Genomic DNA, 55,815 nt, shown 5'->3' on the forward strand with positions numbered 1-55,815 from the left:
GGGTTCGGGGGCGGGGGGCCGGGCCCGGGCTCGTTCGGCGGCGGGGGCACGCGCGGCCGCATGGGCGGCGGCGGCCGTTTCTGACCCGATCTTCCCCCTCCATGAAAGGGCACCGATGAGCAAGCAGACCATCCTCGGCCGCGTCACCCAGCTCGCGAAGGCCAACATCAACGCGCTGCTGGACCAGGCGGAGGATCCGCAGAAGATGCTGGACCAGCTGATCCGCGACTACACGAACAACATCGCGGAGGCGGAGCAGGCGGTCGCCACCACGATCGGCAACCTGCGGATGCTGGAGGCGGACCACACGGAGGACGTGGAGGCGGCCGCGGAATGGGGTGGCAAGGCGCTCGCGGCGAGCCGGAAGGCGGACGAGCTGCGGGCGGCGGGTTCGACCGCCGACGCCGACAAGTTCGACAACCTCGCGAAGGTCGCCCTGGGCCGCCAGCTCCGGTCGGAGAAGGAGGCGAAGACGGCGGAGCCGACGATCGCCGCCCAGACGGAGGTCGTGGACAAGCTCAAGTCCGGGCTGGCCTCGATGAAGGACAAGCTGACGGAGCTGACGGCCAAGCGCGACGAGCTGGTGGCCCGGGCCAAGACCGCGCAGGCCCAGAACACGATGATGGACGCGGTGAAGAACATCGACGTCATGGACCCGACGAGCGACATCGCCCGCTTCGAGGACAAGGTCCGCCGGGAGGAGGCCCGGGCCTTGGGCCGGCAGGAACTGGCGGCCTCCTCCCTGGACGCCCAGTTCGAGGCCCTGGACGACCTCGACAAGTCCGCGGAGGTCGAGGCCCGCCTGGCGGCGTTGAAGTCCCGGGCCGCCTGACGCACCCGCTGCGCGGGGCTTTCCCCCCGCGCAGCGGACCCGCCGGCGGACCGCCCGCCGCCCGAAGGACCGCCCGGCGGACCGCCCGCCGCCCGCCCGCGGTCAGCCGTACATGCTCAGCAGCTGCTCCGCGGAGAGCTCCGTCACGTGCTCCGACCCGCCGCCGGGCAGCGGCAGCTCGAACCACACCGTCTTCCCCCGGTGGGTCCGCCGCGTGCCCCAGCCCGCCGACAGCATGCCGACCAGCTGGAGGCCGCGCCCGCCCTCGTCGGTGTCCCGGGCGCGGCGGCGGCGCGGCTGCACCAGGTTGCCGTCCCAGACCTCGCAGACCAGGGTGCGGTCGAGCAGCAGCCGCAGCCGGATCTCGCCCTCGCCGTACCGGAGGGCGTTCGTCACCAGCTCGCTGACCAGCAGTTCGGTGGTGTCCAGCAGCCCCTCCAGCCCCCACGCGGGCAGCTTCGCCCGCGCCAGCTCCCGCGCCCGGCCCACCGAGCGGGCCTCGCGCGGCAGCTGCCAGTCACCGACGGCGTCCATCGGCAGCCCCTGCACCCGTGCCATCAGCAACGCGATGTCGTCCTCTCCGTGCCGCGTGTCCAGCGTGTTCAGCACGTGGTCGCAGACGTCCTCCAGCGGCCGCACCGGGTCGGCGAGCGCCTCCCGCAGCCCGCGCAGCCCTTCTTCCAGCGGGTGGTCGCGCGATTCGACCAGCCCGTCCGTGTACAGGGCCAGCAGGGCGCCTTCGGGGAGGTCGATCTCCACCTCCTCGAACGGCTCCCCGCCCACCCCGAGCGGCATCCCGGGCGGCACCTCCAGCAGCAGGGCGGGCCGCGGTGGCGAGCCCGGTTCCGCCGGTTCCACCAGCACCGGCGGCATGTGGCCGGCGTTGGCGATGGTGCAGCGCCGGGTCACCGGGTCGTAGACGGCGTACACGCAGGTCGCGAGGTACACCTCCGAGCGGTCCGCGTCCCGCGAGTGCAGGGCCGCCCGGGAGGCCTGCTGGGCGCCGCCGGGGGCACCGAGCCCGCGGGCGATCTCGTCCAGCGCGGTCAGCACCTCCGCCGGCTCCAGGTCCAGCAGCGCCAGGGTCCGTACGGCGGTGCGCAGTTCGCCCATCGCGACGGCGGCCCGCAGCCCACGGCCCATCACGTCGCCGACGACCAGCGCGGTGCGGTGCCCGGGCAGCTCGATGACGTCGAACCAGTCCCCGCCGACCTCGGTGGCCGCGTTGCCGGGCAGGTACCGGCAGGCGATGTCGAGGCCGGCCGCCTCGGGGTCGCCGGGCGGCAGCAGGCTGCGCTGGAGTATCAGCGCCCGCTCGTGCTCGCGCCGGTACAGGCGGGCGTTGTCGATGCAGACGGCGGCGCGGGCGGCGAGCTCCACGGCCACCGCCCGGTCCCGTTCCCCGAAGGGCTCGCTGCCCTTCGTACGGGAGAACTGGGCGAGCCCGACCACGGTGTCGTGGGCGACCATCGGGACGACGAGCGTCGACTGGACGAGGTCGTCCGCTCCGCCGCCCTCGATCAGCCGGGGCCGCGCGGTCCGCAGGGCCAGCGCCCCCGGCGAGGCCGCCGGATAGCGGTGGACCTCCCCGACGGAGACCGCCGCGCCCGGATCCGACAGCGGGCCGTCCGATACAGCGGAGGCGAAGGCGACCCTCCGCAGCGGCGGGGAGGGCGCCCGTCCGGGACCCCGTCCGTGCGGCAGCGGGGGTACGCCGGGCCCGTGCGGCCGGGCGGGCCGGTCGTCGTCGCCGAGCAGCAGCCCCTGGTAGAGGTCGACGGCGGCGAGGTCGCAGAAGCCCGGGACGGTCACGTCCAGCAGTTCGCGGGCGGTGGTCTCCAGGTCGAGGGAATTCCCGATGCGGTGCCCGGCCTCGTTGAGCAGGGCGAGGTTGCGCCGGACCCCGGCGGCCTCGCGGGCGGCGAGGTGGCGGCGGGTGACGTCGGTGCCCAGGCCGGCGACGCCGACGGGGCGGCCGGTGCCGCCGTGGACGCGGTAGAGGTTGATGGACCAGTGGCGGTGGTCCCGGCTGCCGGGGGCGGCGCCGGTGATCCGGAGGTCGGTGACGGAGTCGCCGGTCTCCAGGACCCGCCGCAGGGCCTCGGTCATCCGGTCGGCTTCCTGGGGCGGGAGGTAGTCGTGGACGGTGCGGCCGCGGTGTTCCTCGACCGCACCGCCGAAAACGGTCGCGAAACGGCGGTTGGCGCGCTGCACGGTGAGGTCCGTGCCGAAGAGCAGGAAGCCGAAAGGAGATTGGCCGAATATGGCCTGCGAAGCGGCAAGATCGGATTCGATGCGGCGCAGCGCGCGTACGTCGACGACGACGCACAGCGCGGCCCGTTCGGCGGTCTCGGTCTGGGTGGGCATCACGTAGATCTCGGCCACGCCGTGCGCGCCGCCCCCGCCGGGAATGCGGAAGGGGACGAGGCCGGTCCATTCCTTGCCGTCGAGGATCTCGGCCATTCTGCGGTGGCCGTCGGCGCGCAGCTCCGGCGGCATGAAGGCGTCCACCGGGTCCCGGCCCACGGCCTGCGCGGCGGTCAGCCCGAACAGCTCCTCGGCGCGCAGGCTCCACTGGTCGATGAGCCCGTCGGGTCCGATGGAAAAGGACGCGACCTTTATGTAGTCATATATCGAGCCAGGCGGGCTGCTGTGCCACAGGGAGTCGTGCCATGTCTCCCCGGGCACACGGGCCTGATGTGCCTGCGCAGGTATCTCGCTCACGCGACCGTCCCCTCCAGCTCACCGCAACCGGACCGGCCATGACCGAAGTATTCAGCACCACGGCCCCGCACGGCACGGCGTTCACGATCACAAAAAGGTCCCGACTATTTCGAGCCATGCCCTGTGATCGTCGGCCATCCGTCACCTTGTTACTCACCAGGAAGTGCCAACTCGAACCACACGGTCTTACCCGATTTCCCGTGCCGGGTTCCCCAGCGCTGCGCAGAGACGGCGACCAGATGAAGCCCCCTGCCGCCCTCGTCCTCCGGCGTCGCGACCCGTTCGCGGGGCGGATCCGGAAGCGGATCGGATACCTCCACCAACAGCGCGGCGCCCCCCGCGGGACTCCCGCTGGCCGGATTCTGCCGCACCAGCCGGACCCCGATCGGGCCGGAGGCGTACCGCAGTGAATTGGTGACCAACTCGCTGACCAGCAGGACGGTGACATCGCCGACGGAGTCCAGGCCCCAGGAGCTCAGCGTGCCGCGCACGGCGTGGCGGGCGGTGCGGACGGCGCCGGGCTCTGCGGGGAAGGCCCACTCGGCGCATTCACCGTCTGTGTCGATCACGCCGATCACTTCCCGGGCCGGCAACGGCCCCAGTCCGATTCCGCAGGGACAGAGCCACGAGGGGCAGTACACGATTGGGACTAATAGCGACATACCCGATATTCGAGGCGTCGTACCACCCGATCCCTCACGCACCGGCGCACTGTGGCGCAGACGGCCCAGCGCACGCGCGTCACGCGCCCCCGTGCGACCTGGTGTGCCGTTCGTGGCGCTCGGCGCGCCCATCGCGCCCATCGCGCCCGCCATGTCCGCCGTGTCCGCCGCGTCCGGCCCGCTCGTCCTGCCCGGCCCGCCCCTCGCGCAGCCGGCGGCCGGCCTCCGCGACGGCGGGCCGGTCCTGGTCGAGCCAGTCCACGGAGTCCAGCTCCTCCGGCCCGAGCCAGCGCAGCTCGTCGTGGTCCTCCAGCGGCGCGGGCTCGCCGGACAGCAGCCGCGCGGTCCACACGTGCAGGACGAGCCCGGGCTTGAGCGGCCATTCCCCCGGGATCCGCTCCAGCGCCTCGGCCTCCACGCCGAGCTCCTCGCGCAGTTCGCGTACGAGCGCCTCGGGAACGGACTCGCCGGGTTCGGCCTTGCCGCCGGGCAGCTCCCACCGTCCGGCCAGCTCGGGGGGCGCGCTGCGGCGGGCGGCCAGCAGGCGGCCCTCATGACAAAGGGCTCCGCCCACGACCACGCGTACCGTCATGGGGCGGAGCCTATGTCAACGTACGGACGCTCAGTTCGTCGTGGCGGTCTGACTGATCCGCTCGACCCAGTACAGCTGCCTGTGGCCCCCGTCTTCGAGGCTGTCGACGACCTTCTGGGCCTCGGACCGGGTGGGGTAGCGGCCCACCCGGTAGCGGTTGCCGTTGTCGTCCTGACGTATGACCAGCCATGGGAGCAGGGCACCGCTGTCGTTCATCGCGTTTCACCCTCCGCCGATGTACCTGCCCGGGAAACCGCATTGCGCATATGCCCGAGCTTACGCCCGACCTTTACGGAGCGGATACGGTTTTTTACGAAGAGGTACCTCCCAGGCGTACGCATCCGGCCACGCGTACGAGCAGGCCGTGCGCGCCGGTTCGAACCCGGCGCACCGCGCGGAGAATCGCACGGTCAACGGGCACGGGGCGAGGGCGAGTCCGGCCCCGAGGCCGGCGCGGAACCGGGGGTGCGCCTCGGCGCAGAGGGCGCACGGCACACAGAAGGCGAGGACCGGCGCGCCGGGGGCGATCACCATCGCGCCGAAATCCACCGGGTCCATGACGTCCCGTCATGCGACGGCGCTCCCCCGGGGGTCACACCACCGGGGAACGCCGGAGACCGCCGCGCGCCGGCTACCGGACCGGCAGGTGGTACGAGAGGCGGTAGCGGTCCGCGGGGACCACCACGTCGGCGGTCTCGACCGCCAGCCCGGACGCGAAGTACGTACGGCCGATCACCAGGACCACATGGCCGGGAACCCCGCCCAACAGCATGTTCTCCTCCGCCAGGCCCGGCCGTGCGCCGACCTCCTCCACCACGTTGTCCACGACGACGTCGATGGCGGCCATCCGGTCCACGACCCCCGAGCCGCCGAGCGGCCCCTCCTCCGGCAGCATCACCGGGGTCCGGCCGGTGACCGCGAGCGGCTCCCAGGAGGTCGACAGCATCATCGCCTCGCCGGCGTCGCGGAACACGTACCGCGTGCGCATCACGCGCTCGCCCGGCTCGATGCCGAGCCGCTTGGCGATGTCCGCCGGAGCGGCCGCCTGTTCGCTGCTGGACTCCCACGTCCCGCGCGCGCCCGCCTCGGCCTGCTCCTGCCGGAACGGCGTCGACGCCCCGCCCGTGCGGTATCCCGAGCGGGCGACCCGTCTCGGCACGGGCTGCTCCCGTACGTACGTACCCGACCCGGAGCGGCCTTCGACCAGCCCCTCCGCCATGAGGACCTTGCGCGCCTCCAGCGCGACCGTGTCGGAGACCCCGTACTCCTCGCGGATCCGGGCCTGCGAGGGGAGCCGGGCGTGCGGGGGCAGGGACCCATCGACGATCTTCCGTCGCAGATCCCCGGCGACGCGCAGATAGGCCGGCTGCTCACCGAAAGTCACTGGCCACTCCCATCAGCTTGACAGACAGCTACACCCTGGCAACCGACGGTTGTACATCGCAAGCAAGGGCCAGAGTTTCACCCGAAGTGATGAAGGCAGGTCATTGAAACCGGTTACCGCGCGTTACATCACGCTCTTCTCGACGGCGCCTCAGAGCGCGGACGGGGACGCCCCGTCCGAGTCGCCCGCCGAGCCGCCGTCCGAGTCCTCCGGGTCACCGTCCGAGCCGTCCGACTGCCCCGCCAGCCATTCCGGCACCGTCGTCGCCAGCCCGTACGCCCCGCGCAGCGCCTTCTCCGCGTCCACGGACAGCGCGGCCGAGGCCTCGTCCCACGCCGCCTGGAACTCCGCCGGCCTCGTCGCCCGGGCCGCCCGCCGCCACCCCGCGCGCGCCGCCTCGACCTCCTTGAGCTGCGCACCTGCGGGGCCGGCCAGCTCCGGCCGCTCCCGCACCCCGTCCAGCAGCCCCGCCTCCACGCCCAGGGCCCGGTCCACCGCGCCGGCCCACTCCAGGTACCGCGGCAGCGCCTCGTCGATCTCCTCCTCCGGCTCGCCGCCCAGCGCCAGGTCGACCTCGTTCATCACGCGCAGGAAGGCCACCTGCTCCGGCGTCAGCATCGTGGCGTCCTTGCGCAGGCTGCCGCGGTGCTCCTGCTCCGCCGTGCCGATGACGCAGAGCAGCCGCCGGTCGCCGCCGCTCCACGACTCGTGCGAGGGCCCGAAGTAGAACATCTCCGCGTACGAGGGCAGCGCCCACGAGTCCATCGCGTACGCGTCCTGCGCCTTCCAGCAGGCGTCCACGGAGGTCCGCCTCAGCTCGGGGTCGCCGGGGAAGGCCGCGCCGCCCGCGAGCCGGGTCGAGGAGGTGACCTCGCCCTCGTGCGGCTCGGCGCAGGCGATCTTGTAGATGAACGGGCGCTCGGCGAGCAGGTCCCCGCCGGGGACGTTGAAGCAGTCGCCCGCGCGCATGTCGTCCATGGCGGTCAACTCGCCCTCGACGTCCTGGTACTGCTCCAGCGTGTCCAGCCGGTGGAAGAGCCGCTCCCCCGCCCGGTCCGCGACGAGGACCAGCGCCGCGGTCATCGCGAGCGACACCACCATGCCCGTGATCGCGAGCGCCTTGCCCCGCTCCCCCTTCCGGGCGATCTGGACCAGCGCCACGATCCCGAAGAGGACGCCGAGCGGCGGCAGGCACAACAGCCCGACCAGCAGCGACGCGAGCGCGAAGCCGTTGAGCGCCGGCTCCCCGTACTCCTGCCGCGCGGGCGGAGGGGGCCAGTGGGGCGGCGGCGGGGTGCTCACGGGGCGAGGGGCTCCATCACGGGGGGCGCACGAACGAATGCGCGAAATAGTACGCAGCGGGGGCGACCGCCGTAACGGTCGCCCCCGCGGTTTCCGTGCGTGAGGAGTGCCTCAGAAGTGGGTCACGAGCGCGTCAGAACTGGAGCGCCCAGGAGTCGATCTTTCCGGTGTCGACGTTGGCGTTGTCGTTCACGCGGAGCTTCCACACCCCGTTGGCGACCTCCGAGGAGGCGTTGACGGTGTAGGTCTTGACGATGTTGTCCGCGCTGCCGCCGCTGCGGTTGTGGAGGGTGTAGACCGAGCCGTCGGGGGCGATCAGGTCGACCTTCAGGTCACCGATGTACGTGTGCTTGATGTCGACCGAGACGCTCAGCGCGGCCGGGGCGTTGCCCGTGACCCCGCTGACGGTGACCGGCGACTCGACGGTCGCGTTGTCGTTGACCGCGTAGTCGGCGGTGTTCTCGAAGCGCTTGCCCGGGTTCGGCGGGGTGGTGCCGCCGCCCACGTAGAGCAGGCGGTTCGGGGAGCCGGAGCCGGGACCGGTCACCACGTTCGGGGTGGCCGCCGCCACCAGGGCCGCGGAGACCTGCGCCGGGGTGCTCGCGGGGTTCTGCGAGAGGTACAGGGCGGCCGCGCCCACGACGTGCGGCGTGGCCATCGAGGTGCCCGAGATGGTGTTGGTGGCGGTGTCGCCGGTGCCCCACGAGGAGGTGATGGAGGAGCCGGGGGCGAAGACGTCCAGGATCGAGCCGTAGTTGGAGTAGCTCGCCTTGGCATCGGTGCTGGTGGTGGCGCCGACCGTGATGGCCTCGGCGACCCGCGCCGGGGACTTGGTGCTCGCGTCCGTGGACTCGTTGCCCGCGGCGACGGCGTACGTGATGCCGGCGGCTATCGAGTTGCGGACGGCGGTGTCGAGCGCGGGGTCGGCGCCGCCGCCGAGCGACATGTTCGCCACGGCCGGCTTGACGGCGTGCTGGGTGACCCAGTCGATGCCGGCGACGACCTGCTCGGTCGTGCCGGAGCCGTTGTTGTCGAGGACGCGGACGCCGACGATCTTGGCCTTCTTGGCCACGCCGTACGAGTTGCCCGCGACCGTGCCGGCGACGTGCGTGCCGTGGCCGTGGCCGTCCTGGGCGGTGTTGTCGTTGTCGATGGCGTCGTAGCCGTAGGAGGCGCGCCCGCCGAACTCGGTGTGGCTGATGCGCACGCCGGTGTCGATGATGTACGCCGTGACGCCCTCGCCGGCCTGGTCCGGGTAGGTGTAGCTGTTGTCGAGCGGGAGCGGGTGCTGGTCGATGCGGTCCAGGCCCCAGGACGGCGGGCTGGGCTGGGTGCCCTGGGCGTCGTCGACGGTGAACGTCCGGTTCTGCACGACGGACTTGACCGCCGGGTCGGCGGCGAGCTTCCTGGCCTGCGCCTCGGAGACCTTGACGGAGTAGCCGTTGAGGGCGGCGCTGTACGTACGGCCGATCGTCGCGCCGTACCGGCGGGCGACGGCCTTGCCGCTGTCGGCGGTGGAACGGGCGGCCGAGTCCTTCAGGGTCACGATGTAGCTCTCGGCGACCGCGCCCGGGACGCCGGCGTTCTCGATGACGCCCTGGGGCCCGTTGTCGGCGGCGGAGGCGGGTAACGCGGCGGCCGCGCCCAGCGCGAGGGCGGCGACTGCGGTCGCGCTGAGGCCGGCGATCTTCCGGCGGGTGTGACGCATCGCGGACATGTGGGGGGTCCTTCTCGTCGGTGACATGAAGAGCGGTCAGCCGGGCGACGGACATCAAGAAATGGACATGCCCATGACAATGACATCCATGTGCTGCCGGCTGCCGCTGCCGAAAGGTTGACGCACGCTCCGGCAGTCCCACAAGAGGATGACGAACGCTTAACATCCGTGCCATACAACGGCCATGAACGAGCAAAGGCGCTCCGCACATGACGCACGCACTCCCCGGTTACGTCTGCCCCGAAGACGCCACGCGCGCCGACGCCCGGACGGCCCCCTGGTGCTGCCCGCTGTGCGGTGGACCGTGGGATCTCGACTTCGTGCCGGATCCGGCCAGTCCGCTCGAACCGGCCGCCGGACCCAACTCGCTCTGGCGGTTCGGCTCCGTACTCCCGCTGCCGGGGGCGTTCTCCGTGACGCTGTCGGAGGGGAACACCCCGCTGGTCCCGCTCGCGGAGCGGGTTCACGCCAAGCTCGACTTCCTGATGCCCACCCTGTCGTTCAAGGACCGGGGCGCGGTGATGCTCGCGGAACTGGCCCGGCGGCTGGCTCCGGAGCGGGTGGTCGCGGACAGCAGCGGGAACGCGGGGACGGCCGTGGCGGCGTACTGCGCGCGGGCCGGGCTCCCGTGTGAAATTTTCGTGCCCGAGGGCACTTCGGAGAAGAAGACGGAGCAGATCCGGGCGCACGGGGCGGCGGTCCGCCTCGTTCCGGGCGGCCGGGAGGCCACGGCGGTGGCGGCCCGGGAAGCCGCCGACCTCCCCGGGGTCTTCTACGCGAGCCACGTCTTCAACCCGTACTTCCTGCACGGGACGAAGACGTACGTGTACGAGGTGTGGGAGGAGCTCGGCGGCCGGCTCCCCGAAACCCTCGTCGTCCCCGTCGGAAACGGCACCCTGCTGCTGGGGGCCGCGCTGGCGGTGGCGGAACTGGCCCGGCGCGGGGTGCAGCCGCCGGCCCTCATCGCCGTTCAGGCGGAGGCGGTGTCCCCCCTGGCCGCGGCCTTCGCGGCGGGCGCGGAGGACGCCGGTCCGGTGGAACAGCGGCCCACCCTGGCCGAGGGGATCGCGATCCCGGCCCCGCCGCGGGCGCGCCAGATCCTGGCGGCGGTCCGCGATTCGGGCGGCACCTTCCTGACGGTCCCGGACCCGGCCCTGCGCGCAGCCCAGCGGGACCTGGCGCGGCGCGGTCTCTTCGTGGAGCCGACGGCGGCGGCCTGCTGGGCCGCGGTGGGCCCGCTGGCCCCCGCCGATCCCCTCCAGGGCCGCACGGCGGTCCTCCCCCTGTGCGGAGCGGGCCTGAAGGCCGGTCTGGCGTAGGCCGCGTCCTTCGCAGCATGCGGCGCCCATCGGACTACGTGTCGGAAAATCGCCAGCCGAAGCCCCGTCCGCTCTGATGAACTGGGCCGATGACCACCACCGTTGACCTCGCCCGCCGTTTCACCGCCCTGCACACCCCCGCCGCGCCGCTGGCCCTGGCCAACGCCTGGGACGTGCTCAGCGCCCGCCTCGTCGAGGCCGCGGGCGCCCCCGCCGTCGCCACCACCAGCGCCGGGGTCGCCTGGTCCCTCGGCACGCCCGACGGGGACGCCCTGAGCCGGGACCGCGCCCTCGACCTCATCGCCCGGGTGGCCGCGGCCGTCTCCGTCCCGGTGACCGCCGACATCGAGGGCGGCTTCGGCGCCGACCCCGCCGGGGTCGCCGAGACCGTCACCGGGGTGCTCGAAGCCGGCGCGGTCGGCATCAACATCGAGGACGGCACGCGGGCCCCCGCCGACCACGCGGAGCGGGTGGCCGCGGCCCGCGCCGCCGCCGACACCGCCGGGGTGCCGCTGTTCATCAACGCCCGCATCGACACCTTCCTCTTCGGTCTCGGCGAGGAGGAGAACCGCCTCGACGAGACGCTCTCCCGGGCCGCCGCCTGCCTGCGCGCGGGCGCCTCCGGCATCTTCGTCCCCGGCGTCACGGACCCGGCCACCATCACCGAGCTGGTCAAGGGCATCGACGCCCCGCTCAACCTCCTCGCCGGCCCGGGCGCCCCGGCCGTCGCCGAGCTCGGCGCCCTCGGCGTCGCCCGCGTCAGCCTCGGCTCCGGGGTCGCGTCGGCCGCGTACGACGTGGTCCGCCGCGCCGCCGAGGAGCTGCTCGCGGGCGGCACGTACACCGCGCTCGACCCGGGCCTGCCGTACGGCGAGCTGAACGCCCTGCTCAAGGGCTGAGACGCCGGTACCGAGGAGCGGGTACCCCACGACGAACCTAGGATCCCGTCATGCGCACCTCGGAGACCACCGGGAGCGGGCCGCCCCCGCAGTCCGCGCCCCGCGGGCTCGGCGCGGCCGTCTGGACCGCGCTCGCCCTCGTCTACGTCGTCTGGGGTTCCACGTACCTGGCCATCCGGGTGGTCGTCCGGACCATGCCGCCCTTCCTCTCCGCCGGAACCCGCTTCATCGCGGCCGGCCTGCTGCTGCTCGGCCTCGTCGCCTGGCGGTACGGGCCGGGCGCGCTCCGGGCCGGCCGTACGCAGGCGGGCTCGGCGGTCGTGGTGGGCCTGCTGCTGGTGCTGGGCGGCAACGGGCTCGTCGTGCTCGCCGAGACCTCGGTGCCGTCCGGCCTGGCCGCGCTGCTGATCGCCGCCGTGCCGATGTGGCTGGTGGTGCTGCGGACCGCCACCGGCGACCGGCCGCCGCTGCGCACCCTCGGCGGCGTGCTGCTGGGCTTCGCCGGGCTCGCGGTGCTGACCGCCCCGGGCATCGGCGGCGACGTGCGGCTCTCCGGGGTGGTGCTGGTGCTCGTGGCGTCCGTGCTGTGGTCGCTGGGCTCGTTCTCCGCGTCGAAGCTGTCGATGCCGGACAACCCGTTCGCGGGCAGCGCGTACCAGATGCTCGCGGGCGGGGCCGGCGGGATCGTCGTCGGCCTGCTGCGCGGGGAGCACCACGCGCTGGACCCGGCCGCGTACTCCACGGCGTCCTGGCTGGCGCTGGGCTACCTCATCGTGTTCGGCTCGCTGATCGCCTTCACGGCGTACGTGTGGCTGCTCCAGGCGGCGCCGCTGTCGCTGGTGGCCACGTACGCGTACGTCAACCCGGTCGTCGCCGTCGCACTGGGGGCGCTGATCCTCGACGAGGCCCTGACCGTGCCGATCCTGGTCGGCGGCGCGATCGTCGTGGTGGCGGTGTGCGTGATCGTCAGCACCGAGCGCAGGCAGTGACCGGCGCCTCCCACGACACGGCCCGGGGCGGGGCGGGCCTCAGTCCCGCGCGGCCCGCTCGTACAGCGCTTTCGCCTTCTCGTCGAACAGCGCGGCCGTGGAGTCCACGTCCGTCTCCCCGCCGCTCAGCACCCCGATCAGCCGCCCCGGGTTCCCCGGACCGCCGCGGTCGGCGATCCAGGGGCTTCCGCTGGTGCCCGACCAGAAGCCCGCGCAGCTGATGTACAGCATCGCCGGGTCCTCCTGGTCGTGGCCGGTCTGGGTGGTGCAGGAGACCGGCTTGTTCTGCGGGTTGCGGTCCGACTCCGGATAGCCGACGACCGTCACCTCGCGCTCGTACCCGGAGGTCCAGTCGGGCTTCGGGGCTTCGGCGGCGCCGCCGACCGCCTGCTGCACCGTACGGCCGTCCTCGTCCGGCTCGATGCTGAGGAAGGCGAAGTCGGCGGTGTCCTCGCCCCATTTGGTCCAACGGTCGTCCACGTGGACCGCACGGACCTTCCACACCCCGAGGGGCTGGCGGCCGCCGCCCTCCCCGGTGAAGGCGGGGGCGAAGGAGAGCGCGCCGATGGCCATGCCGTCGTGCGCGACCGCTCCGGGCTCGCCGCCCTCGCCCGCCGGGGCCACGCAGTGCGCGGCGGTGGCGACGACCGTGCCCTTCGGGCTGTCGACGACGCTCGCCGTGCACCAGTGCTCACCGTTCGCCATGAGCACGCCGACGCCGGGGAAGGCGTGCACGGCGTTCAGGTCCTCGTCCGTCGCCTTGACGAAGCCGACGGCCAAGGCCGCCGCCACGGTGGCGGCGGCAGCCGCGGCCGCGCCCCGGACGACTGCCTTCATCGCACGCCGGGGTCGGGGGTCGGTGCCAGCATGACCTTGCTGATCCACTCCAGAGCGCCCTCCCTCATACCGCGGACGTACGACTTCCCGTTGTGCTCACCATCCTGGATCACCTGGAGCGTGGTGTGCACGGGACCCTTCCCGTACTCCTTCATGAACTTCTCGGCCTTCTCGCGGCCGGTCTCCTTGGTGCCGATCTGGAAGTTGATGTAGACGTCCGGACCACCCTCCTTGATCAGCTTCTCGGCGAGCTTCTCGGGGTTGTTCTCGTCCATGGCCTGCGTGTTCCCCTTCCACAGCGGGGAGTCGGGGACGATGTCGACCCCGCTCGCGATGGCCGCCTTGAAGCGGTCGGGGTACTTCAGGACGTGCTTGAACGCGCCGAAACCACCCGCGGAGGAGCCCATGAAGGCCCAGCCGTCCCGGGAGGTGAAGGTCCGGAAATTGGCCCTCGTGAAATCCGGGATGTCCTCGGCCATCCAGGTGCCCATCTTGGGCTCGCCGGGGATGTCGGAGGCGTCGAAGTGGTGCTTGGTGTCCGCGTTGTGCACCGGCATGATCAGGATGAAGGGCAGGCTCGTACCCGCCTTCGCCCCGTCGCTCACGGCCTTCTGGAGGCCGAGGCCGGGGCCCGTGCCCCAGTAGTTCGTGGGGTAGCCGCGGCCTCCCGGCAGGGAGATCAGGACCGGGAAGGCGCTCTTGGCGTACTTCGGGTCGTCGTACTGCTTGGGGACCCAGACCCACACGTCGCCGGTGAACCCGGACTTCGCGCCGGTCAGCGTCGTCCGGCCGATCTGCGTGCCGTCGGGCATCCGGTACGTCCGCACGAATTCGGCCTTCGGTCCGGTCGGCATGCTCACCCCCGGCCGGATCTCCTCGGCCGCGGCGGCCGACTCCTGGACCTTCCCGAAGGAGACCGGATCCCCTATGTCCGAGAAGAGCTTGTACTTGTACGCCGCGGCGCCGCCCCCGGCGGCGAGCGTGAGCGCCAGCGCACCGCTGATCAGAAGCCTGCGCAGGCGCTTGGGACGGCGGCGGCCCGTGGTCTGCGGGCCTTCCTCGGTCATGAGGTCTCCGTCACCCTGAAGCTGGTCATGCTGCACGGATTTGTCCCGTTCCTTCTCCGGCGCTCCCGAAGAGCGCGGGTCGGACCGATCGGTCCCCCTTCACCCCTTACAGAGGTGTCAACGATCGGATGGGTTGCCTGGGACCGGCGGGACGTGGTGCGTCCCACGCAGGTCCGGGCACACCGTGCGTACGGGCCGGTCAGCCGGTGGCGGGCTGCGGGGCCTTGAGCACCTTGCTGATCCACTCCAGGGAGCCTTCCTTCATGCCCCGGACGTAGTGCCAGCCGTTGTGCTCGCCGTTCTGGATGTCGCGGATGGTCATCTTGACGGGGCCCTTGCCGAACGACTGCTGGAACTTGGTCATCCGCTCCCTCCCCGACTCCTTGGTGCCGATCTGGAAGTTGATGTAGACCTCGGGGCCGTTGCCGTCGATCAGCTTCTGCGCGAGCTTCTCGGGGTTGTTCGCGTCCATCTCGGCCTGGTGACCCTTCCAGAGCGGGGAGTCGGGAACGATCTCGCCGCCGCTGGCGATCACGGCCTTGAAGCGGTCCGGGTACTGGAGGACGGTCTTCATGCCGACGAAGGCGCCGGAGGAGGAGCCCATGAAGGCCCAGCCGTCGCGGGACTTGTACGTACGGAAGTTGGCCTTGGTGAAGGCCGGGACGTCCTCGGCGATCCAGGTGCCCATCTTGGGCTGGCCGGGGATGTCGGCGCCGTCGTAGTAGTACTTACTGTCCGGATTGAGCACCGGCATGATCACGATGAACGGCAGGCTGGTGCCGGCCTGGACGCCCTCGCCGATGGCCTTCTGGAGTCCGAGGCTGCGGTCGGACCAGTAGTTGCTCGGGAACCCGTTGCCGCCGGGAAGGGAGATGAGCACCGGGAAGGCGCTCTTCTCGTACTTCGCCTCGTTGTACTCCTTGGGCGTCCAGACCCAGACGTCACCCTCGAAGCCGGACTTCGCGCCCGCGAGGCGGGCCTTCGCGATGATCGTGCCGTCGTCCAGCTTGGCGGTCTGCTTGAAGTCGGACCTCGGGCCGGTCGGCAGCAGCACGTCCGGATCGCCGCTGGGCGGGGCGGAGGGCGACGGCGCGCCCGGGGTCGGCTTGCCCGCGTCGGGAGCGGCGGAAGCATCGGAGGCGGGCGGGGCGGGGGCCTTGCCGAAGCTCACGGACGCACCGTTGCCGGAGAGCCATTCGAGCTTCCAGGCGGCGAAGCCGGCGCCGCCGAGCAGGAGCGCGAAGGCCACGGCGGCGGATATCCATAGCGCGCGGCGGGAACGCCTGGCGGGCGGGGACTGGTGCACGAACTTCGCTCCGAACGGTCATCACCGTCCCGGTCGGGCGGGACGGAACAGCTGGGTATCACCTTGGGCGCCTTGCGCGCCTTGAGCGCCTTGGTTCTGGCGTACGAGAACTCACCTCTGGGCGTCGAGCACCTCCGCGCACCGCCCGAGCAGGCCGATCAGCCGCTCCCGCTCCTCCGCCGAGAACGCGGCGGCCAGCGCCCGTTCCACCCGTACGGCGCCGGCGTCGGCGAGCTCCATCGCAGCTCGCCCCTCCTCCGTCAGCCGGGTCTCGAGCACGTTGCGGTGCCATTCGTGCGGGGTCCGCACGATGAGCGCGCGCTCCTGGAGGTTCTTCAGCACGGTGTTCATCGTCGGCGGCGTCACCCCGCACAGGCGGGCCAGCGCGGCGGCCGAGATCCCCGGCTTCTCGGAGAGCCAGAGCAGCGCGGCGTACTGCGGAACCGTTACCGCGGCGGGCTTGAGCGCGGCGTTCTTGGCCGCGAGAAGCGCCTGTTCGGCGCGCTTGACGTGCGAGCCGATGCGCTCCTCGGGAGGCATGGAGGTCATTGCTGCATCCTAAGGCCCTTGCATGCATTAGAGCTCTAACATATCTTCGTGTTCACCCACACGGAAGAGGACACCTGCTGTGCTGAAGAAGCTCCTGCCCGCGACCCTCCTGACCCTGACGACGGCGCTCACGCTGGGCGCGATCCCGGCGGCGCACGCCTCGCAGGCCACCCCGGCCGCCTCCTCGGCCGCACCGGTCTCCGACAGCCGCGTCTCCACCGCCTTCACCCTCCCCGGCGCGAAGGTCTACCCCGAGGGCATAGCCACCGACCCCCGCAACCACACCGTCTACGTGGGCTCGTACGCCGACGGCACCGTCTACCGGGCCCGCCCCGGGCAGCGCACCGCCGAGGTGTTCCTGCCCGCCGGCACCGACGGCCGCCACACCGCGAACGGCCTGCGCGTCGACGCCCGCGGCCGCCTGTGGGTGACCGACTCCACCTCCGGCGTCGCCGTCTACGACACCGCGTCCGGCCGCCGCCTGGCCCACTTCGAGGTCGCCGGGTCCGGCGGGCTCTTCGTCAACGACCTGACCATCACCCCGGACGGCACCGCCTACCTGACCGACAGCGTGCGCTCGGTGATCTACCGGGTCACCCCGGCCCAGCTCGCGGCCGGTTCGGGCGCGCTGGTCCCCGCGTACGACCTGAACGGGCACCTCACCCCGTCCCCGGCGGGCAGCTTCGCCCTCAACGGCATCGTCTCGGACCCGGCCGGCCGCTTCCTGCTGGCCGTGGACATGACCGCGGGCGACCTCCACCGCATCGACCTGCGCACCGGCGCGATCACCCGCGTCGCCCTCCAGGGCGGGAACCTCACCCACGCCGACGGCCTCGACCTGGCGCCCGACGGCACCCTGCGGGTGGCCCACAACACCACGAACACCCTGACCCGGTGGCACGTCAGCCCCGACGGCACCCGGGCCCGGCTGACCCGGACGATCACCGACCCGTCACTGCAGATCCCGACCACGCTGAGCCACACCCCGGGCCGCACGCTCGTGGTCCGCTCCCAGTTCGACAAGGGCGGCCCGATGGGCCCGGGTACGCCGACGGCCTTCACGATCGCCTCGGTCCGCGGCCTCTGATCCTTGACGCACCGCTCGCACACCTCGGCCCTGGCGGGCCCGCCTTCTTGACGCACTGCTCGCACACCTCGGCCTTGGCGGGGGTGGTCGGGCGGCCCGGCGGTCCCGGCGGGGCTTGCGGCGTCAGCGGGCGGCGCCCAGGCGGGCCTGTTCCTCCTCGACGATGCGGCGGGCCAGTGAGGCGTCCGAGACGTCGACCGCCTCGGGCGCCGACTCCGCCACCACGCTGCGCCGGGCGTACGCGTCGAAGAGCCGCGCCTTGCGCTCCAGTACCTCCAGCATCCGCTGGTCCACCCCGTCGGTGGCCAGCAGCCGGTGCACCCGTACCGCGCGCACCTGGCCCATCCGGTGCGCGCGGGCCACGGCCTGCTGCTCCGTGGTCGGCTTGACCTGCGGCTCGCAGAGGATCACCACCGACGCCGCCTGGAGGTTGATCCCGATGCCGCCCGCCTCGATCTGCGCGAGCAGCACCGCGTGCCCGGCCGCAGCCCCGAACCCGTCGACGAGCCGCTGGCGGCGGGCGGGCGGCACGCTCCCGGAGATCGGCCCGAAGAGAACGCCACCGCCACCGCCGCCCGCGTGCGGCGGCCGGCCGAGCGCCTCCTCGACCACCCCCAGCACCTCGCGGAACGCGGAGAACACCACGACCTTCAGCCCGTTGACCGCGGCCTCCGCCACCAGCTCGCGCAGCCGCCGCAGCTTCGCCGACTTCTCCGGCTCCGCGTACGCGGCCCTGCGCATCGCCATGAAATTGCCGGCCCGCACCGCCGACCGGTACGCCTCCCGGTCGGCCCCGCTCAGCTCCTCCCACTCGTCGGTCCACTGGACCCCGGGCAGTTCGGCGAGCACGTCGCGCTGGTTGCGCCGCAGGTACGCGGGGGCCACCGCCTTGCGGAACGCCTTCGACCCGGCCACCGTGTCGACGTCGCCGATCCCGGAGGCCACCTCGGGCCGCAGGACCCGTACGAGGCTGCGGAACTCCGAAACCCGGTTCTCCATCGGGGTGCCGGTCAGGAAGAGGACGTACGTACAGCGCGCGGCCCAGGCGGCGACCGCGAGCGAGCGCTGCGCCTGCGGGTTCTTGACGTGGTGCGCCTCGTCCACGACGAGCATCCCCAGCCCGTCGGCCGTCGGCTCGGGGAATCCGGTCAGCGCCTGGAAGGTCGTCACGGCCACCCCGCCCTCCCCCCGCCAGTCCGCGAAGGCGTCGTGCCGGCCGGGCCCGTGCAGGGCGACCGCGCGCAGGGTGCTGCGCGCCTCGATCTCGCGGGTCCAGTTGATCAGGACGCCGGCCGGGCAGACCACGAGGAAGTGCCGGTGCCCCTGCGCCGCGAGGTGCGCGAGGGCGGCGAGTGCCTGGATCGTCTTGCCCAGTCCCATCTCGTCGCCGAGGATCACCCGCCGCTGGGCGAGGGCGAAGCGGGCGCCGAAGGACTGGTACCCGCGCAGCGAGACCCGGCGGTGCGTGCCGTCGAGGGCCTGGGCGCGGACGCGCTCGACCAGCGCCTCGGGCAGGAACCCCTGGGCAGCGGCCGGATCGGCGCCGCCTCCGGGCCGGTCGGTGACCTCCGCGAGCAGGCCGTAGTACTCGGCGGAGCGCAGCTCGAAGTCGACCCAGGCGGCCGCCTCGTCGGCGGGGCCGCGCAGCAGGTCGACCGAGGCCTGCCCGAGCAGGACGGGCACTCCGTCCGCGGCGGCCCGCCCGGTCCGCCGGCCGATCTCGGCGAGGGCGGCGAGCGCCCGCTCGCGCCGCTCCCGGCCCGCGAACCACCCGCGCAGCCGGCCGGCGGCGGGTGCGGCGTCGGTGAGCAGCGGTCCGAGCCCGGCGTCCAGGTCCGTGGCCGCCTCGACGGCCCGGCGGGCGTCGGGCCCGGCCTCGACGAGCGGGTGCAGGGCGGCGACCAGGGCGGTGGTCCGGGGCTCGGGACGGTCCACGTCGAGGTGCACGGCGACGGTCTCCCCGACGGCTTCGGCGAGCTGCCGCGCGGCGCCGAGCGCCTGGTCGGCGCTCTGCTGCCCGACCCCCGGGATCTGCCGGAGCCGGTGGCGCCCTGCGTCCAGCACCCGCTGCACGGTGTCGAACCCGGCCGCCTCGATGGCGGCCACGGCGCCCGCCCGCAGCCGCCCCTCGGTGACGTGTCCCAGCCGGTCGGCGGGGATCCGCCGCAGCTCGGCGCGGGCCAGGTCGGCGTGGATCGGAGCCCAGGCCTCCCGTACGGCCTCGACGGCCCGCCGGTGGTCGGCCAGCAGCGCGCCGGCGGCCGCGTACAGCACTTCGCCCGCGCCGATCGCCTCGGCCACCGCCCTGCGCCGCATGCCCCTCACCCCCCGACTGCTCCCGACCGCGCCGGGTGACGACCTGCCGCACGACCTGCCCTACGACCGACCGACCGCACGACCGACCGACAGACCGACCGCACGACCGGCATCAGGCAACCTACCGCCGTCGGCGGGGTCCCCCGTGACCTGCGCGCGGCGGCCGGGAGAGCGCGGACGGGAGCGGGAGCGGGGACAGGAGGAGAATGAAGGGGTGTTTCCGCACGAACCCGAATCAATCCATTCGGGGAGGCCGAACGTATCCAGTGACGTGCAGAGAATGGGCCTCCCGCTCGGGCGTGCGCCGGACGAAGCGTTGCTGTCGGGCCTTGCGACGGGTGATCCCGAGATCGCCGTCGCGTTCGTGCGCCGCTTCCAGCGCACGGTCTTCGGCGTGGCCATCGCCGTGGTGGGCGACGCCCAGCTCGCCGAGGACATCGCCCAGCAGACGTTCGAGCGGGCGTGGCGGCACGCGCAGGTCTACGACTCGCGCCGCGGGTCGGTACGGACCTGGCTGACGGCGATCGCGCACCATCTGGCGATCGACGCGGTCCGTGCCCGCCGGGCCAATCCGGTCGCCCCGGAGGACCTGGACGCCCTCCTCGACATCGTGACGGAGACCCCCGAACAGCACGCCGTCGCCGCCGAGACCTCGGCCGGGGTACGGGCGGCCGTGGCGACCCTGCCCCGGGAGCAGGCCCGCGCCCTGGTGATGGCGGGCATCTACGGGTTGACCGCGCAGCAGATCGCGGACATGGAGCGGGTCCCGCTGGGGACGGCCAAGACGCGGATCCGTACGGCGATGCACAAGCTCCGCAGGACCCTGGGGGCCGAGGAGAGCCGGCGATGAGCGAGATGACCTGCGAACAGCTGAGGGAACTCGACGCCGAGCTGGCGCTGGGCATCCTTCCGGCCCGGGAGCGCGCCCGCGCCGTCGCCCACCTGGACCAGTGCCCCGGCTGCCGGGAGCACATCGAGCAGCTGGCGCTGGTCGGCGACGACCTGCTCGGCCTGCTGCCGGGGACGGAGCCCCCGGTCGGCTTCGAGAGCCGCGTCGCGGCCCGCCTCCAGCCGCCGCCCCCCACGCCTGCCCGGGCTCCGGCCCGGCGGTGGCTGCTGCGGCCCCGGGTCGCGGCCGTGGCGGCCGCCCTGGCGGTGGCGTGCGGGTTCGGCGGCTGGGCGGCCGGCACGGCGATCCAGCAGGCCTCGGCACCGCCCGCGTCCCCGACGGCCCGCGCGGGCCTCCAGCTGCTCCAGGCCCCGCTGGTCACCGGCGGCCGGGAGGTGGGCCGGGTCTTCGCCCACCCGGGCGCGCAGGGCTGGGTGTACATGTCGGTGGACCTGGAGAAGCCGATGCCCGAGATCAGCTGCGTCCTCGACCACACGGACGGCACGATGACCCGCCTCGGTACGTTCTCGCTCCGGGACGGCTACGGCTACTGGGTCGCGACGACCGACGTGAACGCCACGACCCTCGCCGGCGCCCGCCTCCTCACCCCGGAGGGCTCGGTCCTGGCCTCGGCCCACTTCGCCTAGGGGGTGTCTTCCGGATCCGGCCCGTCGCGTCTCCCCCTCCGCGTGTCACAGACCCGTCATTTCCCACCCGGCAGGTCCCCGTCGCGACGAGCATGGCCGGATGCGCACACACCACACCGCCGTCCTGCTCACCACCGCCGGACTCCTCGCCCTCACGGCCTGCCAGGACCTGGCGACCTCCGGCGGCACACCCGCTCCGCCCGCCTCGTCGGGCTTATCCGCCTCCTCGAAGGGCCCCGGCTCCGCGGCGAAGACCGCCACCGTTCCCCAGCTCGTGGGGAAGGGGCTCCAGAGCGCGCAGGACGAGTCCCAGGCTGCGGGGTTCGCCCTGCTGAAGTCACACGACGCGCTCGGCCGCGGCCGGCTCCAGGCCGTGGACCGGCACTGGAAGGTCTGCTCGCAGAGCCCCGCCGCCGGCGCGACCGTCCCGACCGCCACGACGCTCGACTTCGGCGCCGTGAAGCTCGAAGAGAGCTGTCCCGCCGCGGACCCGGGGCCGCAGCCGGAAGCGGGCGGGACCGTGCCGGACTTCGCCGGCAAGTCCATGAAGGTCGCCCGTGCCGCACTGCCGTCGAACACGAGCATCACCGTCAAGGACGCGGCCCAGAGCCGGATGGTGCTCCAGGAATCGAACTGGAAGGTGTGCTCGCAGGATCCGAAGGCGGGTACCCGGCTGGACGGTCAGCCCGTTGCGTTCACCGTGGTCAAGTTCGAGGAGACCTGCCCCTGAGACCGGCCGGCCCACCGGCCCCCTGACCGCCCGCTCAGGTGACGGTGAGGGTCAGGGTGGCCGGGGAGGCGGTGGCGGGGCGGGGGACGGTGATGCGGGTGGTGCCCGGGCGGACCGCGCGGAGCTCCCATTCGCGGTGGCCCGAGCCCGTCACGTCGCTGATGCGGATCAACAGCACCGCATCGCCCCGGGCGGTGGGTTCCGGGCCGCCTTCCGGGAGGGGCAGGCGCAGGCGGGCCGTCTGCCCGACGGCGAGCCGCCCCGCGAAGCCGTCGTCGGCCGCGGTGAGTACGCGGCCCTGCGCCGGGGTCGCCGCGCCGGCCGCCGTGGCGCCCGTACCGCCGGTGGCGCCCGGGTCACCCGTACCGTCCGGCTCGTGCGCACCGTCCGGCTCCTGCTTCCCTTGCGCCGGCGGACGCACCTCGCCGCCCCCGCACCCCGTGAAGAGGGAGAGGGCGGCGAGGCACACCAGGCGCCGGTCAGCCACCGTCACGCACGTTGAAGCGCAGCAGTACGTCGACCTGCTTCAGCAGCTGGTTCCGCGTCGAGGCGGGGTCGTTGTAGACCGCCTCGGCGTTGGCCACCGCCGCCCCGAAGGTCGAGTCCGTCTTCCGGTCGCCACTGGTGTCGACCGGCGTGGACAGGTCGTACGACCCGTTCGCGAAGTTGAGCCACGCCGCGAGCAGCTGCTGGGAGACCAGCGGCCGCGGCTGCGGGGAGCCCGAGCCGAGAACCGCGTACGCCTGGGCGTCGGTCAGCGGCCCGTACACGGCGCTCATGAACGAGGCCACGCTCAGCAGGCAGGCCCGCTGCACCGCCGTGGAGCGGTCCGGCGCCCGCCCGTCGAACTCGCCCATCCAGTACGCCTGGTTGCGCGCCCGCAGCGCGTTGCCGGTGGTGATGACGGAGGCGGTGTCGGAGGCGCTGCCGCTGTCGTCGTCCCTGCTGGTGAACGTCAGCGTGGACAGGCAGGCGGCCGGGTACGCGTGCGACTTCGTCCCCGTCACGTCGCGCGGCTGGATCGAGGGGCTCGGGTCCGGGTCGGTGGCCGGCGGGTTCACCGGCGAGACCAGGTCGTCCGGAGCGCCGTCGCCCCACAGCCAGTTCAGGGTCAGGTCGTCGCTGCCCGGGTCGGCGGAGGCGCCGGTGACGGCGACCGGCGTGCCCGCGTGGGCGATGAAGGCCTTCTGCCCGTTGTACGTCGTCTGCCCGTCGCCCGAGATCGCCGCGGCCGGGTCGGCGTTGGCGACGGTCGCGTCGACCGTCCGGCAGGTGCTGGTGTCGTCGTCACTGCCGCAGACCTCGACCGGGAAGGTCCCGTCGTCCCCGTACGTGTGCTCCGCGGTGAAGGTCAGCGTCGCGTCGGGGCGGTCGTTCTCCAGCGCGCCCGTGAGCTCCTGCGGGCCCGCTCCGTCCTTCCAGTCGACCGTGGCGGTCAGCGGGTCGAGCCGGCCCGGATCGCTGATCCTGCCCGTGAGGGTGACGGGGCCGTTCTCCCCGGCCGCAGGGACCGGCTGGAGCGTCACGACCGGTGCGGCGTTGGCGACGGTGACCGTCGTCGCGTCGGTGTCGGTGTTGCCGGCGGCGTCGGTCACCCGCAGTCCGACGGTGGAGACGCCGTCCCCGCCCACCGCGCCGAAGGCGGCGGTGACCCCGGTGGCGTCGTCGTACTGCCCGTCGTTGTCGAGGTCCCAGGCGTACGCGGTCGGGTTCCCGGCCGACGGCGCGGTCCCCTTGGCGGAACCGGCCGCGCTGAGCGTGACGTCCGTGCCCTCGTTCGTCGTGTACGGGCCGCCCGCGTTCGCGGTCGGCAGGCAGGCGGCCGGGACGGTCTCGTCGGCGGTCACGGTGTTCTGGTCCGCGCTGGAGGCGGCGTTCGCGCCCATGCCGCGTCCCGCGAAGACCCGCCACAGGAGGCACTGGTCCGCGCCCGCGTTGTTGGTCATGTCGGCGGCCAGGACGCCGTCGCGCGCGTCGAGGTAGTTCGGCTTGCTGACGGTGTTCTTCATGCCGTCGATGACGAGCTGCTGGGTGAACGCGACGCCCTTCGCCTCGCGGATGTCGTAGATCGTCGCGGCCCAGATCTCGCCGTTGCGGTGCACGCCGCGGGCGGGGTTGAAGGTGCCCCACTTCTCGGTGGACGTGTCGTACGCCTGCGAGCGGATGCCGGTGGCGGTGTTGCCGGTGACGTACTCGCCGACCGTGGCGTCGCCCCACTTGAGGAAGGAGATCGCGTCGCTCCAGCCCTCCCCGAGGGCGCCGGTCTGGGAGCCGCCGCCGAGGTGGCCGCCGCCGACGAGGCGGTTGGACACGCCGTGGCCGTACTCGTGCGCGATGACGTCGCCGTCGAGCGAACCGTCGCGGAACGGCCGGCCCGGCGGCTGCCACACGTACATCTGCATGCGCGGGCTGGAGCCGTCGCCGGGGGCGGCGAAGTTGGCGTTGTTGGTGCAGCGGATCGCGTTCGGCAGCGTGGCGTCGTCGAGGCAGCCGAGGTCCCAGCCGTCCTGCGCCTCGGCCAGTACGGGGTCGTTGCCCGAGCCGCCGCGGCCGAAGTTGTCGACCTGGAAGTTGCGCGAGGCCTCGTCGAACCCGAGGTCGTAGAGGTAGTCGTGCATCACATTGGTGTAGTAGAAGAGCTGCGTGATGACCGGGTTGACGTCGGCGTCGAGGTTGGCCTGCGTCGCGCCGGCGTTGGTGCGCCAGGTGTCGTTGAACGGGTAGTCGAAGTGCTGGTGGTTCGGGTCGCCGCTCGCCGGGGACTGCGGGCGCAGGGCGTCGTTCCCGGTGTCCGGCACCGTGTTGTCGCCGTCCTCGTCCCGGTACGCGTTGGCGTTGTTGCCCTGCGTCAGCCGGTCCGCGACCCAGGAGCCGTCGCGGCCGGTGAACGGCGTGACGGTGCGGGTGGCGCCGCTGACGTCGGGGTGCTGGGCCGTGAAGACGGTGCCTTCCGGGCCGGCGTGGTGGTACCGGCTCTCGCGGCTCAGGACCCGGCCGTCGGCGGCGTCGACCACCGTCTCGTACCAGGACGTGCCCGAGACCTCGATGTCGGTGAGCCAGGCGGGGCGCAGCTCGCGGCCGGAGTCGGTGGGGAACCAGACCAGTTCGGCGGTCACGTCGTTGGGCTTCGTGAGCCGCTTGGCGTAGACGTTCTTGAACTTCTGCCGGCCCTTGTCGCGGTTGTCGGTGCCGGTCAGGGTGTGCTGGGGCCGGGCGCCCTGGGCCTCGGCGGCCTGGTCGAGGGCCTGCTTGGCCGTCAGCTCGACGGTGCCGGCCGGCTCGGCGGTCACGACGGCGCCGCCGAGGATCACGAGGCGGCCGCGCTTGTCGACGGTGGCGGTGAGGAGCCCGCCGTGGACGCGCATGCCGTCGATGCTCTGGCCGATCGTCACCTGCCGTGCCCCGTTGTGCCGGGTGGGGTACGAGGAGACGACGACGAGCTGCTCGGCCTGCCGGGCGGTGAGCCCGAACTCCCCGCGGTGGTCGCGTACGTAGGCGAGCGCGACGTGCTCGGGAGCCCGCTTGGACGGCGGGGTCAGGTACCCCCCGGAGTTGAAGATCATCCGGGCGTGCCCGGTGGCGGGGTCACGCCGTACGGTCGGATCGGCGGGATCCGCGGCGCCCGGCGGGGCGGCGGTGGCCGGTCCGGGGGCCAGGGCCAGCAACAGGCCGGTGGTGGTCACCGCGGTCCACCACCGCGTCCGGAAACGCCATCTGGTCACGGCCTGAGCCTCCCGAGCGCCGACGCTTCCCCCAGGCCTGCTGTCGAGACCGCGTGCGCTCCGTGACGCTACTCACCAAGATCCACCCGTCAACGAGGCTCTCCGCCCGCCCCTCCCGCCCCACCCCATTCGCGCGCACCGCCCGCCGGGACCGCGCGGCCGGTCGCCGGAAAACCTCCGGCCGGGATCGTTGGCTCTCCGGCGTGAGCTGCGGGCCGCTACCGTGAAGCCATGCCCGCACTGCCCGACTGGATGCGCCCGCCGCGCGCGGAAGGCTGGTTCGCGGAGGACCTCGACCGCCTCCCCGAGGCACCCCGCCACACCGAGTCCGCCCACCGCGACCGCACGGTCAGACTCCGCAAGTACGCGGAGGCCGGCATCCCGCACTAGGTGCATCGAGGACGAGGACGGGGCACCCGTGGTCCACGTCTACGAGCTCGACGGACCGACCGGCGCCTACGCGCCCGCCGGCATCTTCCGGGGCACCCTCCGGCGCCCGGTCCCCTTCGAGATCGACCTGGACCTCGACACGCTCACGCCACCCCGAAGCAGCTGAAAGGAAGCCGCGAGGGCCCGCCGCGTCACCTGATTGCCCCTGCCGCGTTGCCCCCGGTCCACCCCGGCCATCGCATGGAGTGGGGAACGCGAGCCCGCACGGGCCCGCCGGAAGGCAGGAAAGGGCGCCATGTACGTTCGCAGCATCTATGCAACGGGTGATCCGGCCGACCTCGACGGGGTCGCCGAGGCGCTCCGGACCGAGGGGCGCGAGCTGCTGTCGGCGCAGCCGGGCTTTCGCGGGATGGGGCTGTTCGCCGACCGCGAGCTCGGCAAGCTCCTGGTGGGCTCGTGGTGGGAGGACGAGGCCTCCCGGCAGGCCAGCTACGAGAACCTGGGCAAGCGGCGGGCCGAGCTGATGGCACCCTTCGCGCGGACCATGACGGTCGACAACTGGGAGGCGGCCGTCGCCCGGCGCACGGAGGACCTCGGGCCCGGCGCGGGGTTCCGGCTGGTCCGCATGGACGTGCAGCCGTCCGACATCGACCTGCTGGTGGACACGTTCCGCGACACCGCGCTGCCCGGGCTCCAGAAGGTCGCCGGACTGTCCGGCATCTCCCTGCTCGTCGACCGCGACCGGGGCAGAGCCGCCGTCGGCGCGCTCTACACCGACCGCGACGCGCTCACGGCCTCCCGCGGCGCCGTCGCGGCGGTCCGCGGAAAAGCCGCGGCGAAGACCCGCGCGACCACCAGCAGCCTTGAGGAGTTCGAGGTGCTCCTCGCCACGGCGGTCCCCCACGCCTGAATCGGCGCGGCAATGCAGAAGGGGTCGGACTCGACGGAGTCCGACCCCTTCTGAACTGCAGGTTTGCCACGTCAGCGACGTGGTGTCACGTCATCCGCTCAGACGTTGAAGCGGAACGTCCAAGAAGCCTCTCACTCCCCAGTATTCCCAAGGGTTTCACCCCTCTGAAGGGGTGCTGGGTCAGCACCAAGTCAGCACCGTGTCGGTAGGTCAGCACGTCACGCTGCAAGCGCCGTCTCGGAAGCCTGACGGGGAACCGACGGACGTATCGCCTCCTGCATCACGTCCCGGCAGCGATCCCACGCCTCCGGCATGAGGTGCCCGTACGTGTCGACGGTCGTCTTGATGTTCCGGTGACCGAGCCAGCGGCTCACCTCGTGGATCGGTACGCCGTTCGCGAGAGCCGTCGAGGCGAAGAAGTGGCGCAGCGAGTGTGGCGTGTACTTCGGCTTCCCGTCGGGCTTCACCACACCGGCCGCCTTCAGCGCCTTGCGCCAGTGGTAGCCGTACGTAGAGGCCGTAGGCATCTTGCCCTTGCCGCGCTCACGCGGCGCGAACAGCGCCTCCAAGCCGTCGAGCTCGACCGTTCCCCACTTCTTCAGGTGCACCCCGATCTCCTGGTCGAGGAAGAGCGGCGTGGGCACGTCCCTGAACGCCTCCGCCGTACGGTGCTTCAGCGGGACAAAGCGCGTGACGCAGTCACCCTGGTTCGCCTTGGCGCTGATCTGTCGGCGCAGCCGGAGAAAGCCGTCCCGCTGACAGTCGGCCGAGAAGCCGAGAGTCTCGCTGATGCGCAGCCCGGCGCCCGCCTGAAGCCACACAGTGAGGCGGTACTGGTCGGACATAGCCGCCGCGATGGCGTACACCTCGGCAAGCGTTGGGATCTCGTCCGGGTCGACGGCTGCCCCCGCCGTCTTGAGTGGCGGCATCTCTTCGCACGGGTTGTCTGGTATCCGGCGCTCCTTCACGGCTGCCGTCATCATGCTGCGCAGGATGTTCATACGGTCGTTTACCGTCGCGGCCGTCAGCCCGCGGGCCGTCATGGCGGTCTGGAGCTTCTTCACGTCGGCCGCGGTCAGGCCGGCGAGTGTGCGGGAGCCCAGCTCCGGGATCAGGTGGTTGGAGAGGAAGCCTTGGTAGTTACGCCGGGTGGATTCGTTCACCTGGTGCTGCGCCAGCCACTCCTCGGCCCACTTCCTCAGCGAGATCTGACCAAGCTGGGGGTCGATGTAGGCGCCCGATCGCTTGTCGTTCTCCGCCTTGATGCCGAAGGCTTCGGCTTCCTTCTTCGTGGGGAACGACTTCTCCCGCTGACGCCCACTCCGTCCGCCGGGCTCCCTGTATCGGACGGTCCACAGGTGCGCGCACCGGGTCCGGTTCCGGCAGTCACACTTCTTCAGCACCTGCATCGGGCTTCATCCCCCTGAGTATCGCGTTCGCCTTGTCGGTCAGCCGACCGCCCGCCTTGCCCTCGACCTTCGTCAGAAATCCCCGCTGCCGGGCAGCACGGAGATGACCCTTCACAGTGGCCGGATTCAAATCGAATCCCACCGCCAGGCGCTGCGCCGGGGCACGCTCTCCCGCATCCACGAAGTGCACGTAGAGGGCAGACAGCACCGCCAGCCGCTCGTCCGTGAGACCGCTCGGGAGGGAAGCCAGCCGCTCGCCAAGCTGGCGACTATCCATGTCAGCAGCCTTCTCAAGCGACCGCATCGCGGCGAAGTCCTGGCTCGGCGTCGTGTTGATCCGCCGTAGAACGGTGCTGGAGATGCCACGCGCGATCTCCTGCGGGTCAGCGTCGTCCGCAGGAACCACGTGGACCTCTCGTGGACCTACCGTTCCGCCGGCGCCCTCTGGCCAGTACATGGTCACCACCCATGCGCCCGTGCGCTTGATGACGGTCACACCATCCCGCGGTTCGGCTCCTGGTGGCTGAGGTGTCGAGTTCATAGCTGCACCGTAAGCAGGTGACGCAGCCTGGTCAAGTCCGGATTAGACAGAGCCGGACTTGACTAAGCCGAACTGACTCGCTCAGGATGTGCAGGTCTGCCCCTCCGTCGATAGGAGTCCGCCGTTGCACCACCACCGCCTCATGACCGTTGACGAGCTGGCCGAGTACCTGGGCAAGAAGTCCGCCTGGATCTACAACAACCACCGGACACTCGGCATCCCGTCGCGGAAGGTCGGCGGCAGCCTGCGCTTCCGGCTGTCAGAGGTCGACCTCTGGATCGACCGGGAGTGTCCGGTCTCAGCCTGACGGCGCTTCCCCATTCCCAACTGACCGAAATGAGGTCATATGATCCCGCCGCCCGGCGGGAGGACACCGGCGCGCACACGTGCGCCTCGAAGGAGGGAGGACTGCCAACATGCAGCCCGACGGCATCAACTTCGGCACCGGCATCTACTGGAGTGCCGTCTCCAAGAGTGAGTGCGAACGCTTCGCTCGGGACCCCGGTCTCGGAGACCTGAGCCTGCGCCTCTACTTCGCGGCCATCTGGCGAATGAATGCGATCGGCCATGCCGAGTTCTTCACCGGCGAACTTGCCGAGGTACTCGCCGACAAGAGCAACAGACCGCTCAGCGGGTCGGGCCTGCCGAACGCCATCAAACGCGCCAAGACGAAGGGGCTCGTCGGCGCCGACTCCAACTCGCGGTGTCTCACGCTGCCGCACCACCACGTCCAGACTGCGAAGGGCGGCAGGTCGTGCCGCACCCACGGTGTGCGCTCGGCCTGGCAGTACAAGGCCAGTACCTCACGGGCAGCGTGACCCCGGTTCACCTCACGCGTGAACCACTGACCATTCCTGCCAGGGGCTATCTCTTCAGCTTTTCTCTATCTAGTTCAACGGCAAGAGGAAGCAGCCCTCCCCACTGGTGAGAGCGGGGCCGTAAGGCCGCAAAGTCCCAAGCTTGAAGAGGGCCGCTTCGCGGCCCCCATCGCAAACCCAGCGGCACGAGGGAAGCAACAGTGCCGGCCCCGGAGGGCCGACAGAAGCCGTACAGCTCGATGGCGAAGCTACGCGGGGCGCGACAGCGCCACCAGACAGAGACGCCATCGACAGAGCGGCCCCGAAGGAGCCGTCCAGTCCGAAGGAGCCGTCCAGTCCGAAGCAGACAAGTCCTGTCGTCCCCGGCCGCTACGCGGCCATCTGTACGTAGTCCCTTACCTCGTGGCCGCCATGGCGGCCCACTCGGCGCGGTTCCACCTCATTGTCTACGGCAGGTGACCTAAGAGTCCGACCGGAGCCCCTCCGTGACGCCCACGTGGAGAAGCACATCAGGGGTTAACGACAACTCCGATCGATCCGCTGTCCCCAGCCCTCGCCACAGGCACCGTGCCGTCACTCACCAGGTCAAGGACCGTATCGGCGTGTTCCCTGATCAGGTAGTCCATGGCGTGCTCGGTCGACGACTGGTACTCAAGCTGCTCGCTGTAGAAGCGAAGTCGCTCCTGGGCATCCTCAATGATCTCGCCCCAGGTTCGCACCCAGATCCGGTACGTGGGCTGCGTGACGGCGCATCCGGGCATCCGGTCCGGCTGGTGGGCGAGTTGGCGGAGGCCGTCGTCCATAGCATTGCCGACGAGCCAGAAGTCCCAGGTCACCTTGGGGTCCCGGAACCTGTCGTCGTTCATGACCGCCTGCGCGTAGCTGTTGATCTGCGAGAACTCGGTCATACCAAGGGTGACGCTCGACCTCTTGAGTTCCACCACGAGATGGTGGCGCTCCCCCTTTCGCTGCCGGGCGGCACGGGACAGCATCAGGTCGACGATCCCCCGGCTCCCGTCCTCTCTCAGGACAGGGTCCGGAGCTGGCGCGTCCCGGCCGAGCAGACGGCAATGCTGCCTCAGCACCTCGTTCAGACTCCGGTCGCTGACGTGCAACCCGTACTCCTCGCCGAAGATCCAGCACTCGTTCTCCAGGATCCGATGCAGCTCGGTGCGCTCCTTGACCCGTCCCTTGGCCACGGGTTCAAAGACGAGGTGCTCCAGAGCCGACAGGAAGTCGAGACGTCCGGTCGTCGCTGTCGACGCCTTGATCAGGGCAGACAGCGGCGTACGATCCAGCAGTCGGCTGAGTTCCGTCTGCTCCTGCTTGGAGAGCGCGAAGAGCTCCTCAGCGATGCGCAGCACCTCGCCCGGCTCGTGGGTCAGGACGGAGCGCAGAAGCGCGAAGGACACCTTCTGGGCCCTTTTGCTCGCCGGCAGGTGCCGGACGACCGCGGTCGCCACGGCGTCGAAGGTCTCGCGCTCCGCACGCTCCTGGTCGTTGGCGGGCTCACCTGTATACGGGTAGAAACCCTCTGCACGCCACGAGTCGACGAGCTCACGACGACGTTCGTCGGCGCGGGAGCGGAAGTGCTCACGCATACGCTCCCGGGCTTCGGCCAGCACCTCGGCAGCGGGCCCCTCCGGTGTCCAATCGGCGAAGGCGAGGTCGCCGACCGAATCGTCCTCGAACCCCGACCAGGACAGGTACGCCGTGAAGTGGAAGCCGGGAGCCTGGATCTCCGGCTTCAGCTGCGCCAAGGACATACCTCGGCCGTCGCAGAGGATCAGAGCCCGGGAGTACGGACGCGACCATTCGATGATCTTCAGCTGGGCCGGCGGATGAGAACTGCCCGGCGGAGTCGCCACCTCGTACGTATCGACGTGCACTTGCTCCGAAGCCGGGTCCAGCCGCGTCCCGTCATAGGTGATGCAGATGTCCGGGTACGCCTCCAGGTGGAGCGCGAAGGCAGCAGTGAGCGCGGTACGGGCGGCGTCCTCGGTCAGCTTCTGGAGGTCCTCACCGCCGAACGCCTCGAAGACCGTCCCCATTGCGTCGGCCGTCGGCTCGGGATCGCTGACGTCGAACTCGTCCATAGAGCTGCGATCGGACTCGATGACCACACGACGGCGGATCCCCTTCGTACCGCTCACGCTGGTCCAGCGCACCTCGCTGCCGAGTGCGAAGGCCCGGACTCGGCCTCGCCCGTTCTTCCCGTGCAGCACGCGCTTCTTGACCTCGCTGACCTGCGTGCGCTTCTTCCAGGACGTACCGATCTGCTCGAAGTAGTCGCCGCACTTCTCCGCCGCGATACCAGTGCCGTCGTCGATCACGGCGACCCGGTCGACTCCACCGAAGTCATTGCGCTCAAGCATGACGGTGACAGTCTCGGCGTCCGCGTCGAGAGAGTTCCAGATCAGCTCCTCGACGGCTCCGACGGGATGGCGCAGGCGTGCCAGCTCCTCGACGTGCCCCCGCCCTACGGTCAACCGAAGCTTCGCCATGGGGTCAGCACCTTCCGCGTCATCGTCATCTAATGGGACTGAGGGGAAGCTGAACACCTCCCCCATCTTTAACTCGCATAGCTGATAAACGTCACTCGGTATTTTCGAGCAACGGAAATGTGTCCACTGTCCCTACGGGCTTCAGAGCAGACATGGGGCTGTTGCCGTTTCCTCGCTGCATTCAACGCCCCGCCCATAGCTCGTCAGAGAGCGGTGCGTCATTCAGGCGATCACGGCGACTACGCCAGTCCGGCAGGAAGCCATCCATCAGCTGGGCGAAGCGCTGGCCGTGTCCCCGTTCGAGATAGTGGACCATCTCGTGAACGACGACGTACTCAAGGCACTCTGGATGCTTCTTGGCCAGTTCGGAGTTGAACCACAGGCGGCGAGTCTCCCGGTTGCAGGAGCCCCACTTGGTCTTCATCCGGCGGATACCCCACCACGGCACCGAAACCCCGAGCTTGGTCTCCCAGCGCTCGATGAGCGCAGGGATCGCCTGACGGAGTTGCTCACGACACCACCGGTCGAGCAGGTCGCGACGGCGCTCCTCACCTGTCCCGCTCGGCACGTAGAGCAGCATTCGGTCGCCGTCGATTTCTACATGCGGGCGTCCCGGTCGCTCGATGACCTTCAGGCGTCGTCGCACACCCCACACGTAGTGGGACTCTCCGCTGACCATCTCGCGCACTGACTGACGCTCAGCCGAGCGCAGTTGATCCTGCTGACGCTTGATCCACGGCAACCGCTGGATGACGGCCAGGCGGACCTGATCGTCATCCAGCTGCTGAGGCGCGGCCACCCGGACGCGCCCTATGGGGGGGTACACGCCGATGTGCAGGTTCTTGATGTCCTTGTAGACCACGTGGACGTCAATGCCCCGGACTGCGAGACGGGCGCTAGTGGTACTCATGCCTTGCCTTCACCAGTTCAAGGAGCTCATCAAGCCGGTCGAAATCGTCGGGCAGCGCTCGCTTCAGCGCGTTCCGAACCTTCCGCTCCCTTAACGGGTTACCCACCCATGCATGCGGCTTGGAGTGGAGCACCGCGGTGTCGACCTCGACAGCCAGTCGCTCATCAGGGAGGAAGAAGTCGACCAAGGCCCGCTTCGCCCCGTTGTTGGCCCAGGCGGGGTACTTGTACGTGTCGTCGGACTCTCCTCTGCCGAGCTGCGCGGCAGTCTCCAGCAGTTTGGTGAGGTAGTCCTGATACTCGATCGCGCCCTGGCGCCGCTTCTCGATTATGGCGTCGAGCAGCTCCGACATCTTGTCGAAGTACTTCGGGTTCGTCGCATGCTCTTCAATGATCAGCTTGCGCATGTTGTTGGCGACCGTCTCGGCGACGGCCTCAGGGCTGCTCTTGATTCCCTTTGGCAGCTTGTCGAGGGCCCCGGCACCCAGTTCGACGATGAGTTGAACGAGGCCTGTGTCCTCGAAGTCGGACACGGTCGCGGACGCGTCCGCCTGGATGTAGGTGTCCAGAAGGAACCGCATGCCGGCCTCGTACTGCTTGAAGTCGACGTCCTCACCGGCTCCGAGCTTCACCTCGTCGCGGACATCCGTGTAGTGCCGGATTTCAGCACGGATGTCCTCGGCCTCCTGGCTGGTGTATCCGGCGGCCTCCATGTCGTTGGCCAGGTTAGCGAAAGCCCGCGTAACCGCGGCAACGGCCTTGTAGAGCTCGACACGCTTGGGCTCGTTGGCTTTGAGCTGCTCGGCGTTGCCGGGATCAGCCGCACAGAAGTACTGCTGGTACTGGAGCGTGTTCCGGGGCTGCGCAACCACCTCGCAGAGCGCGCGGATTCGTTCCAGCGCTTCGTCGAGAGCCTCTCGCCCCTTCTCGATCCGGTCAGTCAGCAGGCCCTCGATGTCTTGTGGTTCGTACCCGTCGAGTGCCCCGGACGTGTAGTCGGTGATGGCGTCCTGTAGGGAGTTGAACAGGTCGCGATAGTCGACGATGCAGCCGAACTCCTTGTCATCTCCGTCGAGTCGGTTGACCCGGCAGATCGCCTGGAACAGGCCGTGATCGCTCATCTTCTTGTCGATGTAGAGGTACGTGGCGCTCGGCGCATCGAACCCGGTCAGGAGCTTGTCGACGACGATAAGCAGGCGCATCCGGCCGGGCTCCTCGACAAACTGCCGCTTGACCTCTTTCTCGAACTGGTCGACCTTCGTCATGGCGGCGTCTTCGGACTCGCCAAAGTGGTCGGCAAGCATCCTTCGATAGATGTCGTACTGACGCAGTTTCTCCGTCTGGCCTGCGCCGGAGTCCTCCTTGGAAATATCTCCTGGACTCGGGGCGTAGCTGGTGACGATGGCGCACTTCCCTCGGAAGCCCGCGTTGCAGAACAGCTCGTAGAACTTGCATGCCTGGTAGATACTCTCGCCCACGAGCATGGCGTTACCGCGCCCGTCCATCAGGCGGGGCTTGGTCTCCATGTCGAGCAGGATGTCCTGCACGATCTGCTTCGCCCGGGGTTCGGAGGAGACGACCTTCTGCATCGTGCCCCAGCGCTTCTTCAACTCCGCCTTGGACAGATCGGTCATGCCGCGGGTCTTGGCCTCGAACCACTTGTCCACCTGCGCCGGCGATGTCAGGTGCTGGTCGATGGAGCGGGCCTCGTAGCAAAGGTCGAGCACCACGCCGTCCTCGACGGCCTCGTCGAACTTGTAGGTGTGGATAAACGACCCAAACTTCTCCATGCTGGTGGCCTTGTCCGCCTTGAGCAGCGGCGTCCCCGTGAACCCGATGAACATGGCGCCCGGCAACAGGTCCTTCATCGCGTCGTGCATCATGCCGGACTGGGTGCGGTGGGCCTCGTCGACGAAGACGAAGAGGTTGCCCTTGGCCTTGAAGCCCTTGGGGATCCTGGCCTTGAGCTCCTTGATGAACTCGTTGTCGGCCTTCGATCCGTCCTTACCATCCGCCGAGCTACCGAACTTGTGCACAAGAGAGCAGATGAGCCACTCGGCAGACTTGTTCAGAGTGTCCAGGAGGTCCACGCCACTACTGGTGCGATAGATCTGTTCGTTGACGCCGTTGAAGACCTTCTCGATCTGCTCGTCCAGCTCGGTGCGATCGGTGATCAGCAGGACTCGGGCGTCGTCTTGGTGCTCCCGGATCCACTTCGCCAGCCACACCATCGTGAGCGACTTCCCCGAACCCTGGGTGTGCCAGATGATGCCGCCCTCACGCCGACCGATACGTTCCTGCGCGGCCTTGACGCCAAAGTACTGGTTGTGGCGGCACGCTTTACGGACACCAGCGTCGAAGACGGTGAAGTCATGGATCAACTCAAGCAGCCGCTCCTTGCCGCACATCTGGAGCAGCGCGCGATCCAAGGGCTCCTCGACACCGGAGGGCTCTTTCCATTGCAGCCAGTACTTCTCGGGTGTGTCGATGACGCCGTAGCGAAGGCCCTCCACGTCATTGCCGGCCAGCACTAGCTGGACTGTGGAGAAGAACGACCGGATGAACTGTGGCTTCTGATTGCCAATGGTCTGTCGGATGCCCTCGCTTACGGCCACTCGGGAGCGCTTGAGTTCCAGAGTCACCAGAGCCAGGCCGTTGACGTAGAGCACGATGTCGGGCCGCTTCGTTTGCCGACCGACGATCGTCACTTCCTCAACGACGACGAAGTCATTGGCTTGCGGGTCGGTCCAGTCGATGAGCCAAACCGTCTCGTACTGCTCACCAGCGCCCGGCTTAACCTTCACCCCGTAACGCAGCAGTTCGTAGACGTCTCGGTTCGCCTCGTATAGGTCACGACCGCTACCGAGCGCGGCGGCCTTCTTCAGCTGGTCGATCGCTTTGCTGACGAGGGTGCTGTCGTATCCGCGGGCGCAGAGATTCTGCTCCAGCAGCTCGGCCTCGATGTTCGAGTTGCCCGCGCGGTACTCCCAGCTGCCAAGGTGGCGGTAGCCCAGCCGCTCCTTGAATAGCTGCACGACCCGGTTCTGAGCCTCGCGCTCGACCTGCCCCACATCGCTCATGCCGTTGCCTCCCCCTGAACAGGCAGGCGCGTCCGTCCTGTGAGGAGCTCCTGCGTCATCCCGATCTTCACGTTGCGGGCCTTGTCGAGGCGCGTATGGAGACCCACGACCTCAGTGTCCGCGTCATCGAGCACCTCACGGATCGCGCACTGCTCTTCGATACCAGGGAGCTGGACCTCAACACCCTCAATCCGCCGTGCGGTGAGGCTCGGCACCCCCGACGCCTCGTTCATCGACCTCCAGTCCACGGTGAGGAAGAGGTAGTAGAGGTAGCGGGGGTCCGCCGCGGCTGAGATCTCCGTATAGAAGAGCGTGTCGACCGTCCAGAAGGGGGTCGCCTGGAACTGCGGGCGATCGATAGTTCCCTTACGCCCGATCAGCACGGACGGCCTGCTGTACAGCGGCTCCTTCGCCCAGCCGATCCGCCCGCCGGTGGCAAGAATGGGGTAGATGCCCGACGGCACTTCCACAGCCCTCTGGTTCTTGCCGTGACACACCCTCAGCACGTTTCCGAGCGATGTCTCACGCCACGGATCTGTGAAGCCGGGCAACCTGGTCCGCCCTGTCAAGAGCTGTTGCATAAGACCTTGCTTGACTGCCTCCTTCTTAGCGATCAAGCATTCGAGGGATTCGATGTACTCATCCGCGTCCGAGAGCACCTCGGCGATCCGGTCCTGCTCGCCTCTCGGCGGCAGAAGGATCTCCACAGCACCCAATTTAGCCGGGGACGTATGCTTCACCTTAGTGCCGGCGGCGGTTTCGGTAACCGACTTCCGAAACTCGAATGAGTTGAACATGTAGTACAAATACTTGAGCGAAACGTCATCAACCTTGGCCTGGATCCGGCCAATTCGCTGATTATGCAGCCACCTGCTTGCGCCCGGAACCCAAGCCGTACTGCCGAGCAACCCTTCGGCTTGCTCGGTCATCGCAACAATCAGATCTCCCGCGTCGAGCCGGTAGCCCTCCAGAATGTCACCGCTGTAATATCGCTGCTTTTCCCCCGTGTGGCGAAACCCGCCCGATTCCAGAAAGTTTCCGGGTGTGGTGATTGCATCCCTTCCATACTCGGAGAAGTATTCACCCTTGAAGGCAAACCCGTGCGAAATGCTGACCAGGTCGGACACCGACGCCGAACGCCAGCCCCGCGGTGGAACCGCGTAGATCATTTCACCCCCATATTGGCGATGTGTGCCACTACGAGGCTCTCTAGCTTCGCTAGGCCAGTCCCTAGGTCGTCGACCGTCTCTGCATATCGTTCGCCGAGTTCCTGGATCCGGCTCACCAAGGCCAGAGTCAACGCCTCAGCTTCGGAAGTCACACGCACGGTGAGCGTCGTCCGCCATTTGTCGTCGAGCACCAGAGCCCTCACCTCACCATCTGTGAGGTCGCCGTACTTCTTCAGAGTTGTAAGGTGGAGCGCCGCCTCCTCCTCCTTCGCAGCCTTTTTGGCCACCGCCTCCGCGTTGTACAACGTGATCAGGTGCGCCAAAGCTGCGACTTCATCGACGTCCGTACCCTCGTGTCGCGCCTTCTTCAGGCGGGCCGAAGCGAGTACCTTGTTGATCTTTTCATCCTCCATCGCTTCCGCCAGGAGCCCATTCTCGACGGCATGCTCCTCGATGTACTCCTCGACCACGCGGCTCGCCTCCTCCCATGCCGACATGAGTTCATCGACCTCGGCGCGTTCCTTAGCGAAGTAACGCTCGACGATCAGATCCGGCGGGATGAGGTCCATCTTGTACTTGACGGCGCTGCGACCGGTGCCCACAACGAGGTCAGGTGTCTCGGAAAGCTTCCTGTCCTTATCTACCACGATCTTGCGAGGCTTTGCCGCTTCGAGCCAACCGTCGTTCATGACCATGAAGACGTCGTCGTGCATGACGTCGTGCCAGTACGTCATGAGCTGTTCGTAGACGTCGTACTCGTCCAGCAACGGCACTGGTTTGAAACGGGCGAGCAGGTCGTCACCGAGAGCGGCGATGAGGTCGTTTGGCCGAGTAGTCTCGTCGATCCCTTCGAGCCGCTTGCGATGGGCGTCGAACCACTCAGTAGTGAGTTCCCTGGCCTCTTCGGTGAACTTCTGGAACTCGGGGGAATCAAGGACCGCTTGCTGAACCTGGCTGACATCGATGGTCAGGTCGCTGTAGCCAGGTCGGTTCGGCTGGAACAGCTGGCTGCGCAACTGCGGGAAGGCGTCCCAGTAGCCGCTGAGCGCGTCGAGATCACGGTCAGGGGTACCGCCATGCATGTGTGCGTGGAGGTCCTGGATGTCCTCGGGCTCAGAGGAGTCGATGTAGCGGGGGATGTTGAGGTTGTAGTCGTTCTTCGGGTCGGCGATCTCCGACAGCGGGACCATGCGCGAGTAGCGGTCGATCGTGGTCTGCCGCGTAAAGACGTCGACGATCTTGTGGATGTCCTGGCTGCGGAGGCGGTTCTTGTTGCCGTCCTTAATGAAGCCCTTGGACGCGTCGATCATGAAGACGCCGGTACGGCCGACAGCGTTCTCCTTGTCCAGAACGATGATGCAGGCCGGGATGCCAGTCCCGTAGAAGAGGTTCACGGGCAGGCCGATGATGCCCTTGATGAACCCCTGCTTCAGCAGACGTTGGCGGATGCCAGCTTCGGCGTGGCCGCGGAAGAGCACGCCATGCGGAAGGATAACCGCGGCCTTGCCCGTGCTCTTGAGCGACTTGAGGATGTGCAGCAGGAAGGCGTAGTCGCCGTTCTTCTCCGGCGGCCGGCCGTACTCGAAGCGGCCGTACTCCTGCTCCAGCCCGTTGCTCCAGGACTTGATCGAGAACGGCGGGTTGGCCACGGCGAAGTCGAACGTCTGGAGAGCGTTACCGTTGGTGAACTGAGGGCTCGTAATCGTGTCGCCCTTGAGGATCTCGGCGTCCTCGTTCCCGTGCAGGATCATGTTCATCTTGGACAGCGCCCACGTGGCGTTGTCCTTCTCCTGGCCGTAGATCGTGATACCGCGTGAGGTCTCGGCAGCGACCTTCAGGAGAAGCGAGCCGGAGCCGCAGGTCGGGTCGTAGACCGTCTGGTCCTGGCGGGTGGCCTTGGTGATGCCGACCACCTTGGCCAGCACGCGGGATACCTCGGCGGGGGTGTAGAACTGGCCCTTGCTCTTACCGGACTCCGTGGCGAAGTGGCGCATGAGGTACTCGTAGGCATCGCCGAGGAGATCGTCGCCCTCGGCTCGGGAGCCTCGGAAGTCGAGGTCGCTGAAGATCGTGACCAGCTTGGACAGCCGGTCCTGGATCTCTTTGCCCTTGCCGAGTTTCTCCTCGTCGTTGAAGTCGGCGAGGTCGATGACGTTACGCAGGTCGTTCGCCTCGGCAAGCCGACTGATGATCTTGTTGAAGCGGTCGCCGATCTCCTTGTCACCCTTGGCGGCGACCATGTCGTCGAAGGAGCCGCCGGGCGGGACGTCGATGAGACTGTCGGGGTCTGCCTTGGCCTTGTCGGAGACGTACTTCACGAAGAGCAGCGTGAGGATGTAGTCCTTGTACTGTCCGGCGTCCATCCCGCCGCGCAGCTCGTCGCAGCTCTTCCAGAGCGAGCTGTAGAGGTCTGTCTTCTTGAGGGCCAAGGCTCTTCTTCCCGATATGTCATGGCGGTCGCGCGGGCCGCCAACCCTGATGCCGGCGGCGTGACGCACGTCGCGCGGCCGTTTCCAGCCGTCGATGCGAGTTCCACGCAAGCGGCAGGCGAGTCCACCCGGGAAGCGTAGTAGAGAAAGCGGCAGAGCTGCCTTGTATGGGAAGAGAGGCACCTTGCGGCCGACGCCAAGCAGAGCCGCCCGGCGGGCGGGCCACAGAGCGAAGACGGCAATCGGCTGCGGCGGCCAAAGGATGCACCTTCAAGAAGACGCGAAGACGTACGAGCGCCACGGAACCTGATCGGGCGATGTCAGGTGATTGCCTGACAGGCGAGGGACAGGTCCGGTAGATCTGTGCCCGTGACTGACTCCACGCCCAGTGAACCCATCCCCGAGGACGGCGAGCCCACCTCTTTCGCCAAGGCGAAGGGCTGGGTCAGCAAGCATAAGCCGAAGATCCTCGCCGTGGCCGGCACGGTCGGCAGCGCGGCTCTGGCCATCGCCGTCCTGGCCGCTAGGCATGCCGAGGAACAGAACGTCGCCGAGGAGTCCCAGGACACCGGGTCGGCCGCCGACTCTGCAGAGGAGAAGGAGCAGCGGAACCCGCCCACCAAGCACAACGTCGCCCCGCACAAGAGACGGCTCGCAGACGGCCGCGAGATCGACGTGTCGGGTTACGAGCGGGGCGGCTCCTCGGAAGACGAGGACGAGGACCCCGGCGAAGCCGCGGCCTGAGCGCTTCTCATTCCTGTGCAGTGCCGACGGATGCCCTGCAGAACGGTTGGATCACCGCTGACCTGCGGCTTCTATAGCCGCCGGAGGGAGCGCCACAGCTGCCCCGTCGCCCCTGGAACCGTGGCAGAACCCGAGCTGCTAAGACGCGGCGGCCGACGACGGGCCCCTTCGGGGGGCGTACTCCCACCCCCGCTCTCACCTCTGGCTCTTCACCCCGCCCGCCGCCGTCCGTACGATCCGCGCATGATCAAGCTGACGTGGGCCCTGGTGGCCGAGCACATGGATGAGTGGACCGGGGACGACGCGGCGCAGGGCGCGGCCGTACTCGAAGCCAGGGTGGGGGCCTCGGTCGAGGCGAGCGGCATGAAGCCGGAGGCCGTGCAGCATTGGCGTACGGACTTCCTGACCCCCGTGGTCACGTCGCTGCGCACGGAAGGCGCGGCAGCTCTCGCCAGGGGAGAATCATGGAGCCGGGCGGCCGGGCCGTTCATGGCCTGCGCATCCCCGCTCAGCTGAACACAGCCCGTCTCGTGAGCCAGGCAGGCTGACCGGCTCGCCGAGTGGCGCGGAGCCTTGGAGCCGCGATGAAGCTCAGGGCTCAGCTGTGCGCCTTGCGGCGCGTTCCTCCTTCTCCCGGAGCATCGCCTGGTAGGCCGCCTCCACCTGTTCCGTCGGGAAGCCGAACCTGTTGAGCACCCGCCAGACATCCTCGGCCGTCGGCTCCGGGGCATTGGCCAGCTGTTGTTCGATCCACTCCCCCTTAGTCATCGTCTTCTTCGGCTCGGAACGCTTCGCCATGGGTTTCGTCCTGTTCGATCTCATACGGAGGCCCGTGTCTGTGTCGCGTGCTGGGGCCGTCGGCGTCGCCTCCAGCGCGTCTGACGGCAACTGAAGCAAGGGACGCTCGGGTCGCCGTCACCCCGCCCGCACCACCAGAGCGAACGACGTGCACACCCGCCTGAATCCCTCGTGGCCGGTGCGTCCCGTGTGCCCCATGCACTCGATGTCCACGGCCGCCCCGTCCTCGGAAGGCGTCGCCGACCAGTCGCAGCGGAGGCACTCGGCCTCGAACGTCACGTCGGTGTCTGGGTGCTGGGTGATCCGATGCGTGACGTACCACAGCACAGCGCGGGGCATCACTCGCCCCCGTGCGCGTCCCGCAGGTGTGCGCGCAGGGTCACGTTCATGTCGGACACCTTGGAGTAGTCCCAGACCGACCCGGCGTTGGCCCGTTGTACCGCGAGGCCGAGGCAGTCCCGGCAGCCCGGGACGGGTTCTGGCCGTGCCGGCGGTAGGGAAGAAGCCACCGGCTCCGGCAGCGTCGACGGTTCTCCGTGCATCTCGTATGCCTCCCCGCATCTCGTCGAGAAGGCCATGGTCAGCCGGTCCGAGGGGCCGAAGCTAGGGCGTTTCCCGTTCGCGCAAGAACGCGTCCCGGATGCCCTCGACTAGGTCGCGCATTGCGTCCCCGGCAAGGGACACGGAGGCGAAGCGGTCGAACTTCTCGACGTACAGGGAGACGTCCCGTGGCTCGGTGACGACCACCTCGGCGTGTGTCGTCTCGACCGTCACCACACGGTCGTCCCGGATGACGAAGGAGTGACCGGGCACGTCGCGCTGCGGCGCGTCGAGGGGGGCCACGCGCACGTCCACGTTCGGCAGGCGGGACACCGACACTACGCGGTCCAGCTGGCCCGCCATCATCGCGGGCGGAAGGAGACGCCAGCGCAGGACGGGTTCCGTAACCACGAAGTGCAGGGCTTTGCTGGTGTCGTACAGGACGCGTTGCCGCTCGATCCGGGCGGAGACCGTACGGGAGAGCTGTTCGTCCGTGAGGCCCTTCGGCTCCAACACTGCCCGGATGTATTCGGGCGTCTGGAGCAGACCGGGAACCAGGGACGGCTGGAAGAGGCGCAGGAGCGTCATAGAGGACTCCAACGCCCTGATCTGCTCCTGCTTCTTGTGGTAGCCCATGCGCCGAAAGAGGCGCCATGCGGTTGCCTCTGTGGCCTGTGCGCGGGCTACAGCGAGGTACTCGGCCTTGATCTCCGGGGACACGTCCAAAGCCGTGAGGATGCGTTCCACGTCCGCCGTCGCCGGGGCCACACGGCCGTTCTCGATCTTCGACAGCTTGGCGGTCGACATGACTGCGCTGCGGGCGACGACCTTGGCCTCCTTGCCGGACGCCTGCCGCAGCGCCCGCAGCGCGGCACCGAGTTCTGCCTGATTCACGCTGCTCCGTGCTTCCCCCACCACTCGGTGAAGGGCACCGACATGGCCAGGGCGACGCTTCGATACGTCGCGTACTCGGACTCCTCGCCCGTGGGCAACGCCCCCGGTGCCGGGACGAACGTCGGCCCGGTGAACGCGCCGTTCTCGTCGTAGTTGAGCACCACAGGCTCGCGGCCGTCGAAGAGCCAGAAATCGGGCACACCCTCCAGCGGATTCGGGCGGTCGGTCGTGTCGAGGATGTGGAACTCCTCACCCGCCGTCATGTTCGTCTGGTAACCCCAGCTCAGCTCGTAGCGGAGGTACGGCGTGAGCGGACGGGACAGGACGTGGACGCGCACCATGCGCTTTCCGCTCTCCGTCGCCTTGCGCACGGTCTCCAACCAGCCCGCGTTGTAGTCCGCGGGCTTGGGCTCCCCCGCGAGGAAGGCGCGAAAGGCGGCGGGGTTTCCCGAGTTGCTGTAGTCGTCGAGGGTCTCCAGCCGGAACGCCTCCTCCTGGAAGGTGGAGAAGCGGGCGGCCAGGTCGTTAGATGCGCTGATCACGGATTGCCTTCCGGATGAGGTCCATCGGGATTTCCACCAGGGCTTCGCCCTCCGGCACGTCGAGGCCGTGTCCACTCGGCACGCCTCCCTGCACGATCAGGGTTCCCTTGTCGGTCGCGTACAGGGTGGGACAGTCCCCGTTCTCACAGGTCGTGGCCAGCTTCGTCAGCCTCATACGGTGCCCCCTCGTTCCCGTGCTCCGGTGTTCCGTTCATCGTTCCCAGCCGGCGGCCTGCACAACAAGAGGTTCGGGTTTCTAGAACGGGAAACCGGTCCGCCGTCGCTTCGTCCGGGTGAATCCCTTCGGCTACTCCCCCATCGGAGCCCCAGGTCAGAGCCTCCGCAAGCCGCCGCCAGGGTCAGCACCAAGTCAGCACGCTCCCCGGAAAAGCCCGGAATCAGCCGGAGAAAACAGGAAGGGGACAGACCCGAAGATCTGGCCCCTGACCTGAGGTTTCTTGCCCTGACCAGCCACTTCAGCCGATCAAGGAATCAGGCACTACACGTTGAAGCGGAATTCGACTACGTCGCCGTCCTGCATGACGTAGTCCTTGCCCTCCATGCGGGCCTTGCCCTTGGCGCGGGCTTCGGGGACCGAGCCGCATTCGACCAGGTCCGCGAAGGAGATGACCTCGGCCTTGATGAAGCCGCGCTGGAAGTCGGTGTGGATCACGCCGGCCGCCTCGGGGGCCGTCGCGCCCTGCTTGATCGTCCAGGCGCGGGTTTCCTTCGGGCCGGCCGTCAGGTAGGTCTGCAGGCCCAGGGTGGCGAAGCCGACGCGGCCGAGGGTGGCGAGGCCCGGCTCCTCCTGGCCGACCGACTGGAGGAGTTCGAGGGCCTCCTCGTCGTCCAGCTCCGAGAGGTCCTGCTCCAGCTTCGCGTTCAGGAAGATGGCCTCCGCCGGGGCGACCAGGGCGCTCTGCTCCGCCTTGAAGGCGTCGTCCACGAGCTCGTCCTCGTCCACGTTGAAGACGTAGAGGAACGGCTTCGTGGTCAGCAGGTGCAGCTCGTGGAGGAGGTCGCCCTGCTCCGTGCCCTTCGTGATGCCGTGCGAGAAGAGGGTGTCGCCCGCTTCGAGGATCTTCTGGGCCTTCTCGACCGCCGCCAGGACCGCGACCTTGTCCTTCTGGAGGCGGGACTCCTTCGTCAGGCGCGGCACCGCCTTCTCGATGGACTGCAGGTCGGCGAGGATCAGCTCGGTGTTGATCGTCTCGATGTCGTCCTTCGGCGAGACCTTGCCGTCGACGTGCACGACGTTCTCGTCCTTGAAGGCACGGATGACCTGGCAGATCGCGTCCGACTCGCGGATGTTCGCGAGGAACTTGTTGCCGAGGCCCTCGCCCTCCGAGGCGCCGCGCACGATGCCCGCGATGTCGACGAAGTCGACCGTCGCCGGCAGGACGCGCTGCGAGCCGAAGATGCCGGCGAGCACGGCCAGGCGCGGGTCCGGTACGCCGACGACGCCGACGTTCGGCTCGATGGTGGCGAACGGGTAGTTGGCCGCCAGCACGTCGTTCTTGGTCAGGGCGTTGAACAGGGTCGACTTGCCGACATTCGGCAGGCCGACGATTCCGATCGTGAGCGACACGTTGGCGACTTCCCGTAGCTGGAGGGGGCGGCGGCCCGGGAGTGGGCCACCGGACAGTTTACTTTCCGATGAGTGGCAGTCGTTGTACGCGTGTCCCCACACCGATACCGCGCTCGGCCCGCCTAGCGTGGTGGGGTGGAGCACTACAGGACGCGTTCGGTGGATCACCCGCAGCGACAGCAGCAACCGCAGCAGCCGCGCCGCCCCGCCCCGGAGGCGCAGCCGATCGGCGGCGTGCCCGCCCAGGGGGGCGGCGGCCGGCCCCGGCCCGCGCCGGCCCGGCGGCTGCCGCGGCCCCGGCTGACCGGGCTGGGCGGCGGGCTGTTCGCCTGCGTCGCGATGACCCTGGCCGCCGGGATCACCTGGCTGCTCTTCGGCGGCTCGCTGTTCGCGTACGGGCTGCTCTTCCTGCCCGTCTCGGCCGCCACCGCCCTCTGGGTGCGCCCGGCCGATCTGATCACCGCGCCGATCTCCGCCCCGATCGCCTTCGCCGCCGGAGTGTGGCCCATCTCCGGCGGCTCCGGCGGCTTCGGCGCGGAGCTCATGGGCATCGTGTCCGCCCTGTCGCTGCACGCCGGCTGGCTGTACGGGGGGACCCTCGTCTCCGCGCTGATCGTCGTCGTGCGCAAGGCCGTGCTCATCTCCCGGCGCAGGCTCCCCCGCCGGACCGCCTAAGTCGCCGAACCCCTCGCCGCCATCGCCGCGCCCACGATGCCCGCGTTGTTCTGGAGCTTCGCCGGGACGATCTCGGCCCGTACGCCCTCGATCAGCGGAAGGAACTTCTCCGGCTTGCGGCTGACGCCGCCGCCGATGATGAAGAGGTCCGGGGAGAAGAGCATCTCCACGTGCTCCAGGTAGCGCTGCACCCGGTGCGCCCAGCGCTCCCAGGTCAGCTCCCCGTCCTCCTTGGCCTTGACCGACGCCCGCTTCTCCGCGTCGTGGCCCTTCAGCTCCAGGTGGCCGAGCTCCGTGTTCGCCACCAGCCGGCCGTCCGTGAACAGCGCGCTGCCGATGCCCGTGCCGAGCGTCAGCAGGATCACCGTCCCGCCGCGGCCCTTGCCCGCGCCGTACGTCATCTCCGCGATCCCGGCCGCGTCGGCGTCGTTGAGCACCGTGACCGGCTGGCCTCCGAGCCGCCGCGACAGCAGGGCGGCCGTGTCGACGCCGATCCAGCCCTTGTCCATGTTGGCCGCCGTACGGGTGACCCCACCGGTGACCACCCCCGGGAACGTCACCCCCACGGGGCCGTCCCAGTCGAAGTGGCGCACCACCTCGACGACGCAGCCGGCCACCCCGTCGGGGGTGGCCGGCTGCGGTGTCAGTACCTTGTGGCGCTCCTGCGCCAGCTCGCCACGGTCCAGGTCCGCGGGAGCGCCCTTGATCCCTGAACCACCGATGTCCACGCCGAAGATCTGCATGGAATCACCGTACGAAACGAAGTGGTCTACTTCTCGGCGACCAGCGAGGCCGCTTCGGCGCGCAGGTCGCGGCGCAGTTCCTTGGGCAGCGAGAAGACGATCGACTCCTCGGCGGTCTTGACGATCTCGACGTCCGCGTAGCCGCGGGCCGCCAGCCACTCCAGGACCTCCTCGACCAGCACCTCCGGCACCGAGGCGCCCGAGGTCAGGCCCACCGTGGTGACGCCCTCCAGCCAGGCCTCGTCGATCTCGCTCGCGAAGTCGACGAGGTACGCGGCACGCGCGCCGGCGTCCTTGGCGACCTCGACGAGGCGGATCGAGTTGGAGGAGTTCTTCGAGCCGACGACGATGACCAGGTCGGAGTCGGCGCCCATCACCTTCACCGCCGCCTGGCGGTTCGAGGTGGCGTAGCAGATGTCGTCGCTCGGCGGCGAGACCAGCAGCGGGAACTTGGTCTTCAGCGCGTCGACCGTCTCCATGGTCTCGTCGACCGAGAGCGTGGTCTGGGACAGCCAGACGACCTTGGACTCGTCGCGGACGGTGACCTTCTCCACGTCGTGCGGGCCGTCCACGATCGTGATGTGGTCCGGGGCCTCGCCCGAGGTACCGATGACCTCCTCGTGGCCCTCGTGGCCGATGAGGAGGATGTCGAAGTCCTCGTTCGCGTACCGGATCGCTTCCTTGTGCACCTTGGTGACCAGCGGGCAGGTGGCGTCGATCGTCGCGAGCTTGCCGCGCGCCGCCTCCTCGTGCACCACCGGGGCCACGCCGTGCGCGGAGAACATCACGATGGAGCCCTCGGGCACCTCCTCCGTCCGCTCGACGAAGATGGCGCCCTTCTTCTCCAGCGTCTGGACAACGTACTTGTTGTGCACGATCTCGTGGCGGACGTAGACCGGCGCACCGTACTGCTCGAGGGCCTTCTCGACGGCGATCACGGCTCGGTCCACGCCCGCGCAGTAGCCGCGCGGGGCGGCGAGCAGGACGCGTCGGGAAGCGGGAACAGGGGCGGCAGCAGTCATGCGGTCCATCGTACGGGGGTCTCCAGGAGGCCGGGCGTCGCCCGTTCGGCACAGACTGGGGCGAACGTACGAATCGACCGCCCCCCGGAGGAATGATGGCGTCCGTGACGGACCCCGGTACGGCGCCGAAGCCGGCCCTCCGCCGGAGCCTCGGATTCCGGGATCTGGTCGTGTACGGGCTCCTGTTCATCGCGCCCATGGCCCCGGTCGGGGTCTTCGGCACGCTGGACGCGAAATCGCACGGCGCCGTCGCGCTCGTCTACCTCTGCGCGACGGTCGCGATGGCCTTCACGGCCTTCTCGTACGCCCAGATGGTCCGGGTGGCCCCGCAGGCCGGCTCCGTCTTCACGTACGCCCGCAAGGGGCTCGGCGAGGGCGCCGGGCTGATCGCCGGCTGGATGGCGATGCTCGACTACCTGCTGATCCCGGCGGTCGCCTACCTCTTCTCCGGGATCGCGATGAACGCGCTGGTCCCCGAGGTCTCGCGCTGGGTGTGGACGGCGCTGGCGGTACTGGTGACCACCGCGCTGAACCTGTGGGGCGTACGGGCGGCCGCGCGCGTGGGCTTCGCCGTCCTGGCGATGGAGATCGCGGTGCTGCTGGTCTTCGTGGCGGCCGCGGTGACGGCGCTGGCCCGGGGCGGGGCGCGGCGCGACTGGCTGTCGCCGCTGACCGGCGACGGCTCGCTGGGCTTCTCGACGGCGGCGGTGCTGGGCGCGGTGTCGGTGGCGGTGCTGTCGTACCTCGGCTTCGACGCGATCGCCTCGTTCGCGGAGGAGGCGACGGGCGGCTCGGCGCGGGTGGCGCGCGCGGTGCTGTTCTGCCTGGCGCTGGCCGGGGTGCTGTTCGTCGTGCAGAGCTACCTCGCGGCGCTGCTGATGCCGGTCTCCTCGGCGCGGCTGGCGGCCGATCCGGCGCAGCAGGGCCCGGCGTTCTACACGGCGGTGGAGTCCTCGGTCGGGACCTGGCTGCACGACCTGGTCGCGGCCAGCAAGGCGATCGGGGCGGCCTTCGCGGCGCTGGCGGGGCAGGCGGCGGCGGGCCGGCTGGTGTTCGCGATGGCCCGCGAGCGGCGGCTGCCGGGGGCCCTGGCGCGCACCTCGGACGGTACCCCGCGGCCGGCGCTGCTGACGGCGGCGACGATCACGCTGGTCGCGGCGGTGTGGGCGGCCCGCCGCGACGACGGGCTCGACCAGCTGGTCTCGGTGGTGGACGTGGGCGCCCTGGTGGCGTTCACGCTGCTGCACGCCTCGGTCGTCGGCTGGTTCGTGGTGCAGCGCGGGGCGGGCGCGCCGATCTGGTGGAAGCACCTGCTGATGCCGGTGCTGGGCGCGGCGGTGACCATTGCGGTGATCGTCGAGGCGGCCTGGACGGCCCAAGTGGTCGGCGCGGTCTGGCTGGCGGCGGGCCTGGCCGTCCTCGCCGTTCAGGGAACCCGCCGCGACCGGCCGGATCCCGACACCACCGGCGGCCCCTGAGACGCTGTCAGTGTGGCTGTCGGCGCGGGCGGATAGCCTGCGCACATGGGTCTGAATACGTCGGCTGACGCGCCGCTGCCGGTCGGCAAGGTGTCCCGGCTCATCGGGGGCTGGATCGACCGGCTGGGCCAGGTGTGGGTGGAGGGGCAGATCACGCAGCTCTCGCGGCGGCCGGGGGCGGGGGTGGTCTTCCTGACGCTGCGCGACCCCTCGCACGACATCTCCCTCAGCGTCACCTGCTACCGCCAGGTCTTCGACGAGGTGGCGGACGCGGTGACGGAGGGCGCGCGGGTCGTCGTCCTGGCCAAGCCGGAGTGGTACGCCCCGCGCGGGCAGCTGTCGCTGCGGGCGACCGAGATACGGCCCGTCGGCATCGGCGAGCTGCTCGCCCGGCTGGAGAAGCTCAAGCGCTCGCTCGCCTCCGAGGGCCTGTTCGCGCCGGACCGCAAGAAGCCGCTGCCCTTCCTGCCGCAGCTGATCGGGCTGGTGGTCGGCCGGGCCTCGGCGGCCGAGCGCGACGTACTGGAGAACGCCCGGCGGCGCTGGCCCGCGGTCCGCTTCGAGGTACGGAACGTGGCGGTCCAGGGGGTCAACGCGGTGCCCCAGGTGATCCGGGCGGTCAAGGAGCTGGACGCCCTGGACGAGGTCGACGTGATCATCGTGGCCCGCGGCGGCGGCAGCGTGGAGGACCTGCTGCCGTTCTCGGACGAGGAGGTCGTACGGACGGTCGCGGCGGCCCGTACGCCCGTGGTCTCGGCGATCGGGCACGAGCCGGACTCCCCGCTGCTGGACCTCGTCGCGGACCTGCGGGCCTCCACGCCCACCGACGCGGCGAAGAAGGTGGTCCCGGACGTGGGCGAGGAGCTGGAGCGGGTACGCCAGCTCCAGGGCCGGGGTCTGCGCGCGGTGCGCGGGCTGCTCGACCGCGAGGAGCGGGGGCTCGCGCACGCGCTGGCCCGGCCGGTCTTCGTCCATCCGCAGCGGATGGTGGAGACCCGCGAGGCCGAGCTGGAGGCCCTGCTGGGGCGCACCCGGCGGACGCTGGGGCACCTGCTGGACCGGGCCGATTCGGAGCTGGCGCACACGCTGGCCCGGGTGGTGGCCCTGTCCCCGGCGGCGACGCTGGAGCGCGGGTACGCCGTACTCCAGCGGGCGGACGGGCACGTGGTGCGCTCGCCGGAGGAGGTCTCGGGGGACGAGGTGCTGCGGGCGCGGGTGGCCGAGGGCGAGTTCTCCGTACGGGTGGCGGGACCGGGCTCCGAGTGAACCGGCCGGCCCGAACACCGGGGACATATTCGATGCACTGCACACGTAAGGCGGAACGGGAATGACGGAAACCGATACCTCGTTGGGGTACGAGCAGGCCCGGGACGAGCTCATCGAGGTCGTCCGCAAGCTGGAGGCCGGCGGCACGTCGCTGGAGGACTCCCTCGCGCTCTGGGAGCGCGGCGAGGAGCTCGCGCAGGTCTGCCGGCGCTGGCTGGAGGGGGCCCGCGCCCGGCTCGACTCGGCGCTGGCGGCCCGCGAGGCGGGGGCCGACGGGGCCGACGGCGCCCGTGAGGGCGGCGGGGGTGGCGAGCGGGACGCCTGAGCGGGCGGGCCGAACGTGATGTGAGTCATCCCCAAGCCGATTTAGTTGAAAATTCTACAACTTCCGGCTTAGAGTCAGGGCATCGCTTCACCCCCCGCATGTATGGAAGAAGGCTTTCCGATGTCTCTCGTTCTCGACGCCGCCGCTCAGGACCTGCTGTTCCGCGAGGCCCGCACCGCCAACTCGTTCTCCGACGAGCCGGTGACCGAGGAGCAGGTCCAGGCGATCTACGACCTGGTGAAGTTCGGCCCCACCGCCTTCAACGGCACCCCGCTGCGCATCACCCTGGTCCGCTCCCCCGAGGCCCGCGAGCGCCTGGTGAAGCACATGGCCGAGGGCAACCAGGCCAAGACCGCCGCCGCGCCGCTCGTCGCGATCCTCTCCGCGGACAACGAGTTCCACGAGGAGCTGCCGCGCCTGCTGCCGCACTTCCCGCCGGCCAAGGACATGTTCTTCTCCGAGCGCCCGGTGCGTGAGCAGTCCGCGCTGGTGAACGGCGCCCTCCAGGCCGCGTACTTCATCGTGGGCGTCCGCGCCGCCGGCCTGGCCGCGGGCCCGATGACCGGCGCCGACCTCGCCGGCATCCAGAAGGAGTTCCTGGACGCCGACCACACCCCGATCATGGTCGTCAACATCGGCAAGCCGGGCGAGGACGCCTGGTTCGACCGCTCCCCGCGCCTGGGCTTCGACGAGGTCATCACCACCGTCTGAGTCCGCACGGACAGGCAACGCAGAAGGCCGCTCCCCCGTATCCCGGGGAGCGGCCTTCTCGCACGTCGTGCGGGCTACTGCTGCGCGCCCTGCTTGAACTCCAGCGCCGCCGCCATCGCGCCCAGGTCCTCGAACGAGGCCGTGCCGGTCACCACCGTGGCGTACCCCTGCTCCTGCCGGACGAGGGCGTCGTACTTCTCGCCCTCCCAGCGCTCCCAGACCAGGTCGCCGATCTGCTGCGTCTGCCCGGTGGCCTTCGCCTGCTGGGTGACGCCGGCCAGGTGCTTGGCCGAGGCGTCGCTGGACTGCTCGATCGCGACGTACTGCCCCTTCGGGTCCAGGAAGCCCAGGTGCCAGGCGTTCGCGGCCTTGCGGTCGTACGTCACCGAGGTCGCGCGCCACTGCTCGGGGAGCCCCACGGGCGCGGCGACCGGGTACGGCGCCGCGCGGCGCGCGGTAATCGTCTCCACCCGGTAGTCGACCACGTGTGTCGGATCGGCGTTGTCGTCATGTGGGACGAAGATGTAGATCCCGGCGACGACGATCCCGATCACCGCCAGCGACCGGACCATGTCCCAGACCGTCTGCTTGCCCTTCATACCTGCCACGCCACCATCGTCCCCCATGACCGGGAGTGATCTCCGCCGGGGTCGGCGCGGCGCCCGCACGGGTCCGCGCGATGTTCCGCAAGACGTCCGCTCACGCCAAACGCCTGACCGATACGGCGCTCATACGTGACCCGGGCTGCTCAATTTGTCGACGTACCGATAGAGTTCCAGCACCCTCACTTCCCGGCCGTCGCCGTACAGAAAGGTGCGCTCCGATGACCGAGCACAACCTGCCGCCCCAGCTCGAAGTCTCTCCGGAGGCCCCCGACCGCAACCTCGCCCTGGAACTCGTCCGGGTGACCGAGGCCGCAGCCATGGCCGCGGGCCGGTGGGTCGGGCGCGGCGACAAGCTCGGCGCCGACGGCGCCGCGGTCAACGCGATGCGGACCCTGATCTCCACCGTCTCGATGAACGGCGTCGTCGTCATCGGCGAGGGCGAGAAGGACGAAGCCCCGATGCTGTTCAACGGCGAACGGGTCGGCGACGGCACCGGCCCCGAGGTGGACATCGCGGTCGACCCGATCGACGGCACGACGCTGAACGCCAAGGGCATGCCGAACGCCATCGCCGTGCTGGCCGCCGCCGACCGCGGCACCATGTTCGACCCGTCCGCGGTCTTCTACATGGAGAAGCTGGTCACCGGCCCCGAGGCCGCCGACTTCGTCGACATCAACGCGCCGGTTTCCGTCAACATCCGCCGCGTCGCCAAGGCCAAGAACATGGCCGTCGAGGACGTCACGGTGATCATCCTGGACCGCCCCCGCCACGAGGGCATCGTCAAGGAGATCCGCGAGACGGGCGCCCGGATCAAGTTCATCTCGGACGGCGACGTCGCGGGTTCGGTCATGGCGGTGCGCGAGGGCACCGGCGTGGACCTGCTCCTCGGCATCGGCGGCACCCCCGAGGGCATCATCTCGGCGTGCGCCATAAAGTGCCTCGGCGGCACGATCCAGGGCAAGCTGTGGCCCAAGGACGAGGCCGAGCGCCAGAAGGCGATCGACGCGGGCCACGACCTGGACCGCGTCCTGCACACCAACGACCTGGTGTCCGGCGAGAACGTCTTCTTCGTCGCCACCGGCATCACGGACGGCGAGCTGCTGCGCGGCGTCCACTACCGCTCGGAGACCGCGACCACGTCCTCGCTGGTCATGCGCTCGAAGTCGGGCACGATCCGGCAGATCGACTCGACGCACCGCCTGTCGAAGCTGCGCGCGTACAGCGCGATCGACTTCGACCGCGCCCAGTAGGACCGGGCGGGCCTCCAGGGCAGGCTTTCAGGGCAGGCCTCCAGGGCGGGCCTCCATCCGGTCCCCGGGCAGCGAGAGGGGCGCCACCGCGTGCGGCGGTGGCGCCCCTCTCGCTTGCGTACGTACGGGGCTCAGCCCGCGGCGGCTATCGGTCCGGCTCCCGGCGCCTGGCGCAGTTCCGCCGCCCGGCGCCTGCGACGGGCCAGCACCACGCGGCGCTCGGCGGCGGTGAGCCCGCCCCACACCCCGTACGGCTCGGGCTGGAGCAGTGCGTGCTCGCGGCAGGCGACCATCACCGGGCAGCGCGCGCAGACCCGCTTCGCGGCCTCCTCGCGGGAGAGCCGGGCCGCCGTCGGCTCCTTGGAGGGGGCGAAGAACAGCCCCGCCTCGTCCCGGCGGCACACCGCCTCCGCGTGCCATGGGCCGTCATCTTCCCTCGCCGGCACCCGCGGCTTCGGTACGGCGGCCGGACGCGCCTGAAGGCTCGGTACGGCGGCTACCTGCAGGGACTGATGCGGCGGATGCGGCACGGCCTACTCCTGACGACGTATACGCAAGCGAGAGACGATGCACCTGTCCCTACCCGCTGTGCGCGCCCCTATGCACTGCGTGGGGCAGGGGCGCCGCCCCGCCGAACTTCGACCGAAACCCGACGCCGGCGCACCCCGTCACGTGCCCGCGCGCGCCCGCCCGAACCCGCTACCCCTGGAGGCGCTTGCGCAGTTTGAGGGCCAGGTCGACCAGGCGGGCGCCGAGCTTGGGCCGGGCCTCGATGTTGCCCAGCAGCGCGAAGCCCCGGATGATCACGACCGGGGCGCTCGGGTCGGTGGTGTCGGCGCGGCCCTCGCCGTGCACCTCGAAGTTGCCGAGGACCCCGCTGCCGTAGCCGCGGAGCGTCACGTTCTCCGGGACCGTGATCTCGACGTTGCCCAGCACGCTCGTCACGTCGATCTCGGTGACCTGCTGCTCGAACACGGCCTCGGTGAGGTCGATGGTGACGTCCCCGAGCACGCAGACCACGCGGGTGTGCGCGCCGGGCCGCCAGCGGCCCTTTCGGGTGGAGCTGCTGCACACGGCGACCACGGTCTCCGCGACCGCGGCCCGGCCGGCGGCCGGGGCCGGGCCCGCGGCCGGATGCCGTCCGTACGCGGGAGCTTCGGCCGGGCCGCCGGGCGCCGGGAGGTCCCGTACGAGCACCTCCAGCTCCCCGACCGTCTTCACGGCGTACAGCGAATCCAGCCGATCGGAGTGCTCGTCGGCGGTCAGCCGGCCCTCGGCGAGGGCGTCGGCCAGGATGTGCGCGATCCGGTCGCGGTCGGCGTCGGAGGCCCGCAGGTCGGCGGGCGCGGCGGGCGCGGCAGGGTTCTTTTCCAGGTCCACGTCAATCAGCATAGCGATTCGCGATAGATCGCGATAGTTGACAGTGAGCCTTACCTCACAGACACAGTCCGGGACGGAGGTCCTACGCTGGATAGCCGCGCTGCCAATTGGTCGTCAGCGCCGTCTGCCGAGTGAGGAATGACTGCCGTCATGCCAGAGTTTGCGTACACCGACCTGCTGCCCCTGGGCGAGGACACCACCCCCTACCGGCTGGTGACCTCGGAGGGCGTCTCGACCTTCGAGGCCGACGGCCGTACGTTCCTCAAGGTCGAGCCCGAGGCGCTGCGCAAGCTCGCCGAAGAGGCCATCCACGACATCCAGCACTTCCTGCGCCCCGCGCACCTCGCGCAGCTGCGCCGGATCATCGACGACCCCGAGGCCTCGTCGAACGACAAGTTCGTCGCGCTCGACCTGCTCAAGAACGCGAACATCGCGGCGGCCGGCGTCCTGCCGATGTGCCAGGACACGGGCACGGCGATCGTGATGGGCAAGCGCGGCCAGAACGTCCTGACGGAGGGCGCCGACGAGGCGGCCCTGTCCCGCGGGATCTACGACGCCTACACCCGCCTCAACCTGCGCTACTCGCAGATGGCCCCGCTCACCATGTGGGAGGAGAAGAACACCGGCTCGAACCTGCCCGCGCAGATCGAGCTGTACGCGACCGACGGCGGCGCGTACAAGTTCCTCTTCATGGCCAAGGGCGGCGGCTCGGCCAACAAGTCCTTCCTCTACCAGGAGACGAAGGCGGTCCTCAACGAGGCCTCCATGATGAAGTTCCTGGAGGAGAAGATCCGGTCGCTGGGCACCGCGGCCTGCCCGCCGTACCACCTGGCGATCGTGGTCGGCGGCACCTCGGCGGAGCACGCACTCAAGACGGCGAAGTACGCCTCGGCCCACTACCTCGACGAGCTGCCGCGCGAGGGCTCCCCGCTGGGCCACGGCTTCCGCGACGAGGCGCTCGAACAGCAGGTCTTCGAACTGACCCAGAAGATCGGCATCGGCGCGCAGTTCGGCGGCAAGTACTTCTGCCACGACGTGCGCGTCGTCCGCCTCCCGCGCCACGGCGCTTCGCTGCCGGTGGCCATCGCGGTCTCCTGCTCGGCGGACCGCCAGGCGACCGCGAAGATCACCGCGGAGGGCGTCTTCCTGGAGCAGCTGGAGCGCGACCCGGCCCGCTTCCTGCCGGAGACGACGGACGAGCACCTGAACGACGCGTCGGACGTGGTGTCGATCGACCTGAACCAGCCGATGGACGACATCCTCGCCACGCTCACCCGGCACCCGGTGAAGACCCGCCTCTCCCTGACCGGCCCGCTGGTCGTGGCGCGCGACATCGCGCACGCCAAGATCAAGGAGCTGCTGGACTCGGGCGCGGAGATGCCGCAGTACCTGAAGGACCACCCGGTCTACTACGCCGGCCCGGCGAAGACCCCCGAGGGCTACGCCTCGGGCTCCTTCGGCCCGACCACGGCCGGCCGGATGGACTCGTACGTCGAGCAGTTCCAGGCGGCGGGCGGCTCGAAGG

The 55,815-nt window shown here is 70.0% G+C and carries 52 protein-coding genes and 2 pseudogenes (1 of these 54 only partly in view); 21 read left to right on the forward strand and 33 right to left on the reverse strand.

Features of this window, described 5'->3' with window-relative positions; all coding sequences use genetic code 11:
• Window positions 1-115: 115 nt before the first annotated feature.
• On the forward strand, window positions 116-832 hold the full coding sequence (locus tag ADK52_RS14850) for a PspA/IM30 family protein (RefSeq protein ID WP_053690269.1): 717 nt from the start codon (window positions 116-118) through the stop codon (window positions 830-832).
• A gap of 102 nt (window positions 833-934) precedes the next feature.
• Here the strand turns inward: ADK52_RS14850 and ADK52_RS14855 are convergent, their stop codons facing one another.
• The 7 genes and pseudogenes from ADK52_RS14855 to ADK52_RS14885 all read right to left on the reverse strand — a co-directional run bounded on the left by ADK52_RS14855 (window position 935) and on the right by ADK52_RS14885 (window position 9,213).
• Window positions 935-3,547: a SpoIIE family protein phosphatase gene (locus ADK52_RS14855; RefSeq protein ID WP_420714886.1), complete on the reverse strand. Its 2,613-nt coding sequence runs from the start codon at window positions 3,545-3,547 to the stop codon at window positions 935-937.
• A 158-nt stretch (window positions 3,548-3,705) separates the two neighbouring features.
• Entirely contained in the window at window positions 3,706-4,134 is a 429-nt protein-coding gene (locus ADK52_RS14860) for an ATP-binding protein (protein ID WP_053690271.1), read from the reverse strand.
• 277 nt (window positions 4,135-4,411) lie between these two features.
• Window positions 4,412-4,810, reverse strand: a pseudogene (locus tag ADK52_RS14865) ((deoxy)nucleoside triphosphate pyrophosphohydrolase); the annotation flags it as partial.
• A gap of 30 nt (window positions 4,811-4,840) precedes the next feature.
• Window positions 4,841-5,026 carry an SPOR domain-containing protein gene (locus tag ADK52_RS14870; RefSeq protein WP_053690272.1) on the reverse strand — a complete coding sequence of 62 codons (186 nt, stop codon included), beginning with the start codon at window positions 5,024-5,026 and terminating at the stop codon, window positions 4,841-4,843.
• 415 nt (window positions 5,027-5,441) lie between these two features.
• The gene (locus ADK52_RS14875; RefSeq protein WP_053690273.1) at window positions 5,442-6,194 is read right to left on the reverse strand and encodes a GntR family transcriptional regulator; all 753 of its coding nucleotides are present in this window, start codon (window positions 6,192-6,194) and stop codon (window positions 5,442-5,444) included.
• Window positions 6,195-6,344: 150 nt separating this feature from the next.
• Window positions 6,345-7,496, reverse strand: coding sequence for a DUF4190 domain-containing protein (locus tag ADK52_RS14880; protein ID WP_053690274.1), 1,152 nt, complete (start codon window positions 7,494-7,496; stop codon window positions 6,345-6,347).
• A 133-nt stretch (window positions 7,497-7,629) separates the two neighbouring features.
• A complete protein-coding gene (locus ADK52_RS14885) occupies window positions 7,630-9,213 on the reverse strand; it encodes a S8 family peptidase (protein ID WP_053690275.1) in 1,584 nt (527 codons plus the stop codon).
• Between the two features lie 209 nt (window positions 9,214-9,422).
• Between ADK52_RS14885 and ADK52_RS14890 the strand changes: the two genes are divergently transcribed.
• From ADK52_RS14890 to ADK52_RS14900, 3 genes are all read left to right on the forward strand, one after another.
• Entirely contained in the window at window positions 9,423-10,532 is a 1,110-nt protein-coding gene (locus tag ADK52_RS14890) for a pyridoxal-phosphate dependent enzyme (RefSeq protein WP_053690276.1), read from the forward strand.
• 89 nt (window positions 10,533-10,621) lie between these two features.
• Window positions 10,622-11,431: an isocitrate lyase/PEP mutase family protein gene (locus tag ADK52_RS14895; RefSeq protein WP_053690277.1), complete on the forward strand. Its 810-nt coding sequence runs from the start codon at window positions 10,622-10,624 to the stop codon at window positions 11,429-11,431.
• Between the two features lie 50 nt (window positions 11,432-11,481).
• On the forward strand, window positions 11,482-12,420 hold the full coding sequence (locus ADK52_RS14900) for an EamA family transporter (protein WP_053690278.1): 939 nt from the start codon (window positions 11,482-11,484) through the stop codon (window positions 12,418-12,420).
• A 39-nt stretch (window positions 12,421-12,459) separates the two neighbouring features.
• On the opposite strand, the gene ADK52_RS14905 is transcribed toward ADK52_RS14900, so the two are convergent.
• The 4 genes from ADK52_RS14905 to ADK52_RS14920 form a co-directional block, all read right to left on the reverse strand.
• Window positions 12,460-13,257 carry a trypsin-like serine peptidase gene (locus ADK52_RS14905; protein ID WP_053690279.1) on the reverse strand — a complete coding sequence of 266 codons (798 nt, stop codon included), beginning with the start codon at window positions 13,255-13,257 and terminating at the stop codon, window positions 12,460-12,462.
• Window positions 13,254-14,324 carry an alpha/beta hydrolase gene (locus tag ADK52_RS14910; RefSeq protein WP_053690280.1) on the reverse strand — a complete coding sequence of 357 codons (1,071 nt, stop codon included), beginning with the start codon at window positions 14,322-14,324 and terminating at the stop codon, window positions 13,254-13,256. The genes ADK52_RS14905 and ADK52_RS14910 overlap by 4 nt, the downstream gene beginning before the upstream one ends.
• A gap of 199 nt (window positions 14,325-14,523) precedes the next feature.
• Window positions 14,524-15,573 carry an alpha/beta hydrolase gene (locus ADK52_RS14915; protein WP_234343806.1) on the reverse strand — a complete coding sequence of 350 codons (1,050 nt, stop codon included), beginning with the start codon at window positions 15,571-15,573 and terminating at the stop codon, window positions 14,524-14,526.
• A gap of 168 nt (window positions 15,574-15,741) precedes the next feature.
• Window positions 15,742-16,179 (reverse strand): MarR family winged helix-turn-helix transcriptional regulator, encoded by a 438-nt coding sequence (locus tag ADK52_RS14920; protein WP_053690282.1) that lies wholly within the window; start codon window positions 16,177-16,179, stop codon window positions 15,742-15,744.
• A 79-nt stretch (window positions 16,180-16,258) separates the two neighbouring features.
• Between ADK52_RS14920 and ADK52_RS14925 the strand changes: the two genes are divergently transcribed.
• A complete protein-coding gene (locus ADK52_RS14925; RefSeq protein ID WP_053690283.1) occupies window positions 16,259-17,266 on the forward strand; it encodes an SMP-30/gluconolactonase/LRE family protein in 1,008 nt (335 codons plus the stop codon).
• Between the two features lie 123 nt (window positions 17,267-17,389).
• On the opposite strand, the gene ADK52_RS14930 is transcribed toward ADK52_RS14925, so the two are convergent.
• Window positions 17,390-19,582: a DEAD/DEAH box helicase gene (locus ADK52_RS14930; RefSeq protein ID WP_053690284.1), complete on the reverse strand. Its 2,193-nt coding sequence runs from the start codon at window positions 19,580-19,582 to the stop codon at window positions 17,390-17,392.
• A gap of 280 nt (window positions 19,583-19,862) precedes the next feature.
• Here ADK52_RS14930 and ADK52_RS14935 point away from each other — a divergent pair, with 280 nt between their 5' ends.
• From ADK52_RS14935 to ADK52_RS14945, 3 genes are all read left to right on the forward strand, one after another.
• A complete protein-coding gene (locus ADK52_RS14935) occupies window positions 19,863-20,432 on the forward strand; it encodes an RNA polymerase sigma factor (RefSeq protein ID WP_053690285.1) in 570 nt (189 codons plus the stop codon).
• Window positions 20,429-21,118 carry a hypothetical protein gene (locus ADK52_RS14940; RefSeq protein WP_053690286.1) on the forward strand — a complete coding sequence of 230 codons (690 nt, stop codon included), beginning with the start codon at window positions 20,429-20,431 and terminating at the stop codon, window positions 21,116-21,118. Before ADK52_RS14935 ends, ADK52_RS14940 begins: the two co-directional genes overlap by 4 nt.
• 100 nt (window positions 21,119-21,218) lie before the next feature.
• Window positions 21,219-21,848, forward strand: a complete 630-nt coding sequence (locus tag ADK52_RS14945) for a PASTA domain-containing protein (protein WP_053690287.1) — start codon at window positions 21,219-21,221, stop codon at window positions 21,846-21,848.
• 34 nt (window positions 21,849-21,882) lie between these two features.
• Here ADK52_RS14945 and ADK52_RS14950 read toward each other — a convergent pair whose 3' ends face one another.
• Both ADK52_RS14950 and ADK52_RS14955 read right to left on the reverse strand, forming a co-directional pair.
• Window positions 21,883-22,335 (reverse strand): hypothetical protein, encoded by a 453-nt coding sequence (locus ADK52_RS14950; protein WP_147420006.1) that lies wholly within the window; start codon window positions 22,333-22,335, stop codon window positions 21,883-21,885.
• Window positions 22,328-25,570, reverse strand: a complete 3,243-nt coding sequence (locus tag ADK52_RS14955; RefSeq protein ID WP_159045954.1) for a M36 family metallopeptidase — start codon at window positions 25,568-25,570, stop codon at window positions 22,328-22,330. Before ADK52_RS14955 ends, ADK52_RS14950 begins: the two co-directional genes overlap by 8 nt.
• Before the next feature lie 231 nt (window positions 25,571-25,801).
• Between ADK52_RS14955 and ADK52_RS14960 the strand changes: the two are divergent.
• Window positions 25,802-26,126: pseudogene (locus ADK52_RS14960) on the forward strand (hypothetical protein).
• 129 nt (window positions 26,127-26,255) lie between these two features.
• Window positions 26,256-26,870, forward strand: a complete 615-nt coding sequence (locus tag ADK52_RS14965; RefSeq protein WP_053690290.1) for an antibiotic biosynthesis monooxygenase — start codon at window positions 26,256-26,258, stop codon at window positions 26,868-26,870.
• A 218-nt stretch (window positions 26,871-27,088) separates the two neighbouring features.
• Here ADK52_RS14965 and ADK52_RS40070 read toward each other — a convergent pair whose 3' ends face one another.
• Both ADK52_RS40070 and ADK52_RS14975 read right to left on the reverse strand, forming a co-directional pair.
• Complete coding sequence (locus ADK52_RS40070; protein WP_078988335.1) at window positions 27,089-28,279, reverse strand: tyrosine-type recombinase/integrase; 1,191 nt, start codon at window positions 28,277-28,279, stop codon at window positions 27,089-27,091.
• On the reverse strand, window positions 28,257-28,775 hold the full coding sequence (locus tag ADK52_RS14975) for a winged helix-turn-helix transcriptional regulator (RefSeq protein WP_053690291.1): 519 nt from the start codon (window positions 28,773-28,775) through the stop codon (window positions 28,257-28,259). The genes ADK52_RS40070 and ADK52_RS14975 overlap by 23 nt, the downstream gene beginning before the upstream one ends.
• Before the next feature lie 187 nt (window positions 28,776-28,962).
• On the opposite strand from ADK52_RS14975, the gene ADK52_RS14980 reads away from it, so the two are divergent.
• Both ADK52_RS14980 and ADK52_RS14985 read left to right on the forward strand, forming a co-directional pair.
• A complete protein-coding gene (locus ADK52_RS14980) occupies window positions 28,963-29,127 on the forward strand; it encodes a helix-turn-helix domain-containing protein (protein WP_078988341.1) in 165 nt (54 codons plus the stop codon).
• Window positions 29,128-29,236: 109 nt separating this feature from the next.
• A complete protein-coding gene (locus ADK52_RS14985; protein WP_053690293.1) occupies window positions 29,237-29,638 on the forward strand; it encodes a hypothetical protein in 402 nt (133 codons plus the stop codon).
• A gap of 509 nt (window positions 29,639-30,147) precedes the next feature.
• Here ADK52_RS14985 and ADK52_RS14990 read toward each other — a convergent pair.
• The 5 genes from ADK52_RS14990 to ADK52_RS15010 form a co-directional block, all read right to left on the reverse strand.
• On the reverse strand, window positions 30,148-32,142 hold the full coding sequence (locus ADK52_RS14990) for an ATP-binding protein (protein WP_053690337.1): 1,995 nt from the start codon (window positions 32,140-32,142) through the stop codon (window positions 30,148-30,150).
• A 181-nt stretch (window positions 32,143-32,323) separates the two neighbouring features.
• Window positions 32,324-33,004, reverse strand: a complete 681-nt coding sequence (locus ADK52_RS14995; RefSeq protein ID WP_234343809.1) for a M48 family metallopeptidase — start codon at window positions 33,002-33,004, stop codon at window positions 32,324-32,326.
• 34 nt (window positions 33,005-33,038) lie between these two features.
• Entirely contained in the window at window positions 33,039-36,131 is a 3,093-nt protein-coding gene (locus tag ADK52_RS15000) for a type I restriction endonuclease subunit R (RefSeq protein WP_053690295.1), read from the reverse strand.
• Window positions 36,128-37,300, reverse strand: a complete 1,173-nt coding sequence (locus tag ADK52_RS40075; RefSeq protein ID WP_078988336.1) for a restriction endonuclease subunit S — start codon at window positions 37,298-37,300, stop codon at window positions 36,128-36,130. The genes ADK52_RS15000 and ADK52_RS40075 overlap by 4 nt, the downstream gene beginning before the upstream one ends.
• Window positions 37,297-39,729 carry a type I restriction-modification system subunit M gene (locus ADK52_RS15010; RefSeq protein ID WP_078988337.1) on the reverse strand — a complete coding sequence of 811 codons (2,433 nt, stop codon included), beginning with the start codon at window positions 39,727-39,729 and terminating at the stop codon, window positions 37,297-37,299. Before ADK52_RS15010 ends, ADK52_RS40075 begins: the two co-directional genes overlap by 4 nt.
• Before the next feature lie 369 nt (window positions 39,730-40,098).
• Between ADK52_RS15010 and ADK52_RS15015 the strand changes: the two genes are divergently transcribed.
• Together ADK52_RS15015 and ADK52_RS15020 are read left to right on the forward strand one after the other, a co-directional pair.
• Window positions 40,099-40,473, forward strand: coding sequence for a hypothetical protein (locus ADK52_RS15015; protein ID WP_053690296.1), 375 nt, complete (start codon window positions 40,099-40,101; stop codon window positions 40,471-40,473).
• 243 nt (window positions 40,474-40,716) lie between these two features.
• The gene (locus tag ADK52_RS15020; protein WP_053690297.1) at window positions 40,717-40,989 is read left to right on the forward strand and encodes a hypothetical protein; all 273 of its coding nucleotides are present in this window, start codon (window positions 40,717-40,719) and stop codon (window positions 40,987-40,989) included.
• A 75-nt stretch (window positions 40,990-41,064) separates the two neighbouring features.
• On the opposite strand, the gene ADK52_RS15025 is transcribed toward ADK52_RS15020, so the two are convergent.
• From ADK52_RS15025 to ychF, 7 genes are all read right to left on the reverse strand, one after another.
• Window positions 41,065-41,271 carry a hypothetical protein gene (locus tag ADK52_RS15025; protein ID WP_053690298.1) on the reverse strand — a complete coding sequence of 69 codons (207 nt, stop codon included), beginning with the start codon at window positions 41,269-41,271 and terminating at the stop codon, window positions 41,065-41,067.
• Window positions 41,272-41,388: 117 nt separating this feature from the next.
• A complete protein-coding gene (locus tag ADK52_RS15030; protein ID WP_199828507.1) occupies window positions 41,389-41,610 on the reverse strand; it encodes a hypothetical protein in 222 nt (73 codons plus the stop codon).
• Window positions 41,610-41,813, reverse strand: coding sequence for a hypothetical protein (locus ADK52_RS15035; RefSeq protein ID WP_030145785.1), 204 nt, complete (start codon window positions 41,811-41,813; stop codon window positions 41,610-41,612). The genes ADK52_RS15030 and ADK52_RS15035 overlap by 1 nt, the downstream gene beginning before the upstream one ends.
• Before the next feature lie 61 nt (window positions 41,814-41,874).
• Window positions 41,875-42,705, reverse strand: a complete 831-nt coding sequence (locus tag ADK52_RS15040; protein ID WP_053690300.1) for a helix-turn-helix domain-containing protein — start codon at window positions 42,703-42,705, stop codon at window positions 41,875-41,877.
• Window positions 42,702-43,247 (reverse strand): DUF6879 family protein, encoded by a 546-nt coding sequence (locus tag ADK52_RS15045; RefSeq protein WP_053690301.1) that lies wholly within the window; start codon window positions 43,245-43,247, stop codon window positions 42,702-42,704. The genes ADK52_RS15040 and ADK52_RS15045 overlap by 4 nt, the downstream gene beginning before the upstream one ends.
• Window positions 43,231-43,422: a hypothetical protein gene (locus ADK52_RS15050; RefSeq protein WP_053690302.1), complete on the reverse strand. Its 192-nt coding sequence runs from the start codon at window positions 43,420-43,422 to the stop codon at window positions 43,231-43,233. The genes ADK52_RS15045 and ADK52_RS15050 overlap by 17 nt, the downstream gene beginning before the upstream one ends.
• Window positions 43,423-43,746: 324 nt before the next feature.
• Window positions 43,747-44,835: a redox-regulated ATPase YchF gene (gene ychF, locus ADK52_RS15055; RefSeq protein ID WP_053690303.1), complete on the reverse strand. Its 1,089-nt coding sequence runs from the start codon at window positions 44,833-44,835 to the stop codon at window positions 43,747-43,749.
• 135 nt (window positions 44,836-44,970) lie between these two features.
• Between ychF and ADK52_RS15060 the strand changes: the two genes are divergently transcribed.
• Window positions 44,971-45,510 (forward strand): DUF6542 domain-containing protein, encoded by a 540-nt coding sequence (locus tag ADK52_RS15060; protein ID WP_053690304.1) that lies wholly within the window; start codon window positions 44,971-44,973, stop codon window positions 45,508-45,510.
• On the opposite strand, the gene ppgK is transcribed toward ADK52_RS15060, so the two are convergent.
• On the reverse strand, window positions 45,507-46,253 hold the full coding sequence (gene ppgK / locus ADK52_RS15065; RefSeq protein ID WP_053690305.1) for a polyphosphate--glucose phosphotransferase: 747 nt from the start codon (window positions 46,251-46,253) through the stop codon (window positions 45,507-45,509). The two genes, ADK52_RS15060 and ppgK, sit on opposite strands and share 4 nt — an antisense overlap.
• A gap of 26 nt (window positions 46,254-46,279) precedes the next feature.
• Complete coding sequence (locus ADK52_RS15070) at window positions 46,280-47,284, reverse strand: 4-hydroxy-3-methylbut-2-enyl diphosphate reductase (protein WP_030867438.1); 1,005 nt, start codon at window positions 47,282-47,284, stop codon at window positions 46,280-46,282.
• A gap of 86 nt (window positions 47,285-47,370) precedes the next feature.
• Here ADK52_RS15070 and ADK52_RS15075 point away from each other — a divergent pair, with 86 nt between their 5' ends.
• From ADK52_RS15075 to ADK52_RS15090, 4 genes are all read left to right on the forward strand, one after another.
• Complete coding sequence (locus ADK52_RS15075; protein ID WP_078988338.1) at window positions 47,371-48,753, forward strand: APC family permease; 1,383 nt, start codon at window positions 47,371-47,373, stop codon at window positions 48,751-48,753.
• Between the two features lie 45 nt (window positions 48,754-48,798).
• Complete coding sequence (gene xseA / locus ADK52_RS15080) at window positions 48,799-50,019, forward strand: exodeoxyribonuclease VII large subunit (RefSeq protein ID WP_053690307.1); 1,221 nt, start codon at window positions 48,799-48,801, stop codon at window positions 50,017-50,019.
• Window positions 50,020-50,080: 61 nt separating this feature from the next.
• Entirely contained in the window at window positions 50,081-50,344 is a 264-nt protein-coding gene (locus ADK52_RS15085) for an exodeoxyribonuclease VII small subunit (protein ID WP_053690308.1), read from the forward strand.
• Between the two features lie 120 nt (window positions 50,345-50,464).
• Window positions 50,465-51,055, forward strand: a complete 591-nt coding sequence (locus ADK52_RS15090; protein ID WP_053690309.1) for a malonic semialdehyde reductase — start codon at window positions 50,465-50,467, stop codon at window positions 51,053-51,055.
• Between the two features lie 74 nt (window positions 51,056-51,129).
• On the opposite strand, the gene ADK52_RS15095 is transcribed toward ADK52_RS15090, so the two are convergent.
• Entirely contained in the window at window positions 51,130-51,654 is a 525-nt protein-coding gene (locus tag ADK52_RS15095) for a DUF4245 domain-containing protein (protein ID WP_234343812.1), read from the reverse strand.
• A 224-nt stretch (window positions 51,655-51,878) separates the two neighbouring features.
• Here ADK52_RS15095 and glpX point away from each other — a divergent pair, with 224 nt between their 5' ends.
• Window positions 51,879-52,910 (forward strand): class II fructose-bisphosphatase, encoded by a 1,032-nt coding sequence (gene glpX, locus ADK52_RS15100; protein ID WP_053690311.1) that lies wholly within the window; start codon window positions 51,879-51,881, stop codon window positions 52,908-52,910.
• Window positions 52,911-53,041: 131 nt separating this feature from the next.
• Here the strand turns inward: glpX and ADK52_RS15105 are convergent, their stop codons facing one another.
• On the reverse strand, window positions 53,042-53,440 hold the full coding sequence (locus tag ADK52_RS15105) for a WhiB family transcriptional regulator (protein WP_078622249.1): 399 nt from the start codon (window positions 53,438-53,440) through the stop codon (window positions 53,042-53,044).
• Window positions 53,441-53,609: 169 nt separating this feature from the next.
• Window positions 53,610-54,290, reverse strand: coding sequence for a DUF1707 SHOCT-like domain-containing protein (locus ADK52_RS15110; protein ID WP_053690340.1), 681 nt, complete (start codon window positions 54,288-54,290; stop codon window positions 53,610-53,612).
• A gap of 150 nt (window positions 54,291-54,440) precedes the next feature.
• On the opposite strand from ADK52_RS15110, the gene ADK52_RS15115 reads away from it, so the two are divergent.
• A protein-coding gene (locus ADK52_RS15115; RefSeq protein WP_053690312.1) for a fumarate hydratase crosses the window boundary here: on the forward strand, window positions 54,441-55,815 show its 5' portion. The gene runs 293 nt beyond the window's last position; 1,375 of the gene's 1,668 nt are visible here — the first part of the coding sequence; it begins with the start codon at window positions 54,441-54,443; its stop codon lies off the right edge, out of view.

The organism is Streptomyces sp. WM6372 (genome assembly GCF_001279655.1).
GTDB lineage: Bacteria > Actinomycetota > Actinomycetes > Streptomycetales > Streptomycetaceae > Streptomyces.

Coding starts and splice junctions, on each gene's coding strand:
- ADK52_RS15035 (WP_030145785.1), bottom strand. CDS start 41,813: ATGCACGGAGAACCGTCGACGCTGCCGGAGCCGGTGGCTTCTTCCCTA.
- glpX (WP_053690311.1), top strand. CDS start 51,879: ATGACCGAGCACAACCTGCCGCCCCAGCTCGAAGTCTCTCCGGAGGCC.
- ADK52_RS14895 (WP_053690277.1), top strand. CDS start 10,622: ATGACCACCACCGTTGACCTCGCCCGCCGTTTCACCGCCCTGCACACC.
- ADK52_RS14940 (WP_053690286.1), top strand. CDS start 20,429: ATGAGCGAGATGACCTGCGAACAGCTGAGGGAACTCGACGCCGAGCTG.
- xseA (WP_053690307.1), top strand. CDS start 48,799: ATGGGTCTGAATACGTCGGCTGACGCGCCGCTGCCGGTCGGCAAGGTG.
- ADK52_RS15085 (WP_053690308.1), top strand. CDS start 50,081: ATGACGGAAACCGATACCTCGTTGGGGTACGAGCAGGCCCGGGACGAG.
- ADK52_RS14985 (WP_053690293.1), top strand. CDS start 29,237: ATGCAGCCCGACGGCATCAACTTCGGCACCGGCATCTACTGGAGTGCC.
- ADK52_RS15030 (WP_199828507.1), bottom strand. CDS start 41,610: ATGCCCCGCGCTGTGCTGTGGTACGTCACGCATCGGATCACCCAGCAC.
- ADK52_RS14905 (WP_053690279.1), bottom strand. CDS start 13,257: ATGAAGGCAGTCGTCCGGGGCGCGGCCGCGGCTGCCGCCGCCACCGTG.
- ADK52_RS15025 (WP_053690298.1), bottom strand. CDS start 41,271: ATGGCGAAGCGTTCCGAGCCGAAGAAGACGATGACTAAGGGGGAGTGG.
- ADK52_RS15000 (WP_053690295.1), bottom strand. CDS start 36,131: ATGAGCGATGTGGGGCAGGTCGAGCGCGAGGCTCAGAACCGGGTCGTG.
- ADK52_RS14890 (WP_053690276.1), top strand. CDS start 9,423: ATGACGCACGCACTCCCCGGTTACGTCTGCCCCGAAGACGCCACGCGC.
- ADK52_RS14885 (WP_053690275.1), bottom strand. CDS start 9,213: ATGTCCGCGATGCGTCACACCCGCCGGAAGATCGCCGGCCTCAGCGCG.
- ADK52_RS40075 (WP_078988336.1), bottom strand. CDS start 37,300: ATGATCTACGCGGTTCCACCGCGGGGCTGGCGTTCGGCGTCGGTGTCC.
- ADK52_RS40070 (WP_078988335.1), bottom strand. CDS start 28,279: ATGCAGGTGCTGAAGAAGTGTGACTGCCGGAACCGGACCCGGTGCGCG.
- ADK52_RS14990 (WP_053690337.1), bottom strand. CDS start 32,142: ATGGCGAAGCTTCGGTTGACCGTAGGGCGGGGGCACGTCGAGGAGCTG.
- ADK52_RS14930 (WP_053690284.1), bottom strand. CDS start 19,582: ATGCGGCGCAGGGCGGTGGCCGAGGCGATCGGCGCGGGCGAAGTGCTG.
- ADK52_RS14980 (WP_078988341.1), top strand. CDS start 28,963: ATGACCGTTGACGAGCTGGCCGAGTACCTGGGCAAGAAGTCCGCCTGG.
- ADK52_RS15050 (WP_053690302.1), bottom strand. CDS start 43,422: ATGAGGCTGACGAAGCTGGCCACGACCTGTGAGAACGGGGACTGTCCC.
- ADK52_RS14900 (WP_053690278.1), top strand. CDS start 11,482: ATGCGCACCTCGGAGACCACCGGGAGCGGGCCGCCCCCGCAGTCCGCG.
- ADK52_RS14945 (WP_053690287.1), top strand. CDS start 21,219: ATGCGCACACACCACACCGCCGTCCTGCTCACCACCGCCGGACTCCTC.
- ADK52_RS15095 (WP_234343812.1), bottom strand. CDS start 51,654: ATGAAGGGCAAGCAGACGGTCTGGGACATGGTCCGGTCGCTGGCGGTG.
- ADK52_RS15070 (WP_030867438.1), bottom strand. CDS start 47,284: ATGGACCGCATGACTGCTGCCGCCCCTGTTCCCGCTTCCCGACGCGTC.
- ADK52_RS14910 (WP_053690280.1), bottom strand. CDS start 14,324: ATGACCGAGGAAGGCCCGCAGACCACGGGCCGCCGCCGTCCCAAGCGC.
- ADK52_RS14870 (WP_053690272.1), bottom strand. CDS start 5,026: ATGAACGACAGCGGTGCCCTGCTCCCATGGCTGGTCATACGTCAGGAC.
- ADK52_RS15020 (WP_053690297.1), top strand. CDS start 40,717: ATGATCAAGCTGACGTGGGCCCTGGTGGCCGAGCACATGGATGAGTGG.
- ADK52_RS14935 (WP_053690285.1), top strand. CDS start 19,863: ATGGGCCTCCCGCTCGGGCGTGCGCCGGACGAAGCGTTGCTGTCGGGC.
- ADK52_RS15075 (WP_078988338.1), top strand. CDS start 47,371: ATGGCGTCCGTGACGGACCCCGGTACGGCGCCGAAGCCGGCCCTCCGC.
- ADK52_RS15090 (WP_053690309.1), top strand. CDS start 50,465: ATGTCTCTCGTTCTCGACGCCGCCGCTCAGGACCTGCTGTTCCGCGAG.
- ADK52_RS14965 (WP_053690290.1), top strand. CDS start 26,256: ATGTACGTTCGCAGCATCTATGCAACGGGTGATCCGGCCGACCTCGAC.
- ADK52_RS14850 (WP_053690269.1), top strand. CDS start 116: ATGAGCAAGCAGACCATCCTCGGCCGCGTCACCCAGCTCGCGAAGGCC.
- ppgK (WP_053690305.1), bottom strand. CDS start 46,253: ATGCAGATCTTCGGCGTGGACATCGGTGGTTCAGGGATCAAGGGCGCT.
- ADK52_RS14920 (WP_053690282.1), bottom strand. CDS start 16,179: ATGACCTCCATGCCTCCCGAGGAGCGCATCGGCTCGCACGTCAAGCGC.